Source organism: Rhodoplanes elegans (assembly GCF_016653355.1).
Classification (GTDB): Bacteria; Pseudomonadota; Alphaproteobacteria; order Rhizobiales; family Xanthobacteraceae; genus Rhodoplanes; species Rhodoplanes elegans.
In genome coordinates, this window is record NZ_NHSK01000079.1 from 1 (window position 1) to 47,821 (window position 47,821).

General features: G+C 70.1%; 48 protein-coding genes. 18 read left to right on the forward strand and 30 right to left on the reverse strand.

Features of this window, described 5'->3' with window-relative positions; all coding sequences use genetic code 11:
• Positions 1-110: 110 nt before the first annotated feature.
• On the reverse strand, positions 111-2,057 hold the full coding sequence (locus tag CCR97_RS10645; RefSeq protein ID WP_276330224.1) for a propionyl-CoA synthetase: 1,947 nt from the start codon (positions 2,055-2,057) through the stop codon (positions 111-113).
• Positions 2,058-2,373: 316 nt separating this feature from the next.
• Between CCR97_RS10645 and CCR97_RS10650 the strand changes: the two genes are divergently transcribed.
• A complete protein-coding gene (locus CCR97_RS10650) occupies positions 2,374-3,141 on the forward strand; it encodes a sulfite exporter TauE/SafE family protein (protein WP_111359192.1) in 768 nt (255 codons plus the stop codon).
• Positions 3,142-3,259: 118 nt separating this feature from the next.
• Complete coding sequence (locus tag CCR97_RS10655) at positions 3,260-4,888, forward strand: acyl-CoA synthetase (RefSeq protein WP_111359193.1); 1,629 nt, start codon at positions 3,260-3,262, stop codon at positions 4,886-4,888.
• A 222-nt stretch (positions 4,889-5,110) separates the two neighbouring features.
• On the opposite strand, the gene CCR97_RS31645 is transcribed toward CCR97_RS10655, so the two are convergent.
• The 3 genes from CCR97_RS31645 to CCR97_RS10670 form a co-directional block, all read right to left on the reverse strand.
• Positions 5,111-5,416 (reverse strand): GIY-YIG nuclease family protein, encoded by a 306-nt coding sequence (locus CCR97_RS31645; protein ID WP_420826071.1) that lies wholly within the window; start codon positions 5,414-5,416, stop codon positions 5,111-5,113.
• A gap of 23 nt (positions 5,417-5,439) precedes the next feature.
• A complete protein-coding gene (locus tag CCR97_RS10665; RefSeq protein ID WP_201159484.1) occupies positions 5,440-6,471 on the reverse strand; it encodes a Bug family tripartite tricarboxylate transporter substrate binding protein in 1,032 nt (343 codons plus the stop codon).
• 390 nt (positions 6,472-6,861) lie between these two features.
• Positions 6,862-7,881, reverse strand: a complete 1,020-nt coding sequence (locus CCR97_RS10670; RefSeq protein WP_170145952.1) for a Bug family tripartite tricarboxylate transporter substrate binding protein — start codon at positions 7,879-7,881, stop codon at positions 6,862-6,864.
• A 159-nt stretch (positions 7,882-8,040) separates the two neighbouring features.
• On the opposite strand from CCR97_RS10670, the gene CCR97_RS10675 reads away from it, so the two are divergent.
• Positions 8,041-8,727, forward strand: a complete 687-nt coding sequence (locus CCR97_RS10675) for a PadR family transcriptional regulator (protein WP_111358690.1) — start codon at positions 8,041-8,043, stop codon at positions 8,725-8,727.
• A 150-nt stretch (positions 8,728-8,877) separates the two neighbouring features.
• Here CCR97_RS10675 and CCR97_RS10680 read toward each other — a convergent pair whose 3' ends face one another.
• Positions 8,878-9,054 (reverse strand): YdcH family protein, encoded by a 177-nt coding sequence (locus CCR97_RS10680; protein WP_111358689.1) that lies wholly within the window; start codon positions 9,052-9,054, stop codon positions 8,878-8,880.
• A 289-nt stretch (positions 9,055-9,343) separates the two neighbouring features.
• Between CCR97_RS10680 and CCR97_RS10685 the strand changes: the two genes are divergently transcribed.
• Positions 9,344-9,547 carry a YdcH family protein gene (locus tag CCR97_RS10685; protein WP_111358688.1) on the forward strand — a complete coding sequence of 68 codons (204 nt, stop codon included), beginning with the start codon at positions 9,344-9,346 and terminating at the stop codon, positions 9,545-9,547.
• Between the two features lie 255 nt (positions 9,548-9,802).
• Here CCR97_RS10685 and CCR97_RS10690 read toward each other — a convergent pair whose 3' ends face one another.
• Positions 9,803-10,549 (reverse strand): GGDEF domain-containing protein, encoded by a 747-nt coding sequence (locus CCR97_RS10690; protein WP_111358687.1) that lies wholly within the window; start codon positions 10,547-10,549, stop codon positions 9,803-9,805.
• Between the two features lie 217 nt (positions 10,550-10,766).
• Between CCR97_RS10690 and purE the strand changes: the two genes are divergently transcribed.
• The gene (gene purE / locus CCR97_RS10695; protein WP_111358694.1) at positions 10,767-11,237 is read left to right on the forward strand and encodes a 5-(carboxyamino)imidazole ribonucleotide mutase; all 471 of its coding nucleotides are present in this window, start codon (positions 10,767-10,769) and stop codon (positions 11,235-11,237) included.
• Positions 11,237-12,334, forward strand: coding sequence for a 5-(carboxyamino)imidazole ribonucleotide synthase (locus CCR97_RS10700; protein ID WP_111358693.1), 1,098 nt, complete (start codon positions 11,237-11,239; stop codon positions 12,332-12,334). Before purE ends, CCR97_RS10700 begins: the two co-directional genes overlap by 1 nt.
• Positions 12,335-12,370: 36 nt before the next feature.
• Here the strand turns inward: CCR97_RS10700 and CCR97_RS10705 are convergent, their stop codons facing one another.
• The gene (locus CCR97_RS10705) at positions 12,371-12,634 is read right to left on the reverse strand and encodes a hypothetical protein (protein ID WP_146618832.1); all 264 of its coding nucleotides are present in this window, start codon (positions 12,632-12,634) and stop codon (positions 12,371-12,373) included.
• Positions 12,635-12,904: 270 nt separating this feature from the next.
• On the opposite strand from CCR97_RS10705, the gene CCR97_RS10710 reads away from it, so the two are divergent.
• From CCR97_RS10710 to CCR97_RS10720, 3 genes are all read left to right on the forward strand, one after another.
• Entirely contained in the window at positions 12,905-13,150 is a 246-nt protein-coding gene (locus CCR97_RS10710) for a hypothetical protein (protein ID WP_146618831.1), read from the forward strand.
• A 203-nt stretch (positions 13,151-13,353) separates the two neighbouring features.
• Positions 13,354-13,656, forward strand: coding sequence for a 30S ribosomal protein S21 (gene rpsU, locus CCR97_RS10715; protein WP_111358684.1), 303 nt, complete (start codon positions 13,354-13,356; stop codon positions 13,654-13,656).
• A 191-nt stretch (positions 13,657-13,847) separates the two neighbouring features.
• Complete coding sequence (locus tag CCR97_RS10720; protein WP_201159485.1) at positions 13,848-14,780, forward strand: tetratricopeptide repeat protein; 933 nt, start codon at positions 13,848-13,850, stop codon at positions 14,778-14,780.
• Between the two features lie 135 nt (positions 14,781-14,915).
• Here the strand turns inward: CCR97_RS10720 and CCR97_RS10725 are convergent, their stop codons facing one another.
• From CCR97_RS10725 to CCR97_RS31650, 10 genes are all read right to left on the reverse strand, one after another.
• The gene (locus CCR97_RS10725; protein ID WP_201159486.1) at positions 14,916-15,731 is read right to left on the reverse strand and encodes an alpha/beta hydrolase; all 816 of its coding nucleotides are present in this window, start codon (positions 15,729-15,731) and stop codon (positions 14,916-14,918) included.
• 34 nt (positions 15,732-15,765) lie between these two features.
• Positions 15,766-16,053 (reverse strand): DUF3551 domain-containing protein, encoded by a 288-nt coding sequence (locus CCR97_RS10730; protein WP_146618905.1) that lies wholly within the window; start codon positions 16,051-16,053, stop codon positions 15,766-15,768.
• Between the two features lie 138 nt (positions 16,054-16,191).
• The gene (locus CCR97_RS10735; RefSeq protein WP_111359677.1) at positions 16,192-16,476 is read right to left on the reverse strand and encodes a DUF3551 domain-containing protein; all 285 of its coding nucleotides are present in this window, start codon (positions 16,474-16,476) and stop codon (positions 16,192-16,194) included.
• Between the two features lie 139 nt (positions 16,477-16,615).
• Complete coding sequence (locus CCR97_RS10740) at positions 16,616-16,885, reverse strand: DUF3551 domain-containing protein (protein ID WP_111359676.1); 270 nt, start codon at positions 16,883-16,885, stop codon at positions 16,616-16,618.
• A gap of 112 nt (positions 16,886-16,997) precedes the next feature.
• Positions 16,998-18,158 (reverse strand): acyl-CoA dehydrogenase family protein, encoded by a 1,161-nt coding sequence (locus CCR97_RS10745; protein ID WP_111359675.1) that lies wholly within the window; start codon positions 18,156-18,158, stop codon positions 16,998-17,000.
• Between the two features lie 277 nt (positions 18,159-18,435).
• Positions 18,436-18,765 carry a metal-sulfur cluster assembly factor gene (locus CCR97_RS10750; protein ID WP_111359674.1) on the reverse strand — a complete coding sequence of 110 codons (330 nt, stop codon included), beginning with the start codon at positions 18,763-18,765 and terminating at the stop codon, positions 18,436-18,438.
• A gap of 260 nt (positions 18,766-19,025) precedes the next feature.
• Positions 19,026-20,198 carry an ABC transporter substrate-binding protein gene (locus CCR97_RS10755; RefSeq protein WP_201159487.1) on the reverse strand — a complete coding sequence of 391 codons (1,173 nt, stop codon included), beginning with the start codon at positions 20,196-20,198 and terminating at the stop codon, positions 19,026-19,028.
• Between the two features lie 283 nt (positions 20,199-20,481).
• On the reverse strand, positions 20,482-20,940 hold the full coding sequence (locus CCR97_RS10760) for a cupin domain-containing protein (RefSeq protein WP_111359514.1): 459 nt from the start codon (positions 20,938-20,940) through the stop codon (positions 20,482-20,484).
• Between the two features lie 33 nt (positions 20,941-20,973).
• Positions 20,974-22,074 carry a YeiH family protein gene (locus CCR97_RS10765; RefSeq protein WP_338049068.1) on the reverse strand — a complete coding sequence of 367 codons (1,101 nt, stop codon included), beginning with the start codon at positions 22,072-22,074 and terminating at the stop codon, positions 20,974-20,976.
• Positions 22,075-22,264: 190 nt separating this feature from the next.
• Positions 22,265-23,521, reverse strand: coding sequence for a carboxylate-amine ligase (locus CCR97_RS31650; protein WP_338049069.1), 1,257 nt, complete (start codon positions 23,519-23,521; stop codon positions 22,265-22,267).
• 354 nt (positions 23,522-23,875) lie between these two features.
• On the opposite strand from CCR97_RS31650, the gene CCR97_RS10770 reads away from it, so the two are divergent.
• The 4 genes from CCR97_RS10770 to CCR97_RS10785 all read left to right on the forward strand — a co-directional run bounded on the left by CCR97_RS10770 (position 23,876) and on the right by CCR97_RS10785 (position 32,053).
• Positions 23,876-25,081, forward strand: coding sequence for an efflux RND transporter periplasmic adaptor subunit (locus CCR97_RS10770; protein WP_201159489.1), 1,206 nt, complete (start codon positions 23,876-23,878; stop codon positions 25,079-25,081).
• Entirely contained in the window at positions 25,078-28,296 is a 3,219-nt protein-coding gene (locus CCR97_RS10775) for an efflux RND transporter permease subunit (RefSeq protein WP_111357868.1), read from the forward strand. The genes CCR97_RS10770 and CCR97_RS10775 overlap by 4 nt, the downstream gene beginning before the upstream one ends.
• Before the next feature lie 133 nt (positions 28,297-28,429).
• Entirely contained in the window at positions 28,430-29,674 is a 1,245-nt protein-coding gene (locus CCR97_RS10780) for a hypothetical protein (protein WP_201159490.1), read from the forward strand.
• A 330-nt stretch (positions 29,675-30,004) separates the two neighbouring features.
• Positions 30,005-32,053, forward strand: coding sequence for a DEAD/DEAH box helicase (locus CCR97_RS10785; RefSeq protein ID WP_111357866.1), 2,049 nt, complete (start codon positions 30,005-30,007; stop codon positions 32,051-32,053).
• 50 nt (positions 32,054-32,103) lie between these two features.
• Here the strand turns inward: CCR97_RS10785 and htpG are convergent, their stop codons facing one another.
• Positions 32,104-34,080, reverse strand: a complete 1,977-nt coding sequence (gene htpG / locus CCR97_RS10790; RefSeq protein ID WP_111357865.1) for a molecular chaperone HtpG — start codon at positions 34,078-34,080, stop codon at positions 32,104-32,106.
• Between the two features lie 208 nt (positions 34,081-34,288).
• Here htpG and CCR97_RS10795 point away from each other — a divergent pair, with 208 nt between their 5' ends.
• Complete coding sequence (locus CCR97_RS10795; protein WP_111357864.1) at positions 34,289-34,753, forward strand: carboxymuconolactone decarboxylase family protein; 465 nt, start codon at positions 34,289-34,291, stop codon at positions 34,751-34,753.
• 14 nt (positions 34,754-34,767) lie between these two features.
• Positions 34,768-35,712, forward strand: a complete 945-nt coding sequence (locus CCR97_RS10800) for a sigma-70 family RNA polymerase sigma factor (RefSeq protein WP_201159491.1) — start codon at positions 34,768-34,770, stop codon at positions 35,710-35,712.
• Between the two features lie 147 nt (positions 35,713-35,859).
• Here the strand turns inward: CCR97_RS10800 and CCR97_RS10805 are convergent, their stop codons facing one another.
• The 4 genes from CCR97_RS10805 to CCR97_RS10820 all read right to left on the reverse strand — a co-directional run bounded on the left by CCR97_RS10805 (position 35,860) and on the right by CCR97_RS10820 (position 38,140).
• Positions 35,860-37,158 (reverse strand): MFS transporter, encoded by a 1,299-nt coding sequence (locus CCR97_RS10805; RefSeq protein ID WP_111359044.1) that lies wholly within the window; start codon positions 37,156-37,158, stop codon positions 35,860-35,862.
• 57 nt (positions 37,159-37,215) lie between these two features.
• Complete coding sequence (locus CCR97_RS10810) at positions 37,216-37,545, reverse strand: type II toxin-antitoxin system PemK/MazF family toxin (protein ID WP_245429073.1); 330 nt, start codon at positions 37,543-37,545, stop codon at positions 37,216-37,218.
• Positions 37,542-37,778: an antitoxin MazE family protein gene (locus CCR97_RS10815; protein WP_111359042.1), complete on the reverse strand. Its 237-nt coding sequence runs from the start codon at positions 37,776-37,778 to the stop codon at positions 37,542-37,544. The genes CCR97_RS10810 and CCR97_RS10815 overlap by 4 nt, the downstream gene beginning before the upstream one ends.
• A 116-nt stretch (positions 37,779-37,894) precedes the next feature.
• Positions 37,895-38,140: a hypothetical protein gene (locus CCR97_RS10820; protein ID WP_201159492.1), complete on the reverse strand. Its 246-nt coding sequence runs from the start codon at positions 38,138-38,140 to the stop codon at positions 37,895-37,897.
• A gap of 233 nt (positions 38,141-38,373) precedes the next feature.
• Between CCR97_RS10820 and CCR97_RS10825 the strand changes: the two genes are divergently transcribed.
• From CCR97_RS10825 to CCR97_RS10835, 3 genes are read left to right on the forward strand one after another with little or no spacing between them, the layout of a single operon-like run.
• A complete protein-coding gene (locus tag CCR97_RS10825; protein WP_111359041.1) occupies positions 38,374-39,549 on the forward strand; it encodes a DNA cytosine methyltransferase in 1,176 nt (391 codons plus the stop codon).
• Positions 39,546-39,968: a very short patch repair endonuclease gene (locus tag CCR97_RS10830; RefSeq protein ID WP_111359040.1), complete on the forward strand. Its 423-nt coding sequence runs from the start codon at positions 39,546-39,548 to the stop codon at positions 39,966-39,968. The genes CCR97_RS10825 and CCR97_RS10830 overlap by 4 nt, the downstream gene beginning before the upstream one ends.
• A gap of 4 nt (positions 39,969-39,972) precedes the next feature.
• Positions 39,973-40,806, forward strand: a complete 834-nt coding sequence (locus tag CCR97_RS10835; RefSeq protein ID WP_111359039.1) for a hypothetical protein — start codon at positions 39,973-39,975, stop codon at positions 40,804-40,806.
• A 131-nt stretch (positions 40,807-40,937) separates the two neighbouring features.
• Here CCR97_RS10835 and lepA read toward each other — a convergent pair whose 3' ends face one another.
• From lepA to CCR97_RS10875, 8 genes are all read right to left on the reverse strand, one after another.
• Positions 40,938-42,749 (reverse strand): translation elongation factor 4, encoded by a 1,812-nt coding sequence (lepA, locus tag CCR97_RS10840; protein WP_111359038.1) that lies wholly within the window; start codon positions 42,747-42,749, stop codon positions 40,938-40,940.
• Between the two features lie 262 nt (positions 42,750-43,011).
• Positions 43,012-43,803, reverse strand: coding sequence for a class II glutamine amidotransferase (locus CCR97_RS10845; protein ID WP_111359002.1), 792 nt, complete (start codon positions 43,801-43,803; stop codon positions 43,012-43,014).
• Positions 43,804-44,054: 251 nt separating this feature from the next.
• On the reverse strand, positions 44,055-45,482 hold the full coding sequence (gene ahcY, locus CCR97_RS10850; protein ID WP_201159493.1) for an adenosylhomocysteinase: 1,428 nt from the start codon (positions 45,480-45,482) through the stop codon (positions 44,055-44,057).
• 170 nt (positions 45,483-45,652) lie between these two features.
• Positions 45,653-45,955, reverse strand: a complete 303-nt coding sequence (locus CCR97_RS10855; protein WP_111359000.1) for a type II toxin-antitoxin system RelE/ParE family toxin — start codon at positions 45,953-45,955, stop codon at positions 45,653-45,655.
• The gene (locus CCR97_RS10860) at positions 45,952-46,185 is read right to left on the reverse strand and encodes a hypothetical protein (RefSeq protein WP_111358999.1); all 234 of its coding nucleotides are present in this window, start codon (positions 46,183-46,185) and stop codon (positions 45,952-45,954) included. The genes CCR97_RS10855 and CCR97_RS10860 overlap by 4 nt, the downstream gene beginning before the upstream one ends.
• A 91-nt stretch (positions 46,186-46,276) precedes the next feature.
• On the reverse strand, positions 46,277-46,612 hold the full coding sequence (locus tag CCR97_RS10865; protein ID WP_111358998.1) for an HPr family phosphocarrier protein: 336 nt from the start codon (positions 46,610-46,612) through the stop codon (positions 46,277-46,279).
• A 7-nt stretch (positions 46,613-46,619) separates the two neighbouring features.
• Entirely contained in the window at positions 46,620-47,021 is a 402-nt protein-coding gene (locus CCR97_RS10870; protein WP_111358997.1) for a PTS sugar transporter subunit IIA, read from the reverse strand.
• Between the two features lie 343 nt (positions 47,022-47,364).
• Positions 47,365-47,820 carry an HPr kinase/phosphorylase gene (locus CCR97_RS10875; protein ID WP_111358996.1) on the reverse strand — a complete coding sequence of 152 codons (456 nt, stop codon included), beginning with the start codon at positions 47,818-47,820 and terminating at the stop codon, positions 47,365-47,367.
• Position 47,821 lies beyond the last annotated feature (1 nt).

The following is a 47,821-nucleotide window of genomic DNA, read 5'->3' on the forward strand; positions in this document are numbered from 1 at the left end:
CTTCTCCCTCCCCCGCAGGCGGGGGAGGGAGAAGGTTGCCGCATTACGTGCCGGCACCGGCACCGGCCTCGCAGCTCCGCCCCTCCCGACGCGCCGAGGGCCGCGTGGCCTCAGCCGCCGCCGATGCCGTGGCCCTTGAGGGCCGCGTCGATCTCGTCGAGCGCGGCCGGGTCGTCGATGGTGGCCGGCATGGTCCACGGGTCGTGGTCGGCGATCTTCTTCATGGTGCCGCGGAGGATCTTGCCGGAGCGCGTCTTCGGCAGACGGTTGACGCAGATGGCGATCTTGAACGCCGCGACCGGGCCAATCTTGTCGCGCACCAGCTTGACGATCTCCTGCTCGATGTCGCTCGGCTTCTTGTCGACGCCGGCCTTGAGCACGACGAAGCCGCACGGCACCTCGCCCTTCAGCTCGTCCTTGATGCCGATGACGGCGCACTCGGCGACGTTCGGATGCGAGGCGAGCACCTCCTCCATGCCGCCCGTCGACAGGCGGTGTCCGGCGACGTTGATGATGTCGTCGGTGCGACCCATGATGTAGAGGTAGCCGTCCTCGTCCTTGAAGCCGGCATCCGCGGTCTTGTAGTAGCCCGGATACTCGTGGAGATAGCTCTCGACGAAGCGGTCGTCCTGCTGCCACAGGGTCGGCAGGCAGGCCGGCGGCAGCGGCAGCTTGACGACGATCGAGCCCATCTTGTTGGTCGGCAGCTCGTGGCAGCCCTCGTCGACGATGCGGACGTCGTAGCCCGGCATGGCGACGGTCGGCGAGCCGGGCTTCACCGGCAGGCGGCCGAGGCCGACCGGGTTGCCGGCGATCGCCCACGCCGTCTCGGTCTGCCACCAGTGATCGATCACCGGCACGCCGAGGATGCGCTCGGCCCACATCACGGTGTCGGGGTCGGCGCGCTCGCCGGCCAGGAACAGGGCGCGCAGCTTCGAGAGGTCGTAGCGCTCGAGGTGCTTGGCGTCCGGATCCTCCTTCTTGATCGCCCGGAACGCGGTCGGCGCCGTGAACATGGTCACGCAATTGTGCTCGGCGATCACCCGCCAGAAGGCGCCGGCGTCCGGCGTGCCGATCGGCTTGCCCTCGTAGAGGATGGTGGTGCAGCCGTGCAGCAGCGGCGCGTAGACGATGTAGGAGTGGCCGACCACCCAGCCGACGTCGGAGGCCGCCCAGTACACCTCGCCGGGGGCGACGTCATAGAGGTTCGGCATCGTCCACTTGAGCGCGACCATGTGGCCGCCGTTGTCGCGCACCACGCCCTTCGGCCGGCCGGTGGTGCCCGACGTGTACAGGATGTAGAGCGGATCGGTCGCCGCGACCTGGACGCATTCGGCGACGCGGCCCGACTTGAGCGCGGTGGCGCGCAGCGTCGCCCAGTCGTGATCACGTCCGGAAATGAGCTCGGCCTGGGTCTGCGGCCGCTGCAGCACCAGCACGGCCGACGGCTTCTCCGAGGCGAACGTGATGGCGGCGTCGAGCAGCGGCTTGTAGGCGACGACGCGACCCGGCTCGATGCCGCAGCTCGCGGTGAGGATCACCTTCGGCTTGGCGTCGTCGATGCGGGTGGCGAGCTCCTTGGCCGCGAAGCCGCCGAACACCACGGAGTGGATCGCGCCGATGCGGGCGCAGGCCAGCATGCCGATCAGCGCCTCCGGCACCATCGGCATGTAGAGGATGACGCGATCGCCCTTGCCGACGCCGAAGTCGCGCAGGATGGCGGCGAGCGTGCGCACCTCCTGCAGGAGATCGCCGTAGGTCATCGTGCGCTTGGTCGCCGTGACGGGCGAATCGTAGATGATGGCCGGCTGGTTGGCGCGGCCGTTCAGCACGTGACGGTCCACCGCGTTGTAGCAGGTGTTGCAGACACCGCCGACGAACCAGCGGCCGTAGGGGCCGAGGCTCGGATCGAAGATCGTCTTCGGCTTCTCGTACCAGTCGATCGCCTCGGCGGCCTCGCCCCAGAACGCCACCGGGTCCTTCAGCGACTGCGCATAGACCTCGTGATAACGGGTGGCGCCGGCGCCGGCGTCGTGGCGGGCGGAGTCCAGATGCACTGCGGGTGCGGAATTCGTCACGTCGCTTCCTCCTGATCGGCACGCCCTTCGGCCCCGACGCGCGAGCGCAGGAGCCGGACGCGGCTGCCGTGTTTCTGTCCCCGGGGGCTTTTGGCCGCGATTGTGCCGTACTCGCACCGGTTTGCAAGAGTGTTGCCCCTTAGCCTTTGGTCGTCGCCGCGGCCGGCGGCCGGCGGCGGATCGCCACACCGGCGGCGCGCCATGCGGCGCCGCGGACTAATCCCTGCTGGCGCGGCGCGCCCGGATCGGCTTTGATGCGCGGCCCCTGCTTCCCGCCTCACGCCGCCTGTCGACCGTGGACATCATCCAAGATCCGATCTTCTACTTCGTCGCCCTGCCGGCCGTGACGGCCATCGGCCTTTCGAAGGGCGGCTTCGCCGGCGTCGGCACGATGGCGACGCCGCTGCTCGCGCTCTATGCGCCGCCCCTGCAGGCCGCCGCCATCCTGCTGCCGATCGTCATCATCCAGGACCTCATCTCGGTGTGGGTCTATCGCCGCGACTGGGACCCGTGGAACCTGAAGATCCTGCTGCCCGGCGCGGCGATCGGGGTCGGGATCGCCTGGGCGATCGCGGCGCATGTCTCGGACGACCTGATCCGCATCGCGGTCGGGCTGATCGGGCTCGGCTTCGTGCTCAACGTCTGGTTCGGCCGGCCCCCCAAGGCGGGCAAGCCGCCGAACCCGGCCGCGGGCGTGTTCTGGGGCGGCCTGTCGGGATTCACCTCGACGCTGTCGCAGGGCGGCGGGCCGCCCTTCCAGGTGTTCGTGCTGCCGCAGAAGCTGCCGAAGCTGCGCCTCGTCGGCACCACGACGATCTTCTTCGCCGTGGTGAACGCCCTCAAGGTGCTGCCCTATTTCGCGCTCGGCCAGTTCACGGGCGAGGCGCTCGGCACCTCGGTCGTGCTGCTGCCGCTCGCGGTCGCGACCAACTTCCTCGGCATCTGGCTGGTTCGGCGGACCCCGACCGAGCTGTTCTACAAGATCAGCTACGCGCTGATCTTCCTGATCTCGGTCTCGCTGATCTGGCAGGGCGGCTCGCACCTGGTGTTCGGCCGCGACTGAGCCGCGGGCCGGCGGACCGCCAAGCGCCGGCCGCGACATCGTCTCCGCCGAGCGGCGTATTGGAGGGCATCGACGGCTTCGCTAACGTGGGTCGGTTTTCCAGGGAGCGAATTGCCCAATGGCCGCGAACGCCTACGACACCGATCTCGACCGCAACCCCGCCAACCATCAGCCGCTCACCCCGCTCGTCTTCCTCGAGCGCGCCGCCCGCACCCATCCCGACCACCTCGCCGTGGTGCACGGGCCACTGCGCCGGACGTATCGGGATTTCCATAAGCGTGCAAAACGGCTCGCCTCGGCGCTGGCGAAACGCGGCATCGGGCGCGGCGACACCGTCTCGGTGATGCTGGCGAACACGCCGGCCATGCTCGAATGCCACTACGGCGTGCCGATGACGGGCGCGGTGCTGAACACGCTCAACACCCGGCTCGACGCCGCCATCATCGGCTTCTCGCTCGACCACGCCGACGCCAAGGTGGTGATCACCGACCGCGAGTTCTCGCGCGTCATGAAGCCCGCCCTGGCGGCCGCCAAGGTGACGCCGCTGGTGATCGACTACGATGATCCCGAGTTCACGGGTGCGGGCGAGCGCATCGGCACGCTCGACTACGAGGCGTTCGTCGCCGAAGGCGATACGGATTTCGTGCGAAAGCATCCCGGCGACGAGTGGGACGCGATCTCGCTGAACTACACGTCGGGCACCACGGGCAACCCGAAGGGCGTCGTCTATCATCACCGCGGCGCCGCGCTGACCGCCACCGGCAACGTCGTCAATTGCGGGATGGGCAAGCACCCGGTCTATCTGTGGACCCTGCCGATGTTCCATTGCAACGGCTGGTGCTTCCCGTGGTCGATCTCGGTGGTCGCCGGCACCCATGTGTGCCTGCGCCAGGTGCGCGCCGGGCTGATGTACGAGCTGATGGCGGAGCACGGTGTCACCCATCTGTGCGGCGCGCCGATCGTCATGTCGACGCTCCTCAACGCCGCCGACCACGAGCGCAAGCCGCTCGCCGGCCCGGTGCAGTTCTTCACCGCCGCGGCGCCGCCGCCCGAGTCGGTGCTGGTCGCCATGAAGGAGGCCGGCTTCGAGGTGACGCATCTCTACGGCCTCACCGAGACCTACGGCCCGTCGGTGATCAACGACTGGCACCGCGACTGGGACGCCCTGCCGGTCGAGCAGTGGGGCGCCCTGAAGGCGCGCCAGGGCGTGCCCTATGTCGGCCTCGACGACCTCACCGTGATGGACCCGGCCCACATGGTGCCGGTGCCGGCCGACGGCACGACGCTCGGCGAGGTGATGTTCCGCGGCAACGTCGTGATGAAGGGCTACCTGAAGAACAAGAAGGCGACCGACGAGGCGTTCGCGGGCGGCTGGTTCCACTCCGGCGATCTCGGCGTGATGCATCCGGACGGCTACGTCCAGCTCAAGGACCGCGCCAAGGACATCATCATCTCGGGCGGCGAGAACATCTCGTCGATCGAGGTCGAGGACGCGCTCTACAAGCACCCGGCCGTCGCCGCCGTCGCCGTGGTGGCGAAACCCGACGAGAAATGGGGCGAGACGCCCTGCGCCTTCGTCGAGCTGCGCGAGGGCAAGAGCGCGAGCGCCGAGGATCTGATCACCTGGTGCCGCGAGCACCTCGCCGCCTTCAAGTGCCCGCGCCACGTGGTGTTCACCGAGATCCCCAAGACCTCCACGGGCAAGATCCAGAAGTTCAAGCTCCGCGACATGGCCAAGGGGGCGTGAGCGGAGGGCCGTGCGCGGGGGATCGGCAGGGGTTCCGAATTCCGCTCGTCCCCGCGAAGGCGGGGACCCAGGGGCCGCACGCCCTGCCGCCCCTGGATGCTCGCCTGCGCGGGCATGAGCGGAGCTTGGGGCGAGCACTCGCCACTATCCGGCGATCTCGGCCCACAGATCGCGCCATGCCGGATTTTGCTCCTCGACGAGACGGAGCTTCCAGGCACGATTCTATTTTTTTAATTGCCGCTCGCGCAGAAAGGCCGAGTGTCGGCTACCGTGGCACTCAAACCAGACCAGCGTCTTCACGCCGTACTGACGGGTGAATCCCGCGACGGCGCCGGTTCTGTGTTCCCAGACACGCCGCACCAGATTGTCAGTCATGCCGACATAGAGTGTTCCGTTGCGGTCACTCGCCAGAATGTAGACAAAGAAGGCCTCTGCCCCGACCAATCTCGAACGCGGCGACGATGTCGCCCCAGGCCCCTGGTCCCCGCCTTCGCGGGGACGAGCGGAGTGTGCGGCGACGCGTGTCATCCTGATCAGTCGGCCGGAGAGGTTCAATCCCCCTTCAGCCCCAGGCGCCGCACCAGGTCGCCCCACTTCTTCTCCTCGCGGTCGATGTCGGCGGCGTATTCAGAGGGCGTGCTGGTGAGTGGCGCGCCGCCTTCGGCGCGGATGCGCTTGGCGACGTCCTCGGTCTTCACCAGCGCCTGCAGGGCGGCGTTGATCTTCGAGACGATCGGGGCCGGCGTGCCGGCCGGCGCCAGCAGGCCGTAGTGCAGGACCGACTCGAAGCCCGGCAGCCCGGACTCGTCGGCGGTGGGCACGTCGGGCAGCAGCGGAAAGCGCTCGCGGCTCATCACGGCGATCACCCGCAAGGTCTTGGCCTCGATGTTGCCGAGCGCCGGCGCCAGGATCCCGAAGGCGATCGGCACGTGGCCGCCGACGAGGTCGTTCATCATCGGGCCGGTCCCCTTGTAGGGGACGAGCGTCGCCTCGATGCCGGCGCTCGCCTTGAACAGCTCGGCCGTCATGTAGCCGCCGGTGCCCACCGCCGAGGTGCCGATGCTGATCTTGCCGGGCGCCGCCTTGGCGGCGGCGATCACGTCGGCGACCGTCTTGCCCGGGAAGGACGGATGGGCGAGCAGCACCACCGGCATGGTCGCCATCAGGCCGATCGGGGCGAAGTCCTTGCGCGGGTCGTAGCCGGCCGTGGCGAACAGACTCGGATTGACCGAGATGGTGCCGGTGTGGCCGAGCAGCAGCGTGTAGCCGTCCGGCGCCGCGCGGGCAACCGCCCGGGTCCCGATATTGCCGCCGCCGCCGCCGCGGTTGTCGACGATGACCTGCTGGCCGAGCGCGCCGGACAGCTTGTCGGCGACGATGCGGGCCATGGCGTCGTTGCCGCCGCCGGCCGGGAACGGGACGATCAGGGTGATGGGCCGCGACGGCCAGCCGGCGGCGTCGCCGGCCGCGGGGGTCGCGCCGCCGGACTGCGCCGATGCGGACGGGGCCGGTCCCGCCAGCGCGAGGCCGGCGAGCGCCAGAATCGCCGCGAGCGCGCGGCGGCGGGGGTGATCGGCACGCATGGTCGCTCCTGCTTGTTGTTGGTCTGGTTGGTCTGGTCGTCTTGGTCCGGTGACGCTCGCGCCGCGGCAAGCGGCCACTGCGCAGCGCGAGCAGCCCGACGTTCGGCAGCCCGCCGAAAGGCGGTGAAAACGTTTTCACCGCCTCCCCAGCAGACTGTCGGAATTCCGATTCTGGTCGTTCCGGGGCCGGCCGAAGGCCGGAGCCCGGAACCCATAACCCCTGTGCTTCCAAAACCAATCGGACTGGGGACATGGATTCCGGACAGCCGCTTCGCGGCTTCCGGAATGACGAGACGGGCCTTTCACAGCCCTCGGGCGTCTCGACCTTTCGGGCGCACCCCCGAGGGGAAGCTCGGGCGCCGGCGATGCACCGGCGCCGGCCGGCGCCGCTCACTCGACCTTGATGTCGAGCGAGCGCACCAGCGTGCCCCAGGTCTTCTCCTCGGTGTCGATATAGTCGGCGTATTGCTGCGGGGTCATCGGCCGCGGCTCCAGGCCCTCGGCGGCGAAGCGGGCCTTCACGTCGGGGTTCGCGAGCGCCGCGTTCAGCGCGGCGTTGAGCTTCGCCACCACGGCGGGCGGCGTGCCGGCCGGCGCCAGCAGCCCGTACTGCAGCTCGGCCGAGAAGCCGGGCAGGCCCGCCTCGGCGACGGTCGGCACGTCGGGCAGCAGCGCGCTGCGCGTCTTGCTGGTCACCCCGAGCGGACGCAGCGTGCCGCCCTTGACGTTGCCGAGTACCGGGACGATCGGCACGATCATCATCGCCACGTGCCCGCCGACGAGGTCGTTGAGGGCCGGCGCCGTCCCCTTGTAGGGGATGTGCGACAGCTTGATCCCGGCCTCCTTGGCGAACAGCTCCGCCATGATGTGGCCGACCGTGCCGGCGCTCGACGAGGCGTAGTCGAGCTTGCCGGGGGTCGCCTTGGCGAGCGCGATGAACTCGGCGATAGAGGTCGCCGCCACCTTGGGATTGACCACGAAGACGCTCGGCGACACGCCGATCATGCCGATCGCGGCGAAGTCCTTGCGGGGGTCGTAGCCGGCGTTGCGGTAGACGCTCGGATTGATCGACAGCGTCCCGGTGTAGCCGAGCAGCAGCGTGTAGCCGTCGGCCGGGGCCCGGGCGACCGCGCGCGTGCCGATGTTGCCGCCGCCGCCGCCGCGGTTGTCGACGATCACCTGCTGGCCCAGCGCCCCCGACATCTTGTCGGCGACCACCCGGGCCGTGGCGTCGTTGCCGCCGCCCGCCGGGAACGGAACGATCAGGGTGACGGGCCGGGTCGGAAAGGCCGCGTCCTGGGCGGCCGCCGGGCCGCCCGACAGCACTCCCGCCGCGCCGAAAATCGTGAAGCTGAACAATGAGATGGTCGCGAGCGCCAGCACCCGGCGCCGCGAAACGTCCCCGCGCATTTTTATCTCCTTGTGAGTTCCTCGCGCGCCCAGCGAACCAGTCCCGGTGCGCGTTCGCAAGCGCATCCGAAGAAGCACGACAAAAAATATCTAAGATATATCTTGTGCTATGACACCCTTCGTTCTATCTGGAGATATATCTTAGACAGGAGAACACGAATGCACGGACATCATTGCGACCCGCGGGACGGCCACCATCCGCGGCATCACGGCCGCCACGGCGGACCGCACGACGATCGACACGACGAGCACCCGGGCCACTGGGCGGCCGGCCGGCACGGCGGCCGCGGCCGATTCGGCGGCGGGCCCGGCTTCGGCGGCCGCGGCGGCTTCGGCGGCGGCGACTTCGCCCGCATCGGGCGCATGCTGGCCCAGGGCGACCTGCGCCTGCTGGCGCTCGCGCTCATCGCCGAGCAGCCGCGTCACGGCTACGAGATCATCAAGGTCCTGGAGGAGAAGACCGGCGGCTGGTACGCGCCGAGCCCCGGCATGGTCTATCCGACCCTGACCTTCCTGGAGGAGGCCGGGCACGTCACGGCACAGACCGAGGGCAGCAAGAAGCTGTACACCATCACGGACGATGGCCGCGCCCATCTGGCCGAGAACCAGGCCGTGGTCGACGCCGTGCTGGAGCGCCTCGCGGCGATCGGCGAGAAGGCCGAGCGCTGGCGGCAGCGGGTGGAGCGCGAGGACGGCGAGCGCGGCCCGCGGGTATCCCGCCTGGTCGACGCGGCGGTCGACAATCTGCGCGACATCGCCGCCGAGCGGTTCGGCCGCGACGCCGAGACGGAGGCCCGGATCGTCGAGATCCTGGCGCGAGCGGCCGCCGAGCTGCGCAAGATCTGACGGTGCGCCCGCAGTCGTTCGCGACGCCGGCGGAGACGATCTCCGGATCGCCTCCGGACGGGCGGGTGCCCGTAAAACAGAACCGCCGGCCTCGTTTCCGAGAGCCGGCGGATCTACCAAACACTACGATGAATTATTCCGAACTAATCCTCAGTGTACGCTGCTCAGGTGCTGCATCCGAACGATGGCGTCCTTGAGCTGCAGTTTCCGACGCTTCAACTCGGCGAGCTGGAGATCATCGACTGACGGATGCTGGAGCGCATCATTGAGTTCCGCTTCCAGCATCCGGTGCCGTTGTTCGAGTTCAGCAAGCGAGAGCGTGGCCATGTGCCTTTTCTCCTCATGTCAGATTGCTGCCTGACTCTGACAGTGTGCCACGATGACACTTTGGTGTCGACGACGATCGATGGCATCCCGCACGACACCGTTTCGTGATCGTTGCCGTGATCGAGTCGGGCCACTCTGGGAACCTTGAAAAAACGGCGACGCCGGGCGATACATGCGGCGACAGGCCGCGATCACGTTCGACCCGGGCATGACAGGACCGCGGCCGGTGCAGCGGTCCCATGGTCTCCGACGGTCCGGTGACCGACCGTACGGTGGCAAACGCGGTCCGATGAACGAGAACGAAGCCGACCTCAAGGGACAGCTCGAGCGCCTGCGCCAGGAGCATCGCGACCTCGATGTCGCGATCTCGGTCCTGCAGGACACGCCCGGGTCCGACATCCTCCAGGTGCAGCGCCTCAAGAAGCGCAAGCTCTGGCTGAAGGACCGCATCTCCTTCATCGAAGACCAGATGACGCCCGACATCATCGCCTGATCGGCGGCCGGCCGGCTCGATACCGCCTGCCCATACACGGCGTGCCCCGGGACAAGGGGTGTAGGGCGAAAAGCCCGACGCCCCGCAGAGCCGGGGCCCAGGGGCCGCACGACGGGCGGCACGGCACGCTGTTCACGACACAGACGCCTCGATCGAACGTCCGAGCCGGCGGCCTCTGGGTCCCGGCTCGCGGCGCATCGCTTCGCGCTGCAGCGCGTCCGGGACACGGTCGCAGTGCTCGCCGGTAAGCAGACTCTACCCGCCCCCTCCGCTCCGCTGGCGCTTTCGCGCGTACATGGCAGCGTCGGCGCGGGCGAGGGCCTCGGCGGCGGCGTCCGGGTCCGTGAGCGCGGCCGAGCCGGCCGAGGCGCCGACGGCGATCTCGCCCTCCCGCCACGGCACCCGGGCGGCCGCGATCATCGCCTCCAGCACGGCCGCCTTGGTCTCGGCATCGTGGTCCGACAGGTTCCACAACAGCACCGCGAACTCGTCGCCGCCGAGCCGGGCGACCAGATCGGAGGCGCGGACATGGCCTTGCAGCAGCGCCGCGACGGCCTGCAGCACGGCGTCGCCGGCGGCGTGGCCGTGGGTGTCGTTGACCGGCTTGAAGTCGTCGAGATCGAGATAGACCAGCACCAGCCGGCCGCCGTAGCGCTGGACATGGGCACTCGCGCGCAAAAGCTCGCGCTCGAAGCCGCGGCGGTTGAGGAGGCCGGTGAGCGGGTCGCGGTCGGCATGGGCTTCGAGTTCGGCGAGGCGCGTCCGCATCGCCGCGAGCTCGGATTCCAGGCGGGCGACCTCGCGGGCGAGCTTTTTCGCGACGCCGGCTTCCAGCCGGTCGACCTCGTCCGCCAGCCGGCCCGGCTGCGACCGCCCCGGCGCGGGGCGGTGTTGGGGGACTGCGGGCGCGGTCGACGGAGCCTCGGCCGGCGACGACGGCGCCGGCTTGCGGCCGGCCGCCCCGGTCCGCTGCGTCTGCCGTTCCGCCGTCTTGCCCCGCATGTCCCGGCCGCCGCGCGCCCTGTGATGCTCTCCGCTGTACGTGATTCGCGACTCCGGCCGAAGCGACGGCCGTTTCGGCGCGTTCGGCCGACCGGCTCGCTTGCCGCCCGTTACCCCAGCCGATAAAACCGCGCGTCGACCGCCCCGGCGGTCCTTTGCTTGTCCGAGAGAGCCATTGTCCGAGAGAGCCGTGGCCGCGACTCCGGTCGCCATCATCATGGGCAGCCAGTCCGACTGGGCCACCATGCGGCACGCCGCCGAGACACTGGCCGCGCTCGGCGTCGGCCACGTCACCCGCATCGTCTCGGCCCACCGCACGCCCGACCGGCTCTACGCCTTCGCCAAGGGCGCCAAGGCGGAAGGCTTTCAGGTGATCATCGCGGGCGCCGGCGGCGCCGCCCACCTGCCCGGCATGACGGCGGCGATGACGCCGCTGCCGGTGCTCGGCGTGCCGGTGGAGTCGAAAGCGCTGTCGGGGGTCGATTCGCTCTACTCGATCGTCCAGATGCCGCCCGGCGTGCCGGTCGGCACGCTCGCCATCGGCCGCGCCGGCGCCATCAACGCGGCGCTGCTCGCGGCCTCCATCCTGGCGCTGCACGACGCGGATCTCGCCGACCGGCTCGACGCCTGGCGCCGCCGGCAGACCGAGTCGGTCGCCGAGGCGCCGTCCGAGGAGGCCTCCGCGTGATCGTTGCGCCGCGTCCGCTCGGGCCGGACGCCACCATCGGCATCCTCGGCGGCGGCCAGCTCGGCCGCATGCTGGCCCTCGCCGCCGCCCGGCTCGGCTTCAAGTGCCACGTGCTGTGCCCGGACCCGCAGTCCTGCGCCTTCGACGTGGTGCGGCGGGTCACCGAGGCCGACTACACCGACAAGGAGGCGCTCGACCGCTTCGCCAACGACGTCGACGTGGTCACCTACGAGTTCGAGAACGTCCCGGCCGAGACCGCGACGTTCCTGTCGGCCCGCAAGCCCGTCCTGCCCGACCCGAAGATCCTCGCGACCACCCAGGACCGGCTGACCGAGAAGAATTTTGTGACCGCGCTCGGCATCGCCACTGCCCCCTATGCGGCGGTCGACGATCGCGCCTCGCTCGACGCGGCCCTCGCCGCGCTCGGCCGGCCGGCCGTGCTGAAGACGCGGCGGTTCGGCTACGACGGCAAGGGCCAGGTGACGATCCGGGCCAACGACGATCCCGGCGTTGCCTGGGACGAGATCGGACAGCAGCCGGCGATCCTCGAGGCCTTCGTGCCGTTCGAGCGCGAGGTTTCCGTGGTGGTCGCGCGCGGCCTCGACGGCACCGTCCAGACCTTCGACCTGTGCGAGAACGAGCACCGCGACCACATCCTCAAGGTCACCCGGGTCCCGGCCGCCGTGCCGGCCGAGATCGCCGCGGCGGCCCGCGACATCGCCGGCCGGATCGCCGATGCGTTCGGCTATGTCGGCGTGATGGCGGTCGAAATGTTTTGGGTCGCCGACGGCGGGGCCGGCCCCGGCGGCCGCGTGCTGGTCAACGAGATCGCGCCGCGCGTCCACAATTCCGGCCACTGGACCCAGGACGGCTGCACGGTGTCGCAGTTCGAGCAGCACATCCGCGCGGTGGCCGGCTGGCCGCTCGCCGTGCCGGTCCGCCACGGCCGGGCCGAGATGATCAACCTGATCGGCGCCGAGGTCGACGAGCACAAGGCCTGGCTCGCCGTCCCGGGCGCCTCGGTCCACCTCTATGGCAAGCCGATCGTCCGCCCCGGCCGCAAGATGGGCCACGTGAACCGGGTGTTCGTGGACTGAGGCACCCGTGCGAGACCATCGCCGCGCGGCCGACGGTCACGTCTGTTCGCTGTCGCTCGGGTTCCAGTCGGACTTCGTAAAATCCGGCTGGATGTCGAGACCGAGGACGCGGGCATAGGCCGAAGCGACCGCATGCGTGTAGAAGGCGTCGTCGTGGATCGGCTGCAGCACGACGAATTTCGTCCGGTCGGCGGTCTGGAGGATGTCATTTCCGCGGATGACGACATGCCTGCAGCCGTTCCGAACAGCGATATCGATCAGCTGCTTCTGTCGCGGATAGGCCGGCAAAACCGTACGCATTGTCGATCCGATCGAGACCTGCTGCCATCCGGACCGGCATTGCACCGAGCCGCAGTCCGCGGCAAACTCTGAGGTGTCATGCCCGCGACGGTCGCCACTCTGCCGCGAACCCGTGCAGCGGTACAGTGATCCTGGACGTCCGGACCAGCACGGTCCCGCTTTCCACAAAGTCGGCCGACAAGGACCTCGATGCAGGCACTTCGGATCAGGGCGATCGCATTCCGAGAGCGGAGCATGTGGTGTGCTCAATGCCTCGAGCACGACATCGCCGTGCAGGCCGATGACCTCGCCGGCTTGAGCGTCGCCTTGCGGCAGGCCTTGGTGGACCAGATCGAGATCAGCCGCGACCTCGGAGGCGAGCCGTTCGCGGCACTGCCGCCGGCACCCGCCCGGTATTTCGCCATGTACGAGGCCGCCGAACCGCCGAATGCCGACGCGAGGGCCGCCGACCCGGTCGGCGCGATCGGCGCCGGAGAGGCGTTCCTCGTCGCCCCGGAGTTGCGGCTGGTGGCCTGACCGGCGGCGCGGCTGCAGAGCGCGGCCGAGCCGGCCGCGATCGTCCGCACAATCTCGGATCCACCGTCCGAATGGCGCGACGCATGATGGACTTCGCCCGGATATTCTGCTAAACGCCCGCCCACCTGGGAGCCCGCGCGATCGTTCGACCGCTGGCGGACGGCCCGCCAGATCAACCGACAAGACCTTCGAGAGGACGCTTCGTGCAGGTACTCGTTCGTGACAACAACGTCGACCAGGCCCTCAAGGCGCTGAAGAAGAAGATGCAGCGCGAGGGTATCTTCCGCGAGATGAAGCTGCGCGGTCACTACGAGAAGCCCTCCGAGCGCAAGGCGCGGGAGAAGGCCGAGGCGATCCGCCGTGCCCGCAAGCTGGCCCGCAAGCGCGCCCAGCGCGAGGGTCTGATCCCCGGCAAGCCGAAGCCCGCCCCGCGGGCCGGCGGCCCGGGCGCCCGTCCCGGCATGGGCGGTGGCGGCGGCGGCTTCCGCAGCAGCGCCCCGCGCTGATCCGACCGGTCGAACGACGTTTCGCGAGCGGGTGGCCCGGCCGCCCGCTCGTTTTGCGTGGCGGGGCGGCAGCGCAGCCCCGCGTTTCGCGCAGACGGCCGGCGTCGCCGCAAGATCGCCGCGATTGTCCGTGACCCAGGGCTGGGCCGCACCGTACCGCGACCCTGTCGATGCGCGTCACGAGGAAGACCATGGGTTCCGGTAGCGAAAGTCTCGGCTGGTCCAACCGCCGTCGCAGCGCCGGTCCCGGGTCCCGCAGCCTCCTCGCCAAATCTTTGATCTCGAAGACGCTTCTGGCCGGCCTAACGGCCGGCGCGCTGGCGCTCGGCGGCTGCTCGACGATCATGAACATGCCGACCACGATGGTCGACGACGCGACCTCGGCGGCCTCGCCCGCGAATCTCGCGTCGCTCACCGCGGTGCTGTCGAAGAACCCGAACGATCCGCAGGCCTACAACATGCGCGGCTCGGTGCTCGGCCAGTCGGGGCGCTACCAGGACGCGCTCGCCGATTTCGACAAGGCGATCCAGATCGACCCGAACTACGCCCAGGCCTACGCCAACCGCGGGCTCGCCTATCGCCAGACCGGCAAGCTCGACCAGGCGCTCGCCGACTACGACCGCGCCCTGCAGATCGACCCGGCCTATGCGGTCGCCTATGTGGGCCGCGGCATGGCGTATCGCGACAAGGGCGAGCTGCTGCGCGCCCTGCAGGACTTCAACAAGGCGGTCCAGATCCGGCCCGACAACGCCCAGGCCTACTACAATCGCGGGCTCCTCTATCAGAGCCAGCGCCAGTACCAGTTCGCCATCGACGACTTCTCGACGGCCATCGGTCTGTCGCAGCAGCAGGCCGAGCCGTTCATCGCCCGCGGCCTCACCTATCTGGCGGTCGGCGACCTCAAGGCCGCCGCCGGCGACCTCGACGACGCGGTCGAGCTCGAGCCCGAGAACGTCCAGGCCTGGACCAGCCGCGGCCTCGCCTACGAGCGCATGAACGACAAGGAGAAGGCGGCCGGCTCCTACGCCCGCGCCCTCGCCCTGCGCCAGGGCTACCAGGCGGCCGCCGACGGCTTTCGCCGCGTCGGCGGCGAGCCGGGCCGAACCTACACGACGTTCAACTGATAATACGCCCAGACTGGCTCGCGATCGTTCCGGGGCGGGCCGAAGGCCCGAACCCGGAATCCAGCCAGGAGCCGGGAGCGTGCCGCTGGAGTCCGGGTTCGCGCGTTCCGCGCGCCCCGGAATGACGGTGGAGCATCACTCCGCGGCCGGTCGCGCCCCGGCGAGAAAATCCCGCACCGCGTCGAGCGCGCCGAAATCGTCGAGATCCTCGTGATCGCCGCCTTGCAGGCGGACGAGGCGCTTGTCGCTGCGGAAGGCGGCGAACAGCGCCTCGCCGAAGGCGATCGGGATCACCGAGTCCTGCGTCCCGTGCAGGATCAGGACCGGTGCCGTGACATCCGGCGCCCGCAGATCCGAGCGGAACTGGTCCTTCATCAACAGCCCGATCGGCGCGAACGGATAGGCGATGCGGGCGACGTCGGCCGTCGACGTGTAGGGCGCCTGCAGGATCAGCCGCCCGACCGGCCGGGTCGCGGCCAGCGCCACGGCGACGCCGGTGCCGAGCGATTCGCCGAACACGACGATGCGGCCGGCGCCGTAGCGCTCCGCCGCGACGGCGTGGGCGGCCGCGGCGTCGGCGATCAGCCCGGCCTCGCTCGGCGCGCCGGTCGACCCGCCATAGCCGCGGAACGACACCGCCAGCAGGCCGAAGCCGTCGCCAGCCAGCGCGGAAAAGCGTGGTGCCCGGTGGCGCAAGGCGCCGCCATTGCCGTGCAGATAAAGGATGACGGGCTTTTCGCCACGCGGCGGGACGTGCCAGGCGACGATCCGCTCGCCGTCGGCGGTCGCGAGCGTGATCTCCTCGGCCTGCGGCAGCCCGGCCGCGGCCGGCGCGGTGCGGCGCGTCTCGGCCGGGTACATCAGGGTGCGCTGGGCGAGGAACAGCACCAGCACCAGGCCGGCATAGACGAGAGCGGCGCCCAGGGCGAGCCGCACCAGCAAGGAGATCATGCCGCCCGCCGCGTCGTCCACCGCACCGGCCGGATCAGCCGGCCGGGTTGCGGCTCTTGCGGCTCTTGCGCGGCGGCGGCGCCGTATTGAGGCCCCACGAGAACGGGTTCTCGTAGCAGAAGCCGCCATTGCCGCTGATCGCCTGCTGGCACTGCCACAGATTGGCGAAGTAGCAGTTGGTGCCGCCGCCCCACGCGCCGCCGTACTGGGCGCACCAGGGATAGATCGGCCCGGCCGGGGACGGCACCTGGGCCTGGCTCGCGGCCGCGCCGGCGACCACCATTGCGGCGGCGAGCCCGGCCGTCACGAGAAACGCGCGCATCGCGACCTCCAACGCAGATTCGAGAATGGCCACGCTAGCATGGTGACACCGCCCGCAGCACGCGCGATGTTCACGACCGCGTGCCGACGCGGCCCATGGCCGTCGGTCGGCGCAGGCCGAGGGCGGCGTGTCCCGGCCTCAGTATTGGCGGTAGTTCTGACCGCTGCGCCGGCGGTCACGCGGCTCGGAGGCCTGGGCCGAGAACGGGTTGCGGTAGCACCAGCCGCCGTTGCCGCTGATCGCCTGCTGGCATTGCCCGAGATTGGAGAAGTAGCAGTTGGTGCCGCCGCCACCGCGACCGCCATAGTCGGCGCACCAGGGATAGATCGGGCCGACCGAGGACGGCACCTGGGCCCGGCTCGCGGGCACGGCCGCGACGACCATCACCGCCGCGAGTCCCGCCGTCACGAGTAGCGCACGCATTGCGACCTCCAGCACGGATTCGAGGACATCGACGCTAGCACGGCGCCGACGGCGGCGGGACGCGCCACGATCAAGACTGCGTGCGTACCGCGCCTCGAAGGCGCGTCTCGGCGACCGGCGAACGACCGTGGTCGCGGCGTCAGTACGGGCGATAGTCCTGACGCGTGCGCCGGCGGTCGCGCGGCTCGGAGGCCTGGGCCGAGAACGGGTTGCGGTAACACCAGCCGCCGTTGCCGCTGATCGCCTGCTGGCACTGCCAGAGATTGGCGAAATAGCAGTTGGTGGCGCCGCTGCGGCCACCGTACTGGGCGCACCAGGGATAGATCGGCCCGGTCTGGGCGCTCGCGGGCGACGGAACGAAGGCGACGGCGGCGCCGAGAGCCGCCAGCGACAGAAGGATCGCGCGCATCGGACACTCCTCGGGCGGCGGGAGGGCTCGTCGCCCGCGCCCGCCGCGGTTGTGTCCTGTTAGAAGCCGCGGCGGCGCGTTTGGTTCGGAGGCGCGCGCGTCGGAAAAGCGGTCACTCCCGGTTGGGCGTGAAGCCGCAGGCCATGCCGGCGATGATCATGCGTTGGATGTTCGAGGTGCCCTCGACCACCTGCAGCGACTTCGCATCGCGATAGAAGCGCTCGGCCGGGTACTCGGTGGAGAAGCCGAACGAGCCGAACACCTTCATGCACTCGTTGGCGGCGTGCACGGCCGCCTCGGAGGCGAACAGCTTGGCGACCGAGGTCTCGTACTGGCTCGGCTTGCCCTGATCCTTCAGCCAGGCGGCCCGGTAGACGAGGAGCTGCGCCGCCGCGTGCTCGGCCGCCATATCGGCGATCTGGGCCTGCACCATCTGATGCTGCGAGATCGGCTTGCCGAACTGGGTGCGGCCGTTGGCGTAGTCGACCGCGAGGTCGAGGCAGCCGCCGGCGACGCCGAGCGCGCCCGCCGCGCAGCCGATCCGCGTCTGGTTGAGCTGCCACATGCAGATGCGGAAGCCGTCGCCCGGCTTACCGAGCACGTTCTCCTTCGGCACCTTCATGCCGTCGAAGACGAACTCGCCGGTCGGCGCGCAGTGCAGGCCGAGCTTGGTCTCGATCGCCCGCGCCGAGACGCCGGCCCAGGTCTTCGGCTCGATCAGGAAGGCGGTGAGGCCCTTGTTGCCTGCCGAACGGTCCGTATAGGCGTAGAGGAGGCCGGCGTCGCCGACATGCGCCTGCGAGATCCACATCTTGCTGCCGTGGACCTCGAAGTGGTCGCCCTTGTCGATCGCATGCGTCTTCATCGAGGCGACGTCCGAGCCGGTGTTCGGCTCGGTGATGGCGAAGAAGCCGAGCTGCGTGCCGGCGACCCAGCCCGGGATGTACTTGCTCTTCTGCTCGGGCGTGCCGAACTTCGCCACCGTCAGGGCCGGGCCGAGATTCTGCATGTTGAAGGGCAGCCGCCACGAGGCCGAGATCTTGGCGATCTGCTCGGCCATCAGCACCGACTCGAGAAAGCCCATCCCGGTGCCGCCGAGCTCCTCGGCGAGCGCGCAGCCGAAGAAGCCGAGCGCGCCCATGCGGGCGACGCGATCGGTCTTGAAGGCGTGCGCCTTCTCCTCCTCCACCAGGGTCGGCGCGATGTCCTCGAGGGCGAAGCGCCGCGCCGTCTCCTGGACCATGCGCTGCTCGTCGGTCAGATCGAAATGCATCGGAGTTCCGTGTTCGGGTGACAGGGACGCGAGCTCGTCGGCGCGGCGGCTCCAGCCCGGTCGCGGGGGCACCGCCCCGCGCGGGTCGTCGTCGGTCGATCAGCTGGAGCACGCCGCCGGCGTGTGAACGCAGTCAATCATCCCGGGACCGGCGAGAGCAACCGGTTCGACGGGGGGTGCGATCATTTGTACACAAACGTGATCGCGGCGCCTCCCGGGGGACCGGGAGACGCCGCGCCGGGCGCCGCGCGGGCGCCGCGTCGACAGTCGAAATGCGTCAGTGCCGCGTGTCGGAGAACGGCTCGCCGAACTCCCAGCCGAGCGCGAAGCGGCCTTCCTCGGTCATCCGCTCCGGGCTCCAGGGCGGATCCCAGAGCAGCCGGACCTGGACGCTCGGCGTCTCGGTGAAGGTGCGCCGGAGCGCCGCCTTGGCGGCCCGCGCCATCACCTCGCCGAACGGGCAGGTGGGCGCCGTCGTGGTCATGTCGACGACGATGCCTTCGGCGGTCCAGTCGGCCCGGTAGACGAGGCCGAGATCGACGATCGAGATGCCCATCTCGGGATCGAGCACCTGCTTGAGGGCGCTGATGATGTCGTGATCGAGCATGGACGTCCTCGCGGGTGCCGATCGCCCGGGCCGGACGCGCCGGTCGCTTTCGGGTCGTATCGGGATGGGCGGCTGCGCCTTTGACGTCGACAGGTGTCGCGTCACGAGTCGCAGAGCCGCGGGACCGACACGGCGCCGGTCCCTGCGCGAAGATTGGGCGGGGCCTCCCCCGAGCGGCTTTGTCCTAGGTCAAAGTCCGCCCCGTTTGGAGCAATTCTCGTTTCGGTCCAGGCTTTTGACGAGCTTCGGGAGCTCTGCGCTCAGGAGCCCTGCTCGGAGAGCAGCACCCAGTCGCCCTTGCGGATCTCCAGCATGCGCAGGGCCGAGAGGTCGAGGCCGGTGTGGTCGGTCGGCGACATGGTGACGATGCCGCCGGTGCCGACATGGCCGCGCGTCGCCTCGAGGGCGTCGCGCAGCTTCGCCGGGTCGAAGCCGCCGGCCCGCTTGGCCGCATCGACCACCAGCATCAGCCCGTCATAGGCGTGGCCGCCGAAGGCCGACACCGGCTGCCCGGTCTTCTGCTGCCAGGTCTTCGCGTACTCCTGCAGCACGGCCTTCTGCGGGTCGCCGTCGGCGAGCTTGTCGGCGACCAGGAGCGGCGCGGCCGGCAGCCGGACGCCCTCGGCGGCCGGGCCGGCGAGCGCGATGAACTGCTTCGAGGCGACGCCGTGGCTCTGGTAGAGCGGCAGGGTCAGCCCGGCCTGGCGGTAGGCCCGGGTGACGATCGCCGGCCCCTGGCCGTGGCCGGCCACCACGACGGCCTGCAGGCCGGGCTTGCGCTTGAGCGCCGCCATCTGGGCCGAGACGTCGGTGTCGGCCGGGCCGTAGATCTCCTCGTGCGCGACCGTGATGCCGGCGCTGGGCGCCGCCTTGACGCACTGCTCGCGCATCGAGCGGCCGAAGGCGTCGGTGCCGGAGACGATCGCGATGGTGGTCAGCTTACGGCGCTTGAGGTCCGCAAAAATCTTCTCGCAGGCCATGCGGTCGGTGTGCGGGGTCTTGAACACCCATTTGCGCACCGGCTCGACGATCTGGACGGCGCCGGCGAGCGACACGAACGGCACCTGCGCGGCCTCGACCACCGGGATCATGGCGAGCGTCGTCGCCGTGGTGGTGCCGCCGATGACGGCCGCCACCTTGTCCTGCCCGACGAGGCGCTCGGTGAGCTTGCGGGCCGTCTCCGGGTCGCCGCCGTCGTCGTGCACGATCAGGTTCAGCTTCTCGCCGCCGACGCCGCCGGCCGCGTTGATCGCGTCGACCCACAGCTCCAGGGTCCGCTTCTCCGGCGCGCCGAGATATTCGGCGAGCCCGGTCGTCGAGAGGACCGCCCCGATCTTCACGTCGGCGCGGGCCGGCGCCGCGACGGCGGCGAGACCGAGCGCGAGGCCAGTCGAGACGATGGCGGCCGAGAGGAATCGACGAGAGACACGCATGCGGGGGCTCCTCCCGGGCGTCGTGGTGCGACTGGCGTTTCCGTCCCGAACGTTTCTTTGTTTTGTCGGGGAACCGATCTTGCCCACTGCCGCGGGCGCGCGCAAGCGGCGGACCGGGACCTCGTGTCCCGGGCGCGGCGACGCGCCGCGAACCGGGACCCAGGGCGATCAGACGAAGCTCTTGCCGAGATGCCTGTCGTGCCGCCCCTGGGCCCCGGCTCTGCGGCGCACCGGGCCCTGCGGCCCGACGCGCCTTGTCCAGGGCACGGCCGGCGCATGTCGCTCAGTACGGCTCGCCGTTACGGTGCACGTAGCGGCCGGTGCTCGCGGTGCGCTCGATCTTGAGGTCGAGCCCGGGATAGTCGACCGTGTCGGTCGCGGCCCGGTTGCCGATCTCCAGCACCACGGCGTCGCGGTCGGAGCGGTTGACCAGGCAGTGGCCGAGGCCGCTGCCGGCCTGCCAGGCGGCGGCCTCGCCGGCCTTCAGCACCGTCTCGCCGGTGTCCTCGACCAGCACCACTTCGCCCTCCAGCACGTAGACGAGCTCGTCCTCGTCGGTGTGCCAGTGCCGCAGCGACGAGGCGACGCCGGGGGCCAGGCGGCACAGGTTGACACCGAACCGGGTGAGCCCGGCGGCCCGCCCGAGCCGTTGGCGGACGCGGCCTTCGACCGGCCCGCGGAACTGCGCCGGATAGCCGATGCCGGTGTCGAGCGGAACGGCGTCGATGTCGATCTTGGGCATGGGCTCCCTCCGTCTCCCGGAATCGGGTCGCCGTCAGTGCAGGACGATCAGTCCGCCCGTCACCACGGCGAGAATCACCAGCGTGGCGCCGACGAACACGGCGACGTGCCGCCAGCCGATGCGCAGGATCGCGGCCGGCGAGGTCTGCAGGCCGAGCGCCGAGATGGCGATCAGCAGGCCGGCCGTCGAGGCGACGTGGAACGCCGTCTTCACGGGCGCATAGAGCGCGGCGGCACCGGGCACGGCCGGCACGACGCTGTTGACGAGGCACAGCGCGAGGAACACCAGCGCGAACACCGGCACCGGCACCTTGGCGTGAACCTGCGCGCCGTCGCGCGGCAGCAGCCACCAGCCGACGATCAGCACCACGGGCAGCAGCAGGAAGATGCGGAATAGCTTCACGATCACGGCCGTGTTGCCGACCGGCTCGGAGACGGCGTAGCCGGCGCCGACCACCTGGGCCATGTCGTGCACGGTGCCGCCCAGCATGATGCCGGTCGCCTGGGCGTCGAGGCCGAGCAGCGCGCAGAGCGGCGGATAGAGGATCATCACCAGGGTCGAGAAGGCGTTGGCGGCGATCACCGTGAAGGCGACGTCGGCCGCCTTGCTGGGATAGTTCGGAACCACCGTTGCGGTGGCGAGCGCCGCCGAGGCGCCGCACACGGCCGTCGAGGCGCCGGCGAGCGCGCCGTAGCGGCGGTCGAGGTCGAGCAGACGGGCGAACCAGACGCCGGACACGATCGTCGCCGCCATGCCGGCGACGATCAGCAAGGCGACGGGCAGGCCGAGCGCGACAATGTCGCCGAGCGCGATGCGGGTGCCGAGCAGCGCGATGGCGATGCGCAGGAGCTTTTTCACGCTGTAGGTCAGCCCCGGCTCGAACAGCGGCCGCGCGGCGACGCGATTGAAGGCGACGCCGATCAGCAGCGCGATCACCATGGCGGGGATCGGCAGCGCCCGGCCGACCAGCGGCTCGGCGGCGAGCGCGGCGAGCGCTACCGCAGCGGCGAACGCCAGGCCGGGCGCGTAGCGGCGCAGGACGGCGACCACGGGAGCGGCCGAGGCCGGCTGCGCCGGCGCGGGCTCGGCGGCCGGCACGCCCTTCACGGCGTCGGAGGGATCGGCGGACGTCACGGAGGCCTCGTGCTCCGGGGGTGGCGCGGTGATCGCGACACCCGAGCCGGGGAGGCTCGCCACGGTCGCGATCCCCGTGTGCGGGATCGCGAGAATGGTCGCAAGCCGCCCGTCGCGCAACAACGCCCTTCGGCCCTCCGCGGAGGGCCGAGGGACCGCAGGCTGCGGCCGCGGGCGCCGGTCGGCGACCTCAGAGGCTGTCCCGATCGGCCTCCGGGTCGTGGCTCGGCAGCAGCGGCGGGCCGGCGATCGTGCGCGGCTCCGGATCGGCCCGCGTCGCGATCGTCTCGTCGCGCAGCCACTGCAGCACGGCGCGCAGTGCCGCCCGATGGCCGCCCGCGACGTGCTGCTCGTAGACGGCGAGCTGGGCATCCGCCGAGGTGCCCTCGGCGACGATGGTGCGGCAGTGCGCGACCTCGGCGGCGCAGTCGAGCGCGTCGATGTCGTCGGCCGCCTGGCGCAGCAGGCGTTCCAGCACGGCCGCGACCGGCTCCGGCCCGTCGCGGGTGACGAAGCTCGCCTGGACGCCGGAGCGCTGCGCCCGCCACTGGTTCTCCTGCGCGAGCGCATGGGTCACGGCCGGCATGTCGTCGGCCGCCGGGCGGGTGCGATAGAGATGGCGGGCCAGCACCCGGTAGAGCGCCGCGACCGCGATGGCGTCGTCGAGCCGGGTGCAGCAGTCGGGCGCGCGCAGCTCCAGCGTCGGGAGCGACGCGGACGGGCGGATCGCCCACCACAGATAGCTGGCGTCCGGGATCGCCCCGGCGCGGGCCATCGCGTCGACATAGGTGCGGTACTCGGCCTCGCTGCGGAACGCCGGCGGCAGGCCGGTGCGCGGCAGCTCCGCATAGGCGGCGAGGCGGTACCCCTTCAGCCCGGTCGGCAGCCCGGCCCAGAACGGCGACGAGGTCGACAGCGCCAGGAGCAGCGGCAGGTAGGGCACCATGCGGCGCATGATCTCGACCCGGCGGGCCGGATCGGGCAGCTCGACATGGACGTGCAGGCCGCACAGGAGATCGCGGCGGCCGATCATCTGGAGCTGGTCCATCACCCGGTCGTAGCGCTGCGCCTCGGTCTGGCGGACGCGGCGCCAGTCGGCGCCCGGATGGGTGCCGGCGGCCAGCACGGCGAGCCCGTGCGCGTCGGCGGTATCCGCCACCGCCTCGCGCAGCTCCGCCATCTCGGCCCGGGCGCCGCGCAGGGTGTCGTGCACCCCGGAGACGATCTCGATCTGGGCCTGCAGGAACTCGGGCTTGGCGCGCCCTCGCGTCACCGCCTCGGCGCGGCGGAAGACGGCGGGATCGACGCGGCGCGGCACCGCGAGCGTGCGGGCGCCGACCAGGAAGAACTCCTCCTCGAGCCCGATCGTGAAGGCGCGGCGGCCGCCGACCTCGCCCGCCGGCTTCGTACGGGCCGAGGTCGACGTCCTGGCGGGGGATGAGACCACTCGGGTGTTCCGCATGTCGGTTCCTGCAGGTTGCTCGGATGATCGCGCCGTGCCGATCGGATGCCGGCGACGTCTCGGATCGGGTGTCGAAGGTGCCTTGAGGTGGCGCGCCGCGGCTCGGTTCGCAGACAGGGCGACGCGATGCGTGACCCTTCGAGCCCTGGGAGCCCGGATCAACGCCCTCGCGCCCCGGACGTTCCCCGGCGTCGCGCAACCGGCAGGATCGGGCGACGAAAAGCCCCGCGGGGCGCGGGCGCACCGTCGAATCGACACAATTTTGGATGGTCTAGTCGCCCTTATGGTCCGGTGGGGCGACCGCGCCCCGAGCGCCGAGACCCGGTAGAGATTTTCGACGTGACCGAGCGATTTCCGACCGAGGGATTTACGACCGACCGCCCGTCGGCCGCCGATGCCCCCGCCCCTGCCCTGTCGCGACGCCGCTGGCGCCCGGTGATCGTCGCGTTGCCGCTGGTGCTGATCGCCGCCGGCCTCGCCGCCTATGCGGCCGCGCCCGCCTCTGCGCCCGCACAGGCTCCGGCCGCGGCGCCGGCCCGCGCCGAGGCGCGGCCGGCCCTCACCGTCTCGGTCGCCGGCGTCGAGACCCGGCGCATCACCCGCAGCGTGGTCGGCACCGGCTCGGTCGCCGCCTGGCAGCAGCTCACCGTCGCGGCCGAGATCGCCGGCCTGCGCATCGTCGAGGTCACGGTCGACGAGGGCGACCGGGTGACCGCGGGCCAGGTGCTGGCCCGCTTCGAGGACGCGATCCTGCAGGCGCAGCACGCCCAGTACGAGGCGGCCGCCCTGGAGGCCGAGGCCAACGCCCAGAACGCCCAGGCGGAACTCCGCCGCGCCCAGGAGCTGCAGGCGAGCCGCAACATCGCCGAAGCGACCTTCCAGCAGCGCCAGATGACGGCGCGCGCCACCGAGGCGCGGCTCGGCATGATCCGGGCGCAGCGCGACGAGGTGAAGGCGCGCATCGCCCAGACCGTGGTGCGGGCGCCGACCGACGGCGTCATCGCCAAGCGCACCGCGCTGGTCGGCACCGTGTCGAGCGTCGGCGCCGAGCTGTTCAAGATGATCCGCGACGGCCGTGTCGAGCTGCAGGCGCAGGTGCCCGAGCTGGATCTCACGAGCGTCGCGGTCGGCCAGCCCGTGAAGGTCGTGCACGGCGACACGGCGGTCGCCGGCCGGGTCCGGCTGGTCGCGCCCGTCGTCGATCCGGCGACCCGGCTCGGCACCGTCTACGTGGCGCTGCCGAGCGACAGCGGGCTCCGGCCCGGCATGTTCGCCAACGCCGAGATCGCCACCGGCAGCGCCGAGGTGCTGGCGGTGCCGCAGGAGGCGCTGGTGTTCCGCGACGGCCGGCCGGCCGCCTTCGCGGTCGGCCCGGACGGCCGCGTCGCCGTGAAGCTCCTGGACACCGGAACCCGCCAGGACGGCTGGGTGGAGGTGCGCGGCGGCCTCGGCCGCGGCGAGCGCATCGTCTTCGCCGGCGCCGGCTTTCTCAACGACGGCGACCTCGTCCGCATCGACAGCGCCGACGCGCGCCCGCCCGAATGAGCACGCCGCCGAACGACGACGCGGCCGCGCCCCGCCCGGCGCGGACCGTGGTCCATGGCCGCAACAACATCTCGGCCTGGGCGATCCGCCACCCGGTCGCCACCGTGGTGCTGTTCGTCGTGCTGACCATGGCCGGCCTCGTCGCCTATCCGGGCCTGCGCATCAACAACAATCCGGACATCGACCTGCCCGCCGTGGTGGTCACGGTGCAGCAGCCGGGCGCCGCGCCGGCCGAGCTCGAGTCGCAGGTGACGCGGCGCATCGAGGACGCGGTCGCCGGCCTCGGCGACATCAAGCACATCACCTCCACGGTCTACGACGGCGCCTCGAACACCGTGGTCGAGTTCAACATCGGCAAGAACGTCGACCGCGCCGTCAACGACGTGCGCGACAAGGTCACCCAGACCCGCGCCACCCTGCCGGCCGACATTCTCGAGCCGATCGTCAGCCGGGTCGACATCTCGGGCGGCGCCATCGTCACCTACACTGTGCGGGCGCCGGCGATGTCGACGGCGCAGCTCTCCTGGTTCATCGACGACACGGTCGCCCGCGCGCTGCTGTCGATCGCCGGCGTCAGCCGGGTCAACCGGGTCGGCGGCGTCGACCGCGAGATCCGGATCGAGCTCGACCCGGCCCGCCTGATGGCGCTCGGCATCACGGCCGTCGACGTCCACAATCAGCTGCGCAGCCAGAACCTCAACAGCCCGGGCGGCCGCGGCACGCTCGGCGCGAGCGAGCAGTCGATCCGCACGGTCGGCAGCGCCGAGACGGTCGACGACCTGCGCGCCCGCCTGATCACGTTGCCGGGCGGTCGCAAGGCGCGCCTCTCCGAGCTCGGCACGGTGGAGGACACGGCGGCCGAGCAGCGCCAGTCGGCCAGGCTCGACAATCAGCCCGTCGTCGCCTTCGAGGTGCTGCGCACCGTCGGCTCCAGCGAGGTGCATGTCGCCAAGAAAGTCGCGGCCCGGCTGGAGGCACTGGAGCAGGCGACGCCCGGCGTCGAGATCCGCCGGGTGTCCTCGACGGTGCGGTTCGTCGAGGAATCCTATCGCGGCGCCATCGAGACGCTGGTCGAGGGCGCGGCGCTCGCCGTGCTGGTCGTGTTCCTGTTCCTGCGCGACCTGCGGGCGACCTTCATCGCGGCGCTCGCCATGCCGCTGTCGCTGATCCCGACCTTCTTCGTGATGAAGGCGTTCGGCTTCGCGCTCTCCGGCGTGACGCTGCTCGCGCTGTCGCTGGTGGTCGGCATCCTGGTCGACGACGCCATCGTCGAGATCGAGAACATCGTCCGCCACATGCGCGACGGCAAGAAGCCGTATCGGGCAGCGCTCGACGCCGCCGACGAGATCGGGCTGGCCGTGGTGGCGACGACGCTGACCATCGTGGCCGTGTTCGTGCCGGTCGCGTTCATGCCCGGCATCCCGGGCCAGTTCTTCTTCCCGTTCGGCGTGACCGTGTCGGTCGCGGTGCTGTTCTCGCTGGTCGTCGCCCGCATGCTCACGCCGCTGCTCGGCGCCTATTTCCTGAAGGTGAAGCCGGAGAAGGGTCCGCGCGACGGCGTGGTGATGCGCGTCTATCTGCGCTTCCTCGCCGCCTCGATCCGCCACCGCTGGCTCACCGTGATCGGCGCGCTGGTGATCTTCGCCGGCTCGATCGCGCTGATCCCGCTCGTGCCGTCCGACCTGATGCCGGCGCGCGACACCGGCCGCTCGGCGCTCGGCGTCGAGCTGCCGCCCGGCGCGACGCTGGCCCAGACCGAGGCCGTGGTGAAGCGCGTCACCGACATCGCCAAGGCGCGGCCGGACGTGACCAGCGTGTTCGCCGCGATCGGCGTCGCGGCGGCCGGCCAGGGGCCGGGCGCGCCCTCGGTCGGCGGCGATCCGCGCAACGCCATCGTCTACATCAACTACGTGCCGGCGAATGCGCGCCCCCTCACCCAGCAGCAGATCGAGGCCGCGCTGCGGCCCGCCCTCGCCGAGATTCCCGGCACCCGCTTCCGCTTCGGCGCCGACGGCATGGGCGGCGCCAAGGTGACGATCACGCTCACCGGCGACAACCCGGTCGAGCTCGACCGCGCCGCGACCGCACTCGAGCGCCAGATGCGCACCCTGCCGTCGTTCCCGACCGCCGCCTCGACGGCGAGCCTGCGGCGCCCCGAGATTCAGATCGTGCCGATGCCGGAGCGCGCCGCCGAGCTCGGCGTCTCGGTCGCCTCGATCGCCGCCACGGCCCGCATCGCGACGCTCGGCGATGCCGACCAGAACCTCGCCAAGTTCAACCTGCCGAACCGCCAGATCCCGATCCGGGTGCAGATCGACCCGGCCTCGCGGGCGAGCCTGCCGACCATCGAGAACCTCCGCGTCTCGACGACGAGCGGCGCCAGCGTGCCGCTCAAGGCGGTCGCCGAGATCAGGCTCGCCAGCGGCCCGGCGACGATCCAGCGGCTCGACCGCACCCGCAAGGCGGCGATCGAGGCGGAGCTGAACGGCCTGCCGCTCGGCGAGGCGCTCACGCAGATCCACGCGCTGCCGATCATGCGCGAGCTGCCCGCCTCGGTGCGCGAGCAGAAGACCGGCGACGCCGAGATCATGGTCGAGCTGTTCGTCAGCTTCGCGGTGGCGCTCGGCGCCGGCGTGCTGCTCGTCTACGTCGTGATGGTGGTGCTGTTCGGCGGATTCATGCAGCCGCTGACCATCATGATGGCGCTGCCGCTCGCGGTCGGCGGCGCCATGACGCTGCTGCTCGTCACCGGCAAGGCGCTGTCGATCTCGGCCGTGATCGGCGTCCTGATGCTGATGGGCATCGTCGCCAAGAACTCGATCCTCTTGGTCGAGTACGCCATCGAGGCGATCCGGGCCGGCATGCCGCGCGACGCCGCGCTCCTCGACGCCGCCCACAAGCGGGCCCGGCCGATCGTGATGACGACCATCGCGATGACGGCCGGCATGATCCCGGTGGCGCTCGGCCTCGACGTCGATTCGGGCTTCCGCGCCCCGATGGCGGTCGCCGTGATCGGCGGCCTGATCACCTCGACGCTCCTGAGCCTCGTCGTGGTGCCGAGCGTGTTCACGCTGATGGACGACCTCCAGAAGAAGCTCGGCCGCCGGCTCGGACGCCTGCTCACGTCGGGTCCGCAGGACGACGTGCCGGCGGAACCGCACGCGCCCCCGCTCCCGGCACCGGCCGCCGCCGCGTCTCGCGACGCCGGCCTCTGAGCGCGCGACCGCGCGGGCGTCCCCCGCCGCGGCCTGTGTGAGCTGTCTCACAGTTCCTCCTCCACCACTCCTGGATGCTGCGGGCGTCGTCGGCACCCGGCCGGCGAGACGGACGAACGAACTGAGGGACGTCATGACCAAGCATCTCGGAACGGCCGCGCTTGCCTCGGCTCTGCTCGTTGTTGCGTCTGCGTCGTCGACTGTCGCCGCCCCTGCGGATCCGGCCGCCAAGCCGGGGCCGCTGACCTTCAAGCGCCCGGTCCAGACCGGCGGCGTCACCGCGACCCGCGTCACGCCGACGCCGTCCGTCGCGAGCCGTCCGCAGCTCGCGCCGGTTCCGCTGACGAAGCCGCTCTCGAAGCCGCAGACGCAGACCAGCTCCGTCGGGCCGTCGGCCACCCCGTCGAAGCCGGTCAAGCCGCACATCCTGCTGCTGCCCAAGGACGCCATCAAGCCCGCGTCGGGTCCCGGCGCAGGTCCCGCGACCGGCCCCTTCAAGCCGAAGTTTCCGTTGCCGAAGAGCGATCAGGTCGGGTCGACGACGCCGACCGGTCCGAAGAAACCCGATTTCACGCTGCCGAAGAGCGACAAGATCGACTCGGTCAAGCCGAAGTTTCCGCTGCCGAAAGGCGATCAGATCGGGTCGAACACCCCAAACGGCCCGAAGAAGCCCGATTTCACGCTGCCGAAGAGCGACAAGATCGACTCGATCAAGCCGAAGTTCCCGCTGCCGCCGAAGCAGTCCGACACGACGCCTCCGACTCCGGGCCCGCAGCCCTGCGTCGGGCCGACCTGCGCGCCCGACCCGAACAAGGGCCAGGGTCAGGCCAAGACTCCGCCGGACGTCGGCCCGGGGCCGGGCAACTGCGTGACGGTCGGCGGCAAGCTGATGTGCCCGCCGCGTCGCGACGTGCACGTGTTGCCGCTGCCCGTCCCGGTGCCGGTGTATCCGCACCAGACCTATGCGCAGCAGCAGGCCTATCCGCAGCGCGTCGTGCCGCAGCGCGTCGTTACCCAGACGGTCGCGCCGCGTCCGGTGACGCAGGTGATCACGCCGCCGCAGCCCGTCGCCGCACCCGCCTCCGCGCCGCTGGTGTGCAACGCGGGCGGACAGATGTCGGCCGAGGTGACGGGCGCGACCCAGCTGACGCTGCGCTTCGCGCCGGGCACCGCCGCCGGCACCAGCGTCGCCCCGCAGCCGGGCGAATGCACCTGGCTGGACCGCGGCTTCGCGACCAACGAGCCGGGCGTGATGATGGTCGGCAACGATGCGAGCCAGACCGCCTACATCGTCGACGGCGTCAAGAGCGGCGGCCTGTTCTACGCCCACGCCTACAACAACGGCAGTGCGCTGGTGGTGACCAAGGTCGGCCTGTGATCCGGCCTGCGCGTCACGCTCACTCTCCCGAACGCCAAAGAGGACGCCGCCGGCGTCCTCTTTTCTTGTTTGATCGGTCCCGGCCGTTTCTGATCAGCCCGGCAGGCCGCGGGTCACGTTCGCGAAACAGAAAACGATGAGCGGGCAGCGGCGGGCGTGGCGGACACGGCCGCGGGCTGCTACAAGGGCGCCGGGCGAGCAGCCGCCCGTCGAACGCGACGGCTGCCGACCCGTCGCCGCCTCGGATCGCCGAAGTCGCGCGATTCCACCGGCTCGATTCTCCACTCCCGAGCCGCCAGCGGCCTCTATCCAACCCAGGTCCGACCTCCCGTGACATTCCTGCCGACCCGTCCGCCGCTCGCCCGCGCCCTCGCCGCGCGCAACTACGACGATCCGACCCCGGTGCAGGCCGCCGTGCTGGCCGACGACGCCGCCGGCCGCGATCTCCTGGTGTCGGCGCAGACCGGCTCCGGCAAGACGGTCGCCTACGGGCTGGCGATCGCGGACGACCTGCTCGGCGACGCCGACGGCTTCGAGCCCGGCGCCGCCCCCCTCGCTTTGGTGGTCGCGCCGACCCGCGAGCTCGCCCTGCAGGTGCAGCGCGAGCTCGCCTGGCTCTACGGCCACACCGGCGCCCGCGTCGTCTCCTGCGTCGGCGGCACCGACCCGCGCCGCGAACAGCGCGAGCTGGCCGAGGGCGCCCACATCGTGGTCGGGACGCCGGGGCGGCTGTGCGACCACCTGCGGCGGCACCGCCTCGACATCTCCGGCCTGAAGGCCGTGGTGCTCGACGAGGCCGACGAGATGCTCGACCTCGGCTTTCGCGAGGACTTGGAGCTGATCCTCGAGACAACGCCGGACAGCCGCCGCACGCTGCTGTTCTCGGCGACTCTTCCGCGCGGCATCGTCGCGCTCGCCCGCGAGTATCAGAAGGATGCGCTGCGCATCGACGTCGCCGGCGACGAAAGCGGGCATGCCGACATCGAGTACCGGGCCATCCGGGTCGCGGCGCACGAGGTCGAGCACGCGGTCGTCAACCTGCTGCGTTATTTCGAGTCGCCCGGCGCGCTGGTGTTCTGCAACACCCGCAATGCCGTGCGGCACCTGCAGGCGGCCCTGTTGGAGCGCGGTTTCTCCGTGGTCGCGCTGTCCGGGGAGCTGGCGCAGAACGAGCGGACGCTCGCGCTGCAGGCGCTGCGCGACGGGCGCGCCCGCGTCTGCGTCGCCACCGACGTCGCGGCACGCGGCATCGATCTGCCCCATCTCGGCCTCGTCATCCACGCCGAGCTGCCGAACGATCCGGCGGTGCTTCAGCATCGCTCCGGCCGCACCGGGCGCGCCGGCCGCAAGGGCGTCAGCATCCTGCTGGTGCCCAACGCCCGCCGGCGGCGCGTCGAGACGATGCTGTTCCAGGCCGGCATCGACGCGGTGTGGGGCAGCGCGCCCCAGCCGGAGGAGATCCGCCGGCTCGATCTCGAGCGCGTCCTGCAGGACGCGAGGCTCGCCGAGGAGCCGAGCGAGGACGACCTGATCTGGGCGCAGGCGCTGCTCGCGCAGCGCAGCCCCGAGCAGCTCGCGACCGCGCTGGCCCGGATTCTGCGCGCCGGCCTGCCGTCCCCGGAGGACATCGTCGACCCCGGCGAGCGCCCCAGCCGGTCGCGGCGTGATCGCGACGAGGCGTGGGCAGATCGGGCGAGAACGCACGCGTCCGCACAGGCCGACGGGTCGGACCCCGGATGGGATCCGATCGACGCCCGGCCGAAGCGGCAGGCCGGCCTCGCCGGCGGCAGCGTCTGGTATCGGGCCAGCGTCGGGCGCAACAAGAACGCCGAAGCGCGCTGGCTGCTGCCGATGATCTGCCGCCGCGGCGGCATCGACAAGCGCGCCGTCGGCGCCATCCGGATCTGCGACAGCCACAGCGAGATCGAGATCGCAGCCGACGCCGCCGAGCTGTTCGCCGCGGCCATCGCCCGCCCCGACAAGGAATCGAACATCCGCCTCGAGCCGCTGCCCGACGGCCCGCAGGCGCCCTCCGGACAGCTCGACCGGCCCGCCGGCCGGCCCCGGCCGCACGGCGGCAGGGTTCGTCCCGGCGACCGATCCCGCCACGAGCGCGGCGCGACGGCGCACGCGCCGTCCGACAACGGCCCGGCCGCGCCGGAGAAGAAGAGATTCGCGAAGAAGCCGTGGCGCCAGGAGGCGCGTGAGGACAAGCCGCTTCGCGAGGACAAGCCGTTTCGCGAAGGCAAGCCTCCGTACGAAGGAAAGCCGTTCCGTGAGAAGAAGCCGTTCCGCGCCGGCAAGACCAAGCCCGCCGGAGCCCGAAAGGCCGCGCGGGGCGCGGTCGGCAAGCCGACAGGCAAGCGCGGCCGCGCCTGATCGCGCGGGAGAGCGACTTCAGAAGAAGCCGCTCTCCCGACCGGTCCTGATCAGCCCGGCAGGCCGCGCGTCACGAGGCGGTTGAGCCGGCGGGCGAAGGCGGCCGGGTCGTCGGGCAGCTCGCCGTCGAGAATCTGCGCCTCCTCGAACAGCAGCATCGCGAGATCGGCCGCCTCGTCGGCGTGACCGCCGGCGCTCTCGCGCGAGAGCGCACCGACCAGCGCGTGCTTCATGTTCAGCTCGAGGATCGGCTTGGTGCCGGAGGCGCGGCTCTGCTTGGCGAGCAGGCGCTCCAGCTCGCGGTCGGGCCCCGTTCCGCCGGCGACCAGGCAGGCGGCGCTGTCGGTGAGACGCTGCGACGCCTTCACGTCGGAGACGCGCTCGCCGAGTGCCAGCTTCACGGCGGCGATCACCGCGGACTCGTCGACGGCCGGCGTGTCCTTCGTCTCGGCCTCGGCGTCGGCCTTGGCGTCATCCGCGAGCGGCACCAGGCTGAAGTCGATCTCGCCCTGGCTGAGCGACTTGAAGCCCTTGCCCTTGAAGTCGAGCCGCAGCGACGTCCACAGCGCGTCGACCGGATCGGTGAGCAGCAGCACCTCGATGCCGCGCGCCTTGGCGGCCTCGAGCTTCGGATTGGCCTTGAGGCGATCGAGATCCTCGCCGGCGAGGTAATAGATCTCGGTCTGATTTTCGCGCAATGCCTCGACATATTGGGCGAGGGTGCGGCCCGTGCCCTTGGTCGAGGTGAAGCGGGCGAGCGGGAGGATCTGCTCGCGCCGGTCCGGGTCCTCGTAGAGGCCCTCCTTGATCACGGCGCCGAACTCGTTCCACACGGTCGCGAGCTTGTCGGGCTCCTTCGTCGCGACGCTCTCCAGCTCGGCCAGCACCTTGGTGGTGATCGCCTTGCGCATAGCCGCGACCTGCGGATTGTTCTGCAGCATCTCGCGCGACAGATTGAGCGGCAGGTCCTCGGAGTCGACGACGCCGCGCACGAAGCGCAGCCAGCTCGGCAGCAGCGACGCGTCGTCGGTGATGTAGACGCGCCGGACATAGAGCTTCAGGTGGCTCTTGCGGGCCGGATCGTAGAGATCGAACAACGAGCCGGACGGCACGAACAGCAGCACCGCATAGGACTGCCGGCCCTCGGCGCGGTAGTGCAACGTCACGGCCGGCTCGTCGAAGGCGCCGCAGATGGAGCGATAGGCCTGCGCGTAGTCCTCCGGCTTCAGCTCCGACTTGGAGCGCTGCCACACCGCGCTCGCGCTGTTGAGCTGGCGCGGCTCGCCGGTCGGCCGCTTGCCGCCCGGGATCAGCATGATCGGGAACTGGATGTGGTCCGAATAGGCGTGGACGACGCGCTCGATCTCGTACTCGTCGAGATACTTCTTCGCGTCCTTCTTCAGGTGCAGCACGATCTCGGTGCCGCGGGAGAACGTCGCCGCCGTCTCGGGGTCGGCGGGCGCGACCTCGAAGCCGGCGCTGCCGGTCGAGCGCCACACCCATGTCTCGGCGCTGCCGGCGCGGCGGCTCGTCACCGCGATGCGGTCGGCCACCATGAAGGCGGCGTAGAAGCCGACGCCGAACTGGCCGATCAGGCCGGAGCCGTCCTTGGCCTGGGCGAGCTTCTGGACGAAGGCACGGGTGCCGGAGCGCGCGATGGTGCCGAGATTGTCGATCAGCTCCTGCCGGTCCATGCCGACGCCGTTGTCCGAGATCGTCAGCATCGCGTCCGACTTGTCGGCCCGGATGCTGATCTTCAGCTCGGGATCGTCGGCGAGCAGCGCAGGGTTCGCGATCGCCTCGTAGCGCAGCCGGTCGCAGGCGTCCGAGGCGTTGGAGATCAGCTCGCGCAGGAAGACGTCGGTCTCCGAGTAGACCGAGTGCACCATGAGGTGCAGGAGCTCGGCCACCTCGGCCTGGAAGGCATGGGTCTCGCCCGGCGGCGACGGCGCGGTGGTCGGGGTCTCGGCGGTCGGGGCGTCGGTATCGGCGGTCACGGCGTCGGGGTTCACGGCGTCGGAAGTCATGGCGTGCGTCCTGGCGGCCACTCGGGATGGTGATCGAAACGAAGGGGATATAGCGGCGGATTTTGAGCCTGCAAGTGGCAGCGCGAGGGAGCTCCCGGCGCCAACGGCGGCAGAAATATCCTGTCCGGCATGTCACGTCCCGCCGGGCCGCTCCGTCTTGTGTTCGGACCCGCGCGGAATCGCGGGCGACAAAAGACAGGAGACCGACATGCAGGAGCGGGTGAAGAACTGGCTCGGCCGCAAGCACGAGGGCGTCACGGCACTGATCGGGGTCGAGACGTGGGTCGGCAAGGCCGTCGACCACACGATCCTCGAGCTGATCAAGATGCGGGTGTCGCAGATCAACGGCTGCGCCTTCTGCCTGCACATGCACTCGGCCGACGCCCTGAAGGCCGGCGAGAGCGTCGCCCGGCTCGTCCTGCTCAGCGCCTGGGAGGAGTCCGCCCTCTATACGCCGCGCGAGCGGGCGGCGTTGGCCTGGGCCGAGGCGCTCACCCGGGTCGCCGACACGCACGCCCCGGACGCCGCCTGGGAAGCGGTGCGGGCGCACTTCTCCGAGGACGAGGCGATCGCCCTGTCGATCGCGATCGGCATGATCAACACCTGGAACCGGCTGGCGATCGGTTTTCGGGTGCAGCATCCTGCCGACAAGGCGACCGCCGCGGCCGCCTGACCCGGAGCCCCCGCATGGACGAGCCGGCGAACGCCCCGAAGAGGCCCCACGTCCCGAAGGGACCGAACGTCCCTCGGACGGCGGACGATCCCGCCCAAGACTTCGAGGCGCATCGCCGGCACCTCGTCGGCCTCGCCTATCGGATGCTCGGCTCGGTGGCCGAGGCCGAGGACGCCGTGCAGGACGCCTATCTGCGCTGGCACGGCGCCGACCGAGCCGGCGTCGCAAACGTCAGGGCGTTCCTGTCGCGCACCGTGGCGCGGCTGTGCCTCGACCGGCTGCGCGCCGCCCGGGCGCGGCGCGAGACCTATGTGGGGCCGTGGCTGCCGGAGCCGCTGCTCGGTGCCGAGGAGCTTTCGGCCGGCACGGCGAGCGAGTACGCGGCCGACCTTTCGGTCGGCCTGATGCTGGCGCTGGAGCGGCTGTCGCCGCTGGAGCGCGCCGCGTTCCTGCTGCACGACGTGTTCGATGTCGACTTCTCCGAAGTGGCGGGGCTGCTCGGGCGCAGCGAGGAGGCCTGCCGCCAGCTCGCGGCGCGGGCGCGCACCCATGTGCGCACCGCGCGGCCACGCTTCCCGGTGGCGGCCGAGCACGGCTCGCGGCTGGTCGCCGCCTTCGCCGAGGCGGTGCAGCGCGGCGACCCCGACGGGCTCGCGCGCCTGCTCGCCGCCGACGCGGTGCTGCACAGCGACGGCGGCGGCCGCCGCACCGCGGCCCTCAACCCGATCGTCGGGGCCGATCGCATCGCCCGCTTCTTCGCCGGCATCGCGACCAAGTTCCCGGGCGTGATCGCCACGAGCCGCGGCGCCACGCTCAACGGCCTGCCCGGCCTGATCATCACGGATGCGGACGGCCTGCCGCAGACCATGGCGTTCGAGATCGTCGACGGCGCCATCGCGGCGATCTATTTCGTGCGCAACCCGGACAAGCTCGGGCACCTCGCGCCGCGGCTGCAGTGATCGCTTTGCGTCGCGATCGTTTCGCCGTCATTCCGGGACGCCTCGCAGAGGCGAACCCGGAATCCAGCGACAGACGCCGTGTTCTCGGCTGGATTCCGGGTTCGCAGCTTCGCTGCGCCCCGGAATGACGTCGAGGCGTCGAGCGTGTCAGGACGCGGCACCGGCCGCGGCCGGGCGCGCCGCTGCGTGCAGCCGGCGGCCCGTGATCAGCACGGCGGCGACCGAGGCGGCGAGGCAGGCCGTGACGGCGAGGAGCCCGGCATGGGCGCTTCCGGTGTGCTGCAGGCTGAAGCCGACGACGATCGGCCCGAGAAACCCGCCGAGATTGCCGACCGAATTGATCATCGCGATGCCGCCGGCCGCGGCGGTGCGCTCGAGAAACAGCGGCGGCACGCCCCAGAACGGTCCGAGCGTCGCGTAGATGCCGACCGTCGCGACCCCGAGCGCGGCGATCGACCAAATGTTCGGCGGCAGCAGAACGGCGGCGAGGAGGCCGGCGGCGCTCAGCATCGCCGGCAGGGCGACATGCACGACGCGCTCGCCCTTGCGGTCGCTGCGCCGGCCCCAAAACAGCATCGCGGCGGCGCTGACCGCATAGGGGATCGCGACCAAGAGGCCGACCTGCTCGATCCCGTAGCCGAGCGCCTTGACGAGCTGCGGCAGCCACATGCCGACGCCGTAGAGCCCGACCACGATGCCGAAATAGGCGAGGCCGAGCAGCCAGACGCGGGCGTCGGCGAGCGCCGGGCCGAGCGCCGCGTGCAGCCGGGTCTTTGCACCGGCCCGGTCAGCGGCGAGCCGTGCCGCCACGGTGGCGCGCTCGGCGTCGGAGAGCCAGCGCGCAGTCTTCGGGCCGTCCGGCAGATAGAGCAGCACCGCGACACCGAGCCCGCAGGCCGGCAGGCCTTCGAGGATGAACAGCCACTGCCAGCCGGACAGGCCGAGAAAGCCGTGGGTCTGCAGGAGCAGGCTCGACAGCGGCGCGCCGATCGCGCTCGCCAGCGGCACCGCCATCATGAACAGGCCGACGAAGCGCGCGAGCTTTTCATGCGGGAACCAATAGGTGAGATACAGAATCATGCCGGGGAGAAAACCGGCCTCGGCGACGCCGAGCAGGAAGCGCAGCACATAAAAGCTCGTCGGCCCCTGGACGAAGGCCATGCCGGCCGAGACGAGCCCCCAGGTGATCATGATGCGGGCGATCCACCGTCGCGCCCCGACCCGCTCCAGGATCAGGTTGCTGGGCACCTCGAAGAGAAAGTAGCCGAGAAAGAAGATGCCGGCGCCCCAGCCGTACACGGCGGCCGACAGCCCCAGCTCGGCATTCATGGTCAGCGCCGCGAACGACACGTTCACCCGGTCGAGAAACGCGACCAGGTAGAGCACCATCATGAACGGGATCAGCCGCAGGGCGATTTTTTTGTAGAGGGGGTCGTCGGTGGACATGCGCGTTCCTCGACGTCTATCGCGCCGCGAGGGCAATACGCCCCAGTGGTTTGTGATTCAGCCCGCCAGGCCGAGCACGACCATCAGGGCGCGATCCAGCCGCTCGATAGCCTCGGGGTCCAGCGCTCCGAGGGCGCGGCGGATTCGATCGCGGCGGATCGGAGCGACCTTCTCGGTCATGATCTGGGACGTGACACGCAAGCCGTTGGCGACGGTCGCCTCGATCACGGGGCGCAAGCGAGGGCTGTCGCGAATATCGGACGACATCGGACAGACAAGCACCGTCGTCGTCTCGTCACCGAGGTCGTCGCCCTGAACGACGACGGCCGGGCGCGGCTTTCCGAGATCGCCCAGCGCGACCATCAGCACGACGTCGCCGCGCTTCACTGCCAGTCGCTCCAGTCGACGGCAGCCTCGATCCAGTCGTCGACGGCGGCGTTGTCGGGATGCTGCGCCAGCAGGGAGGCCTCCCGGCGAATCTCCTCGCGCACCTTCGGATCACGCAGATCCGGAACCCATCTCTGCACGGGCCGCAGCCCCTCCGCGCGTAACCGCTCGCGACGCGCCTGCATGCGCTGGCGCGGGCTCTTCGGCGGCGGCTTCTTGACGCGGGCAGGCATGGTTCGGCTCCGGAGACGGCGTAACATGTTACGCACCGACCCGGTCCGGGGCAAGCTGCTGTCGGCGAACCGAAGCTGGACGCCGTCGCCAGGCTGGGCGCAGCGACGCCCGGCGATCAAGCTTGCGGGGTGGGGCTCGTCGGAGAACTCGGGATCTCGGTCGGCCCGGACGGCGGCACGCCGAGCGGCTCGCCCGGCGTCGGCGTCTCGGTCGGCCGTGCCGGTGGAATGCCGATCGGCTCGGACGGCGAGCCCTCGCCCGGCTGCGGCGGCCGCGCCGGCGCCGGATTCGGATCGGCCGGCGTCGGCTCCGGCTCGGCGGGCGACGCCGGATAGGGCTGGTTCGGAAGCGGAATGGCCATCGGCGCGGTCCCTCGTTCGAGGGACAAACCCCGAGCCACCGCCACGTTCCGGGAGAGTAGCCCGGGCTGAGCGCAGCGAAGGCCGGGACGACCGTGGCCGAGAGCCCGGATGTCGCTTCGCACTCTGCTGTCGCCAGTCGGCTACACGCTCGATTTTCCGAGCAAGTTTTCGGGGCTCCCCTTGCTTTGACGGAACGTTTGATGAACATTGGGGTCGAGGCGACGGGGTGACGATGAAGATTGCTGGATTGTTTGCTGGCGTCGGCGGGCTGGAGCTCGGGTTGCGGCAAGGCGGCCACGAGAGCGTTGTCCTGTCCGAAGTTTGGGAGCCCGCCCGCGCGGTCTTAGCCGAGCGGTTTAGCGACGTTCCGAACATCGGTGATGTCGAACGATTGAGATCATTGCCCGCCGATGTCGATCTCCTCACCGCCGGCTTTCCCTGCCAGGACCTGAGCCAAGCCGGCAAGACCGCCGGGATCAACGGCCGCAAGTCGGGCTTGGTCGGCCATGTTTTTAGGTTGATCGACCAAAGCAGACCGCGCTGGGTCTTGCTGGAAAACGTGTCGTTCATGCTGCAACTCGACCGCGGCAGCGCCATGGACAGGCTGGTGTCCGCCTTCGAGGAGCGCGGCTATCGATGGGCGTACCGGGTCGTCAATTCGCTCGCGTTCCTGCCGCAGCGACGAGAACGTGTCTTCTTCCTCGCGAGTACCGAAGGCGATCCATCGGACGTCCTGCTCGTGGACGAGGTGCAGCCTCGCGTTCAAGCGACCGATCTCCGTACCCATGCGCACGGCTTCTACTGGACGGAAGGCACGCGCGGCCTGGGCTGGGGACCCGACTGTGTTCCGACGTTGAAGAATGGCTCGACGGTCGGGATTCCGTCGCCACCCGCAATCCTCCTGCCGAACGGCGAGATCGTCACACCCGATATACGCGATGCGGAGCGGCTCCAGGGGTTTCGGGCAGACTGGACGAAACCGGCCGCCGCGGTTGGGCGCGCTTCGTTCCGATGGTCGTTGATCGGTAACGCGGTGACCCGACCAGTGGCGGCATGGATTGGAAAGCGTTTGACGAAGCCCTCTCGCTTCGATCCTTCGCGGGACTCGGCCGCGTTCACGGGCGTCCGCTGGCCACGAGCCGCCCGTTTCGACGGAGAGACCCGGCGCGAAGTTCACATCTCCGCCTTTCCGGCTTGGAAGACCAGACCGCCTCTTCAGGAATTCCTGAAGTACCAGCCGACCTTGTTGTCGGAACGCGCAACGGCCGGCTTCCTGTCTCGGATCGAGAAGAGTTCGCTGCGTTTCGTGCCCGGGTTCAAGGAACGTGTTCGCTCCCATCTCGACCATGTTCGTGCCATCGACCGGTTCGTCGATGGTCGACTTCCCCGCCTCGACGCCGCGGAATGAAGCCACCGGTTTGCGAACGCCCGATCGACCCGAAGCGATCTGCATTGATGCGTCGCGTGAGACAACGCCGCACCAAACCCGAAGACGACGTTGCAGCCGTGCTCCGCAAGCTGAAATTGGGCTACCGGCGTAACGTGAGATCGCTCCCGGGATCTCCCGACTTCGCCAACAAGCGGAGGAAGTGGGCCGTATTCGTGAATGGGTGTTTCTGGCACAGACACGAGGGTTGCGCCCGAACCACGACACCATCACGCAATCGGGACTTTTGGGTCGCCAAGTTCGACAGCAACGTCCGAAGGGATGCCATCAAGACCGAGGCGCTCCGAAAGCTGGGCTTTCGTGTCGTGGTCGTATGGGAGTGCGAGACGATCGATGCGCTCGGGCTCGAACGGCAACTCCTATCGCTGAACTCGCGGTGACGTCATGGCGAAGTCGAAGAACTCCGCGACGAAACGTTTTTCGACCGAAAACCGATCCCTCACCGAGAACAATATCGGGCGAGAACTTTCATGGGCCGGACCGAGGGATGCGGTCGCAGACGGCAATAGCACCGACAAGAAGAACTATGCCGAGTCCTTGTCTCGAGCACTGGCTCAGCGATTTGCAGATGCGCTTCGCAGCTCTTTCTCCGGGATTCTGCCGGACGCCTCCGGCGCAGGACAGGAATCCAAGGCGCGAACCGGGAAGGGACTGAAGAAGCTCGACGTGAACTACTCCACCATCGAGCTCGGCCTCGGTCTCGGCGTATCGATCAAGACCATCAACTTTCGTGACGCGAAAACGAAGCGATACACGAAGAACTACACGCGGGTCGACAACGAGCTGAGAGCCGAGGCCGCCGATTATCACGAACGACAACCCTATGCCGTGCTCTGCGCCATCGTCTTCTTACCTTTGGATGCCTGCGACGACGGAAGCTCCGCTCCGTCGAGCTTCGGGCAGGCCGTCCAGATTTTCCGCTATCGGGCGGGTCGCGAGAAGCCGGTCGACGATCCGACTTTGTTCGAGCGAATTCTCGTCGGCCTCTATGAGGTGAACCCGGATGACTTCGGACGTGTCGCGTTCTTCGATGTCATGGACGCACCGCCGCGAACTGGTCGACCTGCATCATTGATGTCGTTCAAAAACGCGATCGAAGCGATCGTCGATGCCTACGATCAGCGGAACAAAACGACGTTCAAGTGGGCGGAAGGCACGACCGAAGTCGTCGTGCCGCCCGAACCCGAAGCCGAGGACACTGAAGAAGACGGCGGCTGACGCGGGCAATCACTTCACACATCGAGCTTCAACACATCGTAGCCCGCATGAAGCGGCAGCGGAATGCGGGAGCAGTCGTCGACGAGAGCTGGATTGCGCTTCGCTCCATCCGGGCTACGGCAGCGCCCGCTTCACACATCCACCTTCAGCGCGGCAATAAAAGCCTCCTGCGGGATGTCGACCTTGCCGAACTGGCGCATGCGCTTCTTGCCCTCCTTCTGCTTATCGAGGAGTTTTCGTTTGCGCGTGATGTCGCCGCCGTAGCACTTGGCCGTCACGTCCTTGCGGAACGCCCGCACCGTCTCGCGGGCGATGATCTTCGCCCCGATCGCCGCCTGGATCGGCACCTGGAACATGTGCGGCGGGATCAGCTCCTTCAGCTTCTCGCACATCGCGCGGCCGCGCCCCTCGGCGCGGGTGCGATGAACCAGCATGGAGAGCGCGTCGACCGGCTCGGCGTTGACCAGGATCGACATCTTCACGAGGTCGGCCTCGCGGTAGTCGGTGAGGTGATAATCGAACGAGGCGTAGCCCTTCGACACCGACTTCAGGCGATCATAAAAGTCGAACACCACCTCGTTGAGCGGCAGCTCGTACTTCACCATGGCGCGGTTGCCCACATAGGTGAGCTCGGTCTGCACGCCGCGCCGGTCCTGGCACAGCTTCAAGACGCTGCCGAGATACTCGTCCGGCGTCATGATGGTGGCCTGGATCCACGGCTCGTGGATCTCCTTGATCTTCACCACGTCCGGCATGTCGACCGGATTGTGGATCTCGATCTCGGACCCGTCGGTCATGTAGATCTTGTAGATCACGCTCGGCGCGGTGGCGATCAGGTCGAGATTGAACTCGCGCTCCAGCCGCTCCTGGATGATCTCGAGATGCAGGAGACCGAGGAAGCCGCAGCGGAAGCCGAAGCCGAGCGCCGCCGACGTCTCCATCTCGAACGTGAAGCTCGCGTCGTTGAGCCGCAGCTTTCCCATCGCGGCGCGCAGATCCTCGAACTGCGCCGCGTCCACGGGGAACAGGCCGCAGAACACCACCGGGATCGCGGGGCGGAAGCCCGGCAGCGCCTTCGCGGTCGGCTTGCGATCGTCCGTGATGGTGTCGCCGACGCGGGTGTCGGCCACCTCCTTGATCGACGCCGTGATGAAGCCGATCTCGCCGGGGCCTAACGCGTCCTTCTCCTGCATCTTGGGCGTGAACACGCCGACGCGGTCGACCTCGTAGGTCGCGTCGGTGCCCATCATGAGCACCTTCTGGCCCTTCTTGATGGCGCCGTCGACGACGCGCAGCAGCACGACGACACCCAGATAGGCGTCGTACCAGCTATCGACCAGCAGGGCCTTGAGCGGCGCGTCGGGGTCGCCCTTGGGGGCCGGCAGGCGGGTGACGATCGCCTCCAGCACGTCCGGGATGCCGATGCCGGTCTTGGCCGAGATCTGCAGCGCGTCCGACGCATCGAGGCCGATCACGTCCTCGATCTGCTGCTTCACCTTGTCGGGCTCGGCAGCCGGCAGGTCGACCTTGTTGAGGACCGGCACGACCTCGTGGTTGTTGTCGAGCGCCTGGTAGACGTTGGCCAGCGTCTGCGCCTCGACGCCCTGGCTGGCGTCGACGACCAGCAGCGAGCCCTCGCAGGCGGCGAGCGAGCGGTTGACCTCGTAGGCGAAGTCGACATGCCCGGGGGTGTCGATGAGGTTGAGGACGTAGTCCTTGCCGTCCTTCGCCCGGTAGGCGAGCCGCACCGTCTGGGCCTTGATGGTGATGCCGCGCTCGCGCTCGATGTCCATCGAGTCGAGCACCTGCTCGCGCCCCTGCATCTCGCGCTCGGAGAGCGCCCCGGTGAGTTGGATCAGCCGGTCGGCGAGCGTCGACTTCCCGTGGTCGATATGGGCCACGATGGAGAAGTTGCGGATGCGGTCGATGGTCTGGGTGGTCATGCGCCGGGGGATATCATCCGTCCCGAACGGCGGCAAGGCGAGGCGGGGGGCGCAGGGGGGCGCGGCCTGCCTTCCCTCGCCCCGCTTGCGGGGAGAGGGTGGCTCGGACCGCAGGTCCGAGTCGGGTGAGGGGGCGTCTCCCAGGCGCCGAGACTCGCGGAAACGCCCCCTCACCCGGATTTCCCGCCTGCGGCGTGAAATCCGACCTCTCCCCGCACGCGGGGAGAGATGAAAGAGGCGTGGCTCCGGCCGGCGCGGCGCCCTACTCGGCGGCCAGCGCGTTGGCGACCGCGAAGGGCTGCACCTCGACCCGGCGGCCGGCGCGGGCGACGACGACGTGGTCGGGCGCCACGGCGTGCCAGCCGGTGCGGTCCTCGTCGAGCGGCTCGGAGACGCACACCACGTCCTGGCCGGAGGCCCGGTAGTAGAGCGTGTTGGCCTGGTCGTTGACGGCGTAGCGGAAGGCGTAGAGGTCGCGTCCGTTGGCGATCGCCGCGGTGAAGCGCAACGGGTCGGCGCGGCCCTCCTCGCGGGTCATCTCGGTGATGGCCGCCATGGTGCGGGCCGTGGCGCCGATCGGATCGCGGTCGAGCCCGGCGCCCAGCATGGCCAGGAACACGGCCTCGGAGTCGGTGGTGCCGGCGCGCGAGCCGTAGAGCTCGTCCGGGATCAGCCCCTCGACCCGCCGGCGGATGCGGTTCCAGTCGCCGATGAAGCCGTTGTGCATGAACAGCCAGTTGCCGCAGGCGAACGGGTGGCAGTTCGGCCGGGTGATCGGCGTGCCGGTCGCCGAGCGCACATGGGCGAAGAACAGGTGCGACTGGATGTGGCGGCAGAGATAGCGCAGGTTCTCGTCCGACCACGCCGGCCGCACCTCGCGGTAGAGGCCGGGCTCCGGGTGGTCGGCGTACCAGCCGAGCCCGAAGCCGTCGCCATGGGTGGCGGCGGTGGATTCCAGGGCGTGGATGCTTTGCGCGACGAGCGAGCGGGCGGGCGCCGTGACGTAGTGTTCGAGTGCGATCGTCTCGCCCCGATAGGCGATCCAGCGGCACATGGGGACATGCTCCTTCCCGGCCGCGGCATGTCGGCCCGACCGGCCGATTCACTCTTATAATCGCAGTGCGGCAGGGGGAAGGTCAAATCCGGGATGTTGCGGGCAAGGGGGACGCCGCCGCACCGGACTGAGGCCCCCCCGATCGTGCGTCGGACGGTCGCCCGCCAGCCTGTCCGATAGCAAAACGGCCGGGCGAGCCCGGCCGTCCTGATGGTGTCGTGGCCGCGCCGCCCTCCGGCGGCGCGGGGGGCTCAGTAGCGGTAGAGCTCGGGCTTGAACGGGCCTTCGACCGGCACGCCGATATAGGTGGCCTGCTTGTCGGAGAGGCGGGTCAGCTTGGCGCCGACCTTGGCGAGGTGCAGGCGGGCGACCTTCTCGTCGAGCGCCTTCGGCAGCACGTAGACCTTCTTCTCGTACTTGCCCGGGTTGGCGAAGATCTCGATCTGGGCCAGCGTCTGGTTGGTGAACGACGCCGACATCACGAAGCTCGGATGGCCGGTGGCGTTGCCGAGATTCACGAGGCGCCCTTCCGAGAGCAGGATGACGCGGTGGCCGTCCGGGAACTCGACCTCGTCGACCTGCGGCTTCACGTTGTGCCACTTGAAGTTCTTCAGCCCCGCGACCTGGATCTCGCTGTCGAAGTGGCCGATGTTGCAGACGATGGCACGGTCCTTCATCTTGCGCATGTGATCGACCGTGATCACGTCGAGATTGCCGGTCGCGGTGACGAAGATGTCGGCGCGCGGCGCCGCGTCGTCCATGGTGACGACCTCGTAGCCTTCCATCGCGGCCTGCAGGGCGCAGATCGGATCGATCTCGGAGATCATCACGCGGCAGCCGGCGTTGCGCAGCGAGGCGGCCGAGCCCTTGCCGACGTCGCCGAAGCCCGCGACCATGGCGATCTTGCCGGCCATCATCACGTCGGTGCCGCGGCGGATGCCGTCGACCAGCGACTCGCGGCAGCCGTAGAGGTTGTCGAACTTCGACTTGGTCACCGAGTCGTTGACGTTGATGGCGGGCCACAGGAGCTGGCCCTTCTTCTGCATCTCGTAGAGGCGATGCACGCCCGTCGTCGTCTCCTCGGTGACGCCGCGGATCGCCTCGGCGTTGCGCTTGTACCAGCCGGGCTGCTCCTTGATGCGCTTCTTGATCGCGGCGAAGAGGACCTCCTCCTCCTCGTTGGTCGGCTTGGCGATCAGCGCCGTCTCGCCGGCCTCGACGCGGGCGCCGAGGTGGATCAGCAGCGTCGCGTCGCCGCCGTCGTCGAGGATCATGTTCGGGGTGCCGCCGTCGGCCCACTCGAAGATCTTGTGGGTGTACTCCCAGTAGTCGACGAGGCTCTCGCCCTTGATCGCGAACACCGGCGTGCCGGTCGCGGCGATCGCCGCGGCGGCGTGGTCCTGGGTCGAGTAGATGTTGCACGAGGCCCAGCGGACGTCGGCGCCGAGCGCCTTCAGCGTCTCGATCAGCACCGCGGTCTGGATGGTCATGTGCAGCGAGCCGGCGATGCGGGCGCCGCGCAGCGGCTGCTCGGGGCCGTACTCGTCGCGGGTCGCCATCAGGCCGGGCATCTCGGTCTCGGCGATGGCGATCTCCTTGCGGCCCCAGTCGGCGAGGCCGACGTCCTTCACGGCATAATCGGGGGCGGCGGCGGACGCGGGCTTCGCGGAAGCGGTCATGGAGATCCCTGGGCTGTGGAGTTTTAACGGGCGCGCCCCGGCCCTCGCGGCCACGGGCGGCGTCGCGAGCCCTATAGCAGGGCCGGGCCGACCCCGCAAGAAACACATAAAGACTTCTTTATGTCGTTAAGCCGCGGTTAGGGATGACGGCGGCCGCGGCCCCGGCGGGACTACGGTTCGTCGCCCTCCGCGGACCAAGGTTGCCGCCTGGCCCCGTGGAGAATCCGCAGGATCGTCACCGTGTCAGGGCTCAATTCATAATAGATGACGTACGGATAACGGACGAGCGGGACGCGTCGAACGGCCGGACGCTGCTCCACCCGCTCGGCCGCTTCGGGATATCGGCAGATGCGGTCGAAGGTCTGCCGGAGGCTGGCCTCGACGTGTGCGGCAGCGGACGGATTGCGCTCGCCGACGTATCCGAGAAGCTCGTCCAACTCGGCCGCAGCGGCGCGCGAAAGCGCGAGCTTCATGCCTTGCGGTGCTTGGCGAAGATCGCCTCGAGCTCGGCTCCGGACACGACCTCACCGCGTCGGACCTGGGCCGCCGCCTCGTCGAGCTTGTCCAGTTCCTCGGAGGTCGCGCGATAGCGCCCGCCGCGGACCTCGCGGTCCATCTGCGACGCGATCTCGGCCAGGTCGCGCTGCGCCCAATCCGGCCACGTCTCGGCGCGCGCGAGAACGTCCCGAAGCGTCTTGCTCATTCCAATACGATAGCACGAGACGAACGGCCGACAAGCCGACGACGGCCCTCGGTGCGGAGTGTCGCGGCCCCGCCCGAGCCACCGACGCCCGTCAGTCGTCCTCGCCGAAGCGGTTGCCGATCAGCTCGACCAGGGCGGCGACCACGGCCTCGGCGTCGGAGCCGAGGGCTTCGACCATGATGGTGGTGCCGGGGGCGGCGGCCAGCATCATCAGGCCCATGATCGAGTCGCCGCCGACCGTCTGGCCGCAGCGGGTGACGAACACCCGGGCCTGGAAGCGCTCGACGGTCTGGACGAACTTGGCCGAGGCGCGGGCGTGCAGGCCCTTCTGGTTGATGATCGGGATGTGACGCACCACGGCACCTTCGCGGGGCGGCGGAAACTCCGGCCCGCAGATCCCGCCGATCGCGTCGATCTCGTCGCTCATCCCCGGCTCATTTCCCGGCCAGAACGCGGCTGGCAATGGTGATGTACTTGCGTCCCGATTCTTGCGCGGCCGCGACCGATTCGGCCAGCGGGCATTCGATGCGGATCTTGGCCAGCTTGACCAGCATGGGCAGGTTGATGCCGGCCAGCACCTCGACGTTCGGCAGGCTCATCACCGAGATGGCGAGGTTCGACGGGGTGCCGCCGAACATGTCGGTCAGGATGGCGACCCCGTCGCCGGTGTCGACCCGGCCGACCGCGTCGATGATCTCCTTGCGGCGGAGCTCGACATTGTCGTTCGGGTCGATGGTGACGGTCTCGATCTGGCTCTGCGGACCGACGACGTGCTCCAGGGCGGCCCGGAACTCGACGGCGAGCCGACCGTGGGTCACGAGGACGAGGCCGATCATCGGAGCACCCCGCGGCGCGCGAACCGCGCCGCACGACAAAGCGACTGGATCATGACATCCCGGAGCCCGAGCGCAAGTGCCCGGGTCTTCGGCCTCTGCGTCCGCGGCGTGTCCCCCGACGGCCGGCGCGGCGCGGACAGCCGCGAGCCGGGCGTCGCCGATACCGCAAGGCCAGGGGCCCGGCAAGCCTCGCCGGAGCACACCTGCACACCGCCCCGCGCCCGGACGACGACCGCCGGATCCTTTCAGGCTGACGGCTAAATTCAAGTTGTCATTCGTTAATAGGCAGTCGTGACCGTTCGGTGAAGAACCTGCGACGCCACGCCTCGGCGCCGACGGCCCGTCACGGTACGGTGGTCGGCTCCGGCCCGAGGCCGGCCAGGGCGGCAAGCACGGCGGGCAGCGGGTCGACGCCCGCCGGCAGACGCAGCCGCGGCATCGCGACACCTTCGAGGATGACGCGGGTGTCGGACAGGTCGGGCAGGCGCTCGGCCTGCGGATCGCCGAGATCGACGACCAGCCCGACCACCGCGACCGGCTCGTGCGGGCGGCGGCCGATGCCGAAGCCGCGCACCTCGATCATCCCGGCGAGGCCTTCGGGGGGGCGCGCCAGGAGGCGGCCGCCGACCGCGGTCACGATGGTGCGATCGTCCGCCACCAGTCGGGCGAAGCCCCCGGCCGTCACGGTCGCCTCGATCAGCCGCAGCGCCAGCCGCGACTTTCCCGACCCCGACGGCCCGCGGATCAGTACGGCACGGCGCCCGACCAGCACCGCGGTGGCGTGGAGGGTGGGGGTCATG

Excerpts from the sequence above, each read along its gene's own strand:
- htpG (WP_111357865.1), bottom strand. The coding sequence starts at position 34,080 with ATGACTTCCGACGCCGTGAACCCCGACGCCGTGACCGCCGATACCGAC.
- CCR97_RS10665 (WP_201159484.1), bottom strand. The coding sequence starts at position 6,471 with ATGCGTGCCGATCACCCCCGCCGCCGCGCGCTCGCGGCGATTCTGGCG.
- CCR97_RS31645 (WP_420826071.1), bottom strand. The coding sequence starts at position 5,416 with ATGACACGCGTCGCCGCACACTCCGCTCGTCCCCGCGAAGGCGGGGAC.
- purE (WP_111358694.1), top strand. The coding sequence starts at position 10,767 with ATGGGCAGCCAGTCCGACTGGGCCACCATGCGGCACGCCGCCGAGACA.
- CCR97_RS10745 (WP_111359675.1), bottom strand. The coding sequence starts at position 18,158 with ATGCATTTCGATCTGACCGACGAGCAGCGCATGGTCCAGGAGACGGCG.
- CCR97_RS10670 (WP_170145952.1), bottom strand. The coding sequence starts at position 7,881 with ATGCGCGGGGACGTTTCGCGGCGCCGGGTGCTGGCGCTCGCGACCATC.
- CCR97_RS10870 (WP_111358997.1), bottom strand. The coding sequence starts at position 47,021 with ATGATCGGCCTCGTCCTCGTGACCCACGGTCGGCTCGCCGTCGAGTTC.
- CCR97_RS10705 (WP_146618832.1), bottom strand. The coding sequence starts at position 12,634 with ATGCGTACGGTTTTGCCGGCCTATCCGCGACAGAAGCAGCTGATCGAT.
- CCR97_RS10735 (WP_111359677.1), bottom strand. The coding sequence starts at position 16,476 with ATGCGTGCGCTACTCGTGACGGCGGGACTCGCGGCGGTGATGGTCGTC.
- CCR97_RS10675 (WP_111358690.1), top strand. The coding sequence starts at position 8,041 with ATGCACGGACATCATTGCGACCCGCGGGACGGCCACCATCCGCGGCAT.
- CCR97_RS10780 (WP_201159490.1), top strand. The coding sequence starts at position 28,430 with ATGACCAAGCATCTCGGAACGGCCGCGCTTGCCTCGGCTCTGCTCGTT.
- CCR97_RS10875 (WP_111358996.1), bottom strand. The coding sequence starts at position 47,820 with ATGACCCCCACCCTCCACGCCACCGCGGTGCTGGTCGGGCGCCGTGCC.
- CCR97_RS10805 (WP_111359044.1), bottom strand. The coding sequence starts at position 37,158 with ATGTCCACCGACGACCCCCTCTACAAAAAAATCGCCCTGCGGCTGATC.
- CCR97_RS10865 (WP_111358998.1), bottom strand. The coding sequence starts at position 46,612 with ATGAGCGACGAGATCGACGCGATCGGCGGGATCTGCGGGCCGGAGTTT.
- CCR97_RS10685 (WP_111358688.1), top strand. The coding sequence starts at position 9,344 with ATGAACGAGAACGAAGCCGACCTCAAGGGACAGCTCGAGCGCCTGCGC.
- CCR97_RS10655 (WP_111359193.1), top strand. The coding sequence starts at position 3,260 with ATGGCCGCGAACGCCTACGACACCGATCTCGACCGCAACCCCGCCAAC.
- CCR97_RS10800 (WP_201159491.1), top strand. The coding sequence starts at position 34,768 with ATGGACGAGCCGGCGAACGCCCCGAAGAGGCCCCACGTCCCGAAGGGA.
- CCR97_RS10720 (WP_201159485.1), top strand. The coding sequence starts at position 13,848 with ATGGGTTCCGGTAGCGAAAGTCTCGGCTGGTCCAACCGCCGTCGCAGC.
- CCR97_RS10855 (WP_111359000.1), bottom strand. The coding sequence starts at position 45,955 with ATGAAGCTCGCGCTTTCGCGCGCCGCTGCGGCCGAGTTGGACGAGCTT.
- CCR97_RS10725 (WP_201159486.1), bottom strand. The coding sequence starts at position 15,731 with ATGATCTCCTTGCTGGTGCGGCTCGCCCTGGGCGCCGCTCTCGTCTAT.
- CCR97_RS10760 (WP_111359514.1), bottom strand. The coding sequence starts at position 20,940 with ATGCCCAAGATCGACATCGACGCCGTTCCGCTCGACACCGGCATCGGC.
- CCR97_RS10815 (WP_111359042.1), bottom strand. The coding sequence starts at position 37,778 with ATGCCTGCCCGCGTCAAGAAGCCGCCGCCGAAGAGCCCGCGCCAGCGC.
- CCR97_RS10830 (WP_111359040.1), top strand. The coding sequence starts at position 39,546 with ATGAAGCCACCGGTTTGCGAACGCCCGATCGACCCGAAGCGATCTGCA.
- CCR97_RS10795 (WP_111357864.1), top strand. The coding sequence starts at position 34,289 with ATGCAGGAGCGGGTGAAGAACTGGCTCGGCCGCAAGCACGAGGGCGTC.
- CCR97_RS10750 (WP_111359674.1), bottom strand. The coding sequence starts at position 18,765 with ATGCTCGATCACGACATCATCAGCGCCCTCAAGCAGGTGCTCGATCCC.
- CCR97_RS10835 (WP_111359039.1), top strand. The coding sequence starts at position 39,973 with ATGGCGAAGTCGAAGAACTCCGCGACGAAACGTTTTTCGACCGAAAAC.
- CCR97_RS10825 (WP_111359041.1), top strand. The coding sequence starts at position 38,374 with ATGAAGATTGCTGGATTGTTTGCTGGCGTCGGCGGGCTGGAGCTCGGG.
- CCR97_RS10845 (WP_111359002.1), bottom strand. The coding sequence starts at position 43,803 with ATGTGCCGCTGGATCGCCTATCGGGGCGAGACGATCGCACTCGAACAC.
- CCR97_RS10860 (WP_111358999.1), bottom strand. The coding sequence starts at position 46,185 with ATGAGCAAGACGCTTCGGGACGTTCTCGCGCGCGCCGAGACGTGGCCG.
- CCR97_RS10820 (WP_201159492.1), bottom strand. The coding sequence starts at position 38,140 with ATGGCCATTCCGCTTCCGAACCAGCCCTATCCGGCGTCGCCCGCCGAG.
- CCR97_RS10740 (WP_111359676.1), bottom strand. The coding sequence starts at position 16,885 with ATGCGCGCGATCCTTCTGTCGCTGGCGGCTCTCGGCGCCGCCGTCGCC.
- CCR97_RS10775 (WP_111357868.1), top strand. The coding sequence starts at position 25,078 with ATGAGCACGCCGCCGAACGACGACGCGGCCGCGCCCCGCCCGGCGCGG.
- ahcY (WP_201159493.1), bottom strand. The coding sequence starts at position 45,482 with ATGACCGCTTCCGCGAAGCCCGCGTCCGCCGCCGCCCCCGATTATGCC.
- CCR97_RS10680 (WP_111358689.1), bottom strand. The coding sequence starts at position 9,054 with ATGGCCACGCTCTCGCTTGCTGAACTCGAACAACGGCACCGGATGCTG.
- CCR97_RS10690 (WP_111358687.1), bottom strand. The coding sequence starts at position 10,549 with ATGCGGGGCAAGACGGCGGAACGGCAGACGCAGCGGACCGGGGCGGCC.
- lepA (WP_111359038.1), bottom strand. The coding sequence starts at position 42,749 with ATGACCACCCAGACCATCGACCGCATCCGCAACTTCTCCATCGTGGCC.
- CCR97_RS10730 (WP_146618905.1), bottom strand. The coding sequence starts at position 16,053 with ATGCGCGCGTTTCTCGTGACGGCCGGGCTCGCCGCCGCAATGGTGGTC.
- CCR97_RS10755 (WP_201159487.1), bottom strand. The coding sequence starts at position 20,198 with ATGCGTGTCTCTCGTCGATTCCTCTCGGCCGCCATCGTCTCGACTGGC.